Genomic DNA, 55,233 nt, shown 5'->3' with positions numbered 1-55,233 from the left:
CAAGCACAGATGAAAACGGCAATGTGGTTTACACTTACCGTAAAGTTGTGAAAACAACAACCTCATTCGTAGACGGCGATGGTAACCCAATCCTTCCTAATGAAGAAGGTAATGTGCCATCTAAGGATATCTCAGGCTATGAGCTAGTAGGTTCAAGCACGGATGAAAACGGCAATGTGGTTTACACTTACCGTAAAGTTGTGAAAACAACAACCTCATTCGTAGACGGCGATGGTAACCCAATCCTTCCTAATGAAGAAGGTAATGTGCCATCTAAGGACATTCCAGATTACGAGATTGTCTCAAGTACAACAGATGAGAATGGTAACCCAGTCCATACTTATCGTAAGGTTGTGAAGGAGGATGAACCAAGTGTTATGACACCACATTCTCCAAAAACACCAAATCCAACTAAATCAGCTGAGGCGAAGCCAGCACCAGTAACTAAGACAACAAACAAACTAGAAGTTCTTCCAAATACAGGAACGGAAAACACAGCAACAGCGTCAGCTCTTGGTGTGGGTATGATTTTGACTGCTCTTGGTCTTGCAGGCAAACGTCGTCGTAAAGAGGATTAATTAGACTAATTAATCAGATTTAGACAAAGATAAAAACTCTTGATTTTTCAAGAGTTTTTTCTTTATATTGAAATGATGTCATGGTTGTAGTTGGGTTAGTAGTATTTCAGCACTTGTGGTAGGAAGAATACGGATGCGATTGAGGGTGAGTAGTCCATTAGCCAAACTAGCGATTCCTTCGTTAGTGGTTAGACCAAGCTGATAAGATTGATTAACTAAGGTGAGCAAGTCATCAGAATAGCGACCAGCAGGGTAGGCAAGCGTCATGGTATTTTGGTTTAATGCTTGATCTAAAAAATCTTTAGAGTTAGTTAGTTCCTGTGTTTGAATGCTACTGTCAGCATATTCTAAATCAGGATGGCTGGCACTATGACTTTGAAAGGAAATGCCTTTAGCTTTCATTTCTTGCATTTGTTCTACACTGAGATTAGCTGCCCGTTGTTCTTCTGTATAGGATGTAATCACATTATTTGTTGCCTTGACACCATATTTTTCTAAAATAGGAAAAGCAATGGTATAAAAGTCAATCAGGCTATCATCAAAAGTCAGCCAAACCACTTTTTCTTGGGGTACTTGATTTTTGGTGAGGGCTTGGTAGGCTTCTTCAGGACTGAGGAAATAATAACCAGCCTCAATCATGGCTTTAATTTGTTCTTCAAAAATAGTTGGATCTAAGATGAGATTGGCATTATTTTCTTCTTCGGGAGCCATTACATGAATGGCGTGATACATTAAAATAGGAATTTGAACGGGGTCGTCTTTTGTGACCCAAGTGACCGTATCACTGTTTTCTGATTCTTTTACTTTTTCTTCTTGAATAGTGGGTGTTATTGATTGAAGAGTCGTATGACTTGATTTATCAAACCAATACCAAGCTATTAAGCTTAAGATAAGAAAAATAGCAAGTAGTAAAACAATATTGACAATAGTCAAAATCCGTTTGGTTCGTCGGTTTCGGTAGGGCATGGAAATCTCCTCTAGTTTTTCTTTATTATAGCATATTCTTGTCGCTTGAGTATTTCTATGCTATAATAGAACAGCTAACGGGAGCTCAGAAAGAGCAATTAGATTAGGCTTAGAAAGTGTTCTATGCCTTTTTAAGTATATGGAGGAAAAATGAGATTAATTTGGTCTTATTTAAAGCACTATCCCAAATGGCTTATCTTGGATTTTATTGGTGCTTTATTGTTTATTGTGTCGATTTTAGGTCTGCCAACGGTCCTGGCGAAGATGATTGATGAGGCGATTACGGTTAATCGTTTGGACCAGCTTTATTTTTGGGCTTGGATAATGTTTGCCTTAGTTCTTCTTGGCATTTTGGGGCGCGTGATGTTGATTTATGCTTCAGGAAAATTGACCACGACAATGATTAAGGACATGAGAAATGATATGTATGCGAAACTACAAACCTATTCTCATGCAGAATATGAAAAAATCGGTGTGTCCTCTCTAGTGACTAGAATGACAAGCGACGCTTATGTCTTGATGCAGTTTGCTGAACAAAGTCTAAGGGTTGGAGCGATTACCCCAATGATGATGGTATCTAGTATTGTCATGGTACTCTTGACCAGTCCTTCTCTAGCTTGGACAGTCGCGGTTTCCCTTCCATTTTTAGCTTGGGCAGTTTGGTATGTGGCGGTTAAGACGGCACCCTTATCTGAAAAGCAACAGGCAACCTTGGATAAAATCAACCAGTATGCTCGAGAAAACTTAACAGGTCTTAGGGTTATTAGAGCCTTTGCTCGTGAAGAGTTTCAAGAACAACGTTTTGACAAAGAAAATGACGCCTATCGACAAACGGCTAGTCAAGTTTTTAAGTTGACTGCCCTAACGGAAGTCTTTTTTGTTCAAATCATTATCGCCTTGATTATTGCGATTATTTGGTTTGCCTTGAAACCACTTGGTTTAGGACAATTACAGATTGGTGACTTAGTAGCTTTTATCGAATATAGTTTTCATGCACTCTTTTCTTTCTTGATGTTTTCAAATCTCTTTACCATGTATCCTAAGACTGCTGTGTCCAGTCATCGGATTAAGGATGTTTTAGACATGCCAATTTCCATTAGTTTGAACGAGGATGGTGTTACTGAGACATCAACACGAGGTTATCTTGAATTTGACAATGTTACTTTTGCCTATCCAGGTGAAACAGAGAGTCCTGTCTTACATGATATTAGTTTTAAGACAGAGCCAGGTCAAACTATTGCTTTTATTGGTTCAACAGGCTCAGGGAAGTCGTCTTTGGTTAATTTGATTCCTCGCTTTTTTGATGTGACCTTAGGACGAATTCTAGTTGATGGGGTTGACGTGCGTCAATATAATCTCAAGGCCTTGCGTGCTAAGATTGGTTTTATTCCTCAAAAAGCCTTGCTTTTCACAGGAACCATTGAAGAAAACTTGAAGTATGGTAAGGAAAATGCCACGGTAAAAGAGCTAGACCAGGCGACCGATGTTGCTCAAGCCAGTGAATTTATTGCTAGCCGTGAAACAGGCTATGCCACGCATTTGGCAGAAGGAGGAAGCAATCTATCCGGTGGGCAAAAACAACGTCTGTCTATTGCTCGTGCAGTTGTGAAAAAACCTGATATTTATATTTTTGATGATTCTTTTTCTGCCTTGGATTATAAGACGGATGCGGAACTTCGTCGTCGTTTGAAGGAAGTGACCAAGGAAGCGACTGTTCTTATTATTGCTCAACGTGTTGGGACTATTATGGATGCAGATCAAATCATTGTTTTGGATAAAGGAAAAATCGTTGGCCGAGGCAAGCACGAAGAATTGGTGGCATCGAATGACATTTATCGTGAAATTGCCAACTCGCAACTGAACAATCAGAGTTTAACAGAAGAATAGGAGATAAGATGCGCCAAGAAAATGTTTTTATTCGAATTTGGGGTTACTTAAAAGCCTATCAAGGGCAACTCTACCTAGCTATTTTTCTAAAGATTATAAGTGTTGTCATGAGTGTCTTAGAGCCGTTTATTTTGGGTTTAATTATCACAGAATTGACCAGTAACTTACTTGCCATGGCCAAAGGCGTAGCGGGTGCCAACATCAATGTCAGCTATGTTGCTTGGGTGCTACTTGTCTATGGTATCAGAGCCTTGTTGTATAGTGCAGGGTCTTATGGTGCCAACTATTACATGACCAATGTAGTTCAGGCCAGTACGCGTGACTTACGTCGAGATTTGAGTCAAAAAATCAATACCCTGCCAGTTTCTTATTTTGATAAACACCAGTTTGGCGATTTGTTGGGACGCTTTACCAGTGACGTTGAAGCAACTTCAAATGCTCTACAACAGAGTTTTCTTCAAGTCATCAATGCTATTTTTACACTGCTTATGGTCATGGGGATGGTCTTTTATCTCAATGTTCAATTAGCCCTAGTGGTCTTGATTAGTATTCCTATTACTTATTTTAGTGCTAGTTTTATTCTTAAAAAATCTCAACCTTACTTTAAGGAGCAAGCTGATACCTTGGGTGAGATGAATGGTTTTGTTCAAGAAAATCTGACAGGTTTTAACATCATCAAACTCTATGGTCGTGAAGACAGTTCCCAAGAAGAATTTCGCCGTATCACAGAAAAACTACAAAGGGTTGGGTTCAAGGCTAGTTTTATGTCAGGTGTCATGATGCCAGTTCTTAATGGCTTATCTGATCTGTTGTATCTAGTCCTAGCATTTTTAGGTGGTTTACAAGTTATCGCAGGTAAATTGAGTATCGGTAACATGCAGGCTTTTGTTCAGTACATTTGGCAGATTAGTCAGCCCATTCAAACCTTAACGCAGCTAGCTTCAACCTTACAGAGTGCCAAGTCCTCTTTGGAGAGAATTTTCCAAGTTCTAGACGAGGCTGATGAAGTTAATGGTGAGCAAGTCAGCTTGACAAATGCCCTAACTGGTCAAGTGAGTTTTGAAGGGGTTCATTTTCAATATAGTGAGGATCGTCCTTTGATTCGTGACTTTAATCTGGATGTCAAACCAGGTGAAATGGTGGCTATCGTTGGTCCTACAGGAGCTGGTAAGACGACCTTGATTAACTTGTTAATGCGCTTTTATGATGTGACAGCAGGGGCGATTAAGGTAGATGGTCAAGACATTCGTCACCTATCTCGTCAAGCCTATCGTCAACAATTTGGCATGGTTTTACAAGACGCTTGGCTCTATGAGGGGAGTATCAAGGATAACCTACGCTTTGCCCGTCTTGATGCTACGGATGAAGAAATCGTGAACGCTGCTAAAACTGCCAATGTGGATCATTTTATCCGTACCTTGCCAAATGGTTATAATATGGAAATGAATCAAGAATCAAGTAATATCTCACTTGGTCAGAAACAGTTATTGACCATTGCACGTGCCTTGTTGGCCGATCCTAAGATTTTGATTTTGGATGAAGCGACCTCATCTGTTGATACTCGCTTGGAACTCCTGATTCAGCGTGCGATGAAACGCTTGATGGAAGGTCGTACTAGTTTTGTCATTGCTCATCGTCTATCAACCATTCAAGAAGCGGATAAGATTCTGGTCTTAAAAGATGGGCAGATTATCGAGCAGGGTAACCATGAGAGTCTTTTGGCAGACAAAGGATTTTATTATGATCTTTACATGAGTCAATTTAATCAAGAGAAGAAGGAGGAAAATCCACTTGCCACATAAAAAAGTAGAATTTACTGAACTTTTTTTTGACTTGGTATTTGTCTATGCCTTATCAAAAAGTACTAATTTGATCCATCATTTAGAAGGTGGTGTGATTAGTTTGGGAAGTTTTCTAACATTTCTTTGGGCTATGATTATTTTAATCAATACCTGGATACATCAAACGTTATTTACCAATCGTTATGGTCAAAATTCGTTGAAGAATTTGTTTATTATGTTGATTAACATGGGGATTCTACTCCTAATTTCCAATTCTTTTACAACGGATTGGGAAAGCAATTTTGTGCCGTTTTCTTTAATGGTGGGTACCTTGTCTATAAGTCTGTTTATCCAATATTTTTTAGAATATCGGCATGCAGACAAGGCCAATCAAGAAGTGATTACTGTGTTTTTGAAAACACTAGGGCTTCGTATCGTCTTTGTCTTTGTCGGTGTCTTATTGCCTTATGAGATTGGTATCAATATCTATTCAATCGGCATGATAATCAGTATCATTTTCCCCTTATTTTATAGGAAGCAGGCGGCAGCGGTTCCAGTCAACTTTCCTCATCTGGTTGAGCGATTATCTTTAATTGTCATTATTGCCCTAGGTGAGATGATTATTTCAGGAGCAGCTCCTTTCATGACAAAAGAACACTTGTCTTGGTCTGCTATTTTGAATTTTGCGATTATCGGAATGATTTTCCTTTATTATTTTGGAGAAATGGACCTTGCTGTTGATGAATCTAGAGAAACCTTAGGCATGAAGATGGTTTATTTGCATTATCCTATTATCATGAGTATTGGTCTGATAACAGTATCTCTTAGTTTTTTAGCAGAAAAAGCTGCCAATCCTTATTTTGTCTTTGTCTTGTTTTATCTAGGCTTAGCTAGTTTTTATGGTTCGATGTTATGTTTGGGACATTATAATAAACCACATTTACAGTTTTCTTCTGCTTACGTCTTAAAAAGTGTCTTGATTTTTCTTACTTCAGCTGGGATAAGTTTATGGTTTATACATGATTCTTTAATCGTTTTATTAAGTGTTTTTCTGATGGGACTGGCCTTAGTTCAGCTTTTTATGACTTTTTATCAATCGCAAGAAAAGCGGAATAAAATGCTTTCACTTGAAAAATAGAACTAATTAGTAGATAATAGCTATAGGAGGAAGATGATGAAATTATTACATACTTGTATTCGAGTGAAAAACTTGGAAGAATCAATCGCTTTTTACACGAAGGCTTTTCCATTCAAAGAAGACCGTCGTAAAGACTTTCCTGACCATAAATTTACTTTGGCTTTTCTTAAAACAGAAGGGGAAGATTTTGAATTAGAATTGACCTATAATTATGATCATCCAGGTTATGATTTGGGTAATGGCTATGGTCATTTGGCTGTCGGTGTTGAGGATCTTGAGGCGACTCACCAGGCACATCAAGAAGCAGGCTATGAAGTAACAGACCTCAAAGGTTTGCCAGGTCAAGCACCACACTATTATTTTGTGGTTGATCCAGATGGTTATAAAGTAGAAGTGATTCGTTTAGCTAATCATTAAACTGTTCACCCTAGATTGTAAGCTAGGGTGGTTTTTTATAATAAAATTAGTGTTGACAAAGTGAAGTAGGGATTTTAGAATAGATAATAAACGAAAAGGGGACAAAGATGACAGAAACAAAAGAAGAACTTAGAAAACGCCTTGGAGATTTAGCCTATGAAGTGACCCAGTATGCTGCCACGGAACCTGCTTTTACTGGTCAATATGATCAGTTTTTTGATAAGGGAATCTACGTTGATGTGGTTAGTGGAGAGCCCTTGTTTTCATCTTTAGATAAGTACAATTCAGGCTGTGGTTGGCCTGCCTTTACCAAGCCCATTCATAATCGTCTAGTGACCAATCATGAAGATTTATCTTATAATATGCGACGCATTGAAGTGAAAAGTCGTAAGGCCCAGTCCCACCTTGGTCATGTCTTTAATGATGGTCCAATTAGTGAAGGGGGCTTGCGTTACTGTATCAATTCAGCAGCGTTAAAATTTATTCCCTATGATCAGTTAGAAGAAGCTGGTTATGGTGACTATAAGCCTTTATTTGATGGGAAGGCGTAAAAATGGCCAATATCATTGATTACCTAGTCCAGTATGGTCAAGTGTCTTTTGAAGAAGCTTCTTATAATCAAGTTGATATTTTAATCTTAAATGAATTGGCCTACCTACCCTTGGCTGAAACCATTGATTTATCAGGTGGGCAATTACTGGTTGATTTAGCCTAGCTGTTCTTGATTTGCCAACTGATTTTCATGTGAAAAAGATTTGAGAAAGAATATAGAAGGGTTGACTATGACTAAGATGACTTATGACCAAGCAGTAGCTTGGATTCATGACCAATTAAAATTTGGTATGAAACCAGGTATTAAACGAATGACTTGGCTTTTGGAGCAATTTGACAATCCACAAAAAGAGCTGAAAGCTGTCCATGTAGTAGGAACGAACGGTAAAGGCTCAACTGTTAATTACCTACAAGAAATATTTAGTCAGGCAGGCTATCAGGTTGGGACCTTTACTTCACCTTATTTGATGGACTTTCGTGAACGAATTAGCTTAAATGGTCAAATGATATCGAAAAAAGACCTCTTATTTATGGTGGATTTAGTCAAGCCAATTGTTGAGCGTCTGCCTAAAGAAACATCTCTGGGAACTGCAACGGAATTTGAAATCATCACGCTAATCATGATTCTTTATTTTAGTCGTTATCAAATCGTAGATATTGCGATTATCGAGGCAGGTCTAGGTGGTCGTTATGATTCAACCAATGTTTTTCAAGCCTTGGCTGTGGTTTGCCCGTCTATTGGATTAGATCATCAAGAGATTTTAGGTCAAACCTACGCTGATATTGCTGCTGAAAAAGCAGCTGTTTTGAAAAATGGCGAGCCTTTTATTTTTGCGACGGATAAGGAAGAAGTTAGGACGGTTTTTCAGACCTATGCTAAAAAAAGCCAAAGTCCGCTGTTTGAATTGGGCCTTGATTTTTCTTATGAGTTAAAAGGCAAAGAATTTGATTTTACTTCGGATCTAGCGACTCTTTCTAACCTATCGTTAAACATGCTAGGTCAACACCAAGTTGCCAATGCTAGTCTAGCACTGATGACGAGTCTGATTTTACAACAGTCTTATCCTAAGTTAAGCCTAGAAATCGTTCGTCAAGCCCTAGCACAAGCCAAATGGGCAGGACGTTTGGAAATGATTGAGGACAATCTAATGCTGGATGGTGCCCACAATCAAGAAAGTGTCGCTGCCTTGGTGACAGTCTTGAAAGAAACTTATGACCATCGTCCGATCCATATTCTCTTTGCTGCCATTGCCAATAAACCAGTCGAAAAGATGTTAGAGGCTTTGTCGATTTTTAACAGTCTGACAGTGACCAGTTTTGATTTTGATAAGGCCTTGCCCTTGTCTGCCTATCCCTCAACTTATACACAAGTGATGGATTTTAGAACTTGGTTGAATAGACATCAGTCAGATCCAGAAGCTCTTTATGTGGTGACAGGATCCTTGTATTTTATTTCTCAGGTTCGTAAGCTATTAGTCAAAGGGAAATAAAGTAGATTTTATTATCGTCAAGGGTCAGCTTTTTTGCTATAATGTAAGGAGGCTTTTGCCGATTTTATAGAACAGGTAACGTATAAGAAATGACAGAAATAATAACTAAAATAAAAACGGCTTTGGTAGGCTTAGATATTCGTTTTGATGAGCCATTGAAAAATTATACCTATACCAAGGTCGGTGGCCCAGCTGACTATCTGGTTTTTCCACGCAATAAGTCAGAATTGAAGAAGGTAGTTGCCTTTGCTAATCAAGAACAGATTCCTTGGCTCGTGTTGGGAAATGCCAGTAACTTAATTGTTCGTGATGGTGGGATTAGAGGTTTTGTCATTATGTTTGACCGTTTGAATACCATTACGGTTAATGGCTATACCCTAGAAGCAGAGGCAGGTGCTAAGTTAGTTGAAACCAGTAAGGTAGCTCTGCATCACAGTCTGACTGGTTTTGAATTTGCTTGTGGTATTCCAGGTAGTGTTGGTGGTGCCGTCTTTATGAATGCAGGAGCTTATGGTGGGGAGATTGCCCATGTCTTAGTATCTGCACAGATTATGACGCGTGATGGTGAAATTAAAACTCTGGACGCACGAGAGTTGCGTTTTGGTTATCGTAGCTCAGCGATTCAAGACAGCGGAGCAGTGGTGATTTCAGCTAAGTTTGCTCTCAAGCCAGGAGATCATCAGCAGATTGGTCAAGAAATGGCTCGTCTGAATCATTTGAGAGAACTCAAGCAGCCCCTAGAATATCCCTCTTGTGGTTCGGTATTCAAACGCCCACCTGGTCATTTTGCCGGTCAGTTGATTATGGAAGCAGGGCTTAAAGGTTATCGCATTGGTGGTGTGGAAGTGTCAACCAAGCATGCTGGTTTTATGGTCAATGTAGCTCAGGGAACAGCCAGTGATTATGAAGCCTTGATTGCCCATGTTATTCAAACTGTTGAAGCACAGACACAGGTAACCTTGGAACCAGAAGTTCGTATTATTGGTGAGAGTTTAGAGAAAAATTAGGAGATTTATGAGAATTGGCAAATCCAATTATTGAATTTAAACAGGTCACAAAGACCTTTGAGGACAGTGGGACAGTTGTCTTAAAAAATATTAACTTCGAGTTGGAAGAAGGTAAATTTTACACACTTTTAGGAGCGTCTGGATCTGGTAAATCAACCATTTTGAACTTGATTGCAGGTTTATTACAAGCAACGACAGGTGACATTTACTTGGATGGTAAGCGAATCAATGACGTGCCGATTAACCAACGAGATGTGCATACCGTTTTCCAAAATTACGCCCTCTTTCCTCACATGACGGTTTTTGAAAATGTCGCCTTTCCCTTGAAATTAAAAAAAGTGGATAAAGCTGAGATTGACCGTCGTGTTCAAGAAGCACTCCGAATGGTACGTTTGGAAGGCTATGCTAAACGACGTATTCAAAAATTGTCGGGTGGTCAGCGTCAGCGTGTCGCGATTGCGCGTGCCATTATCAATCAACCCAAGGTGGTCTTACTTGATGAGCCTTTGTCAGCCTTGGATTTGAAATTACGCACAGAAATGCAGTACGAACTGCGTGAATTGCAACAACGTTTAGGGATTACTTTTGTCTTTGTTACCCATGACCAAGAAGAAGCCCTAGCTATGAGTGACTGGATTTTTGTCATGAATGACGGTGAAATCGTCCAATCAGGAACCCCTGTAGATATTTATGATGAGCCAATCAATCATTTTGTAGCAACCTTTATTGGCGAGTCTAACATTTTAAATGGCACCATGATTGAAGATTATTTGGTGGAATTTAATGGCAAACGTTTTGAATCGGTTGATGGTGGTATGCGACCAAATGAGCCAGTTGAAGTGGTGATTCGTCCAGAAGACTTGCAAATTACCCTACCAGAAGAAGGCAAGTTGCAAGTTAAGGTGGATACCCAGCTCTTTCGTGGCGTTCACTATGAGATTATTGCTTATGATGATTTTGGCAATGAATGGATGATTCATTCGACGAGAAAGGCCATTGTTGGTGAGGTCATCGGTTTAGACTTTACGCCAGAAGACATTCACATCATGCGTCTAAATGAAACCGAAGAAGAGTTTGACGCACGGATTGAAGAATATGTGGAAGTTGAAGAAGTGGAGGACGGCTTGATTCATGCTATCGAGGAGGAACGTCATGAAGAAAACGACTAACCTCTTTTCTCTTCCTTACTTTCTTTGGCTACTACTATTTATCATTGCACCTGTTGCCTTGATTGTTTATCAATCCTTCTTTGATATGGAAGGCAGAGCCAGTCTAATCAATTATCAAACGTTTTTTAGTAGTTGGACTTATTTACGAATGAGTGCCAATTCTGTTATTTATGCAGGTATCATTACCCTAGTGACCCTCCTAATCAGCTATCCAACTGCCTTTTTTTTGGCTCAACTCAAGCACAAGCAACTGTGGCTGATGTTGGTGGTCTTACCCACTTGGATCAATCTCTTGCTCAAAGCCTATGCTTTCATGGGGATTTTCAGTCAACAAGGAGGAATCAATAGCTTTTTAACCTTAATTGGCATTGGCCCTCAGCAAATTCTCTTCACCGATTTTTCATTTATCTTTGTCGCCAGTTATATCGAGCTGCCCTTTATGATTTTACCAGTCTTTAACGCCCTAGATGATATTGATCAAAATGTCATCAATGCAAGTAAGGACTTAGGAGCAAACAGTTGGCAGACCTTTAGTCAGGTTATTTTTCCCCTTTCACTTAATGGGGTCAGAAGCGGTATTCAATCAGTTTTTATCCCTAGTCTTAGTCTGTTTATGCTAACGCGTTTGATTGGTGGAAATCGTGTGATTACCTTGGGAACAGCTATTGAGCAACATTTTCTAACCACTCAAAATAAGGGAATGGGAGCAACTATTGGAGTGATTCTGATTCTAGCCATGTTGGTGGTCATGTTGGTAACAAAGGAGAGAGAAAAATGAAAAAATTTGCCAATCTTTATTTGACTCTAATCTTTCTTATTTTGTATCTCCCTATTATTTATCTGATTATTTATTCATTCAATAGTGGTGGGGATATGAATGATTTCACAGGCTTTACCTGGGATAATTATGCGGCTCTTTTTGGCGATAAACGGTTGATGTTGATTTTAGTAGAGACCTTCTTTCTCGCCTTTTTATCCAGTCTCTTGGCAACTGTTGTCGGTACTTTTGGAGCTATCTATATTCATCAAGTCCATCAACGTTGGCGGACAGCATTATTGTCCTTGAACAATGTCTTGATTGTTGCCCCTGACGTGATGATTGGTGCGAGTTTTCTCATTCTCTTTAGTGTACTAGGATTTCAGCTAGGTATGGTTTCTGTTCTGTTAAGCCATGTGGCATTTTCGATTCCCATTGTGGTTTTGATGGTGTTGCCTCGCTTACAAGAGATGAACCATGACATGATCAATGCGGCTTATGATTTAGGTGCGACTCCAACTCAAATGTTGCGTGAAGTCATGTTGCCTTATTTAACACCAGGTATCATTGCAGGATATTTCATGGCATTTACTTATTCACTTGATGATTTTGCGGTGACCTTCTTTGTGACTGGAAATAGCTTTTCAACCTTGTCAGTTGAGATTTACTCACGGGCAAGAAAGGGGATTTCTTTAGAGATCAATGCCTTATCAACGGTTGTTTTTCTCTTTAGTATTCTTTTGGTGATAGGTTATTATTTGATTTCACAAGATAAGGAGGGAGAACATGCGTAAACTCTATTCCTTTATGCTCGGTTTGACTACCATCTGTCTATTATTATTTGCAACGGCATTTGTCATGAAAAAAGAAGATGGTGGTGCTGGCGACAAGCTAGTTATTTATAATTGGGGAGATTATATCGACCCAGATCTTTTGGAGAAATTTACCACAGAAACAGGCATCAAAGTACAATACGAAACCTTTGACTCTAATGAAGCCATGTACACCAAGCTGAAACAAGGTGGCACAACCTATGACATACTTGTCCCCAGTGATTACATGATTGATAAGATGATTAAGGAACAATTGTTGGTCAAGTTGGATAAATCTCGGTTAACAGGTTTATCTAATATCAGTCCTCAATTTCTTGGCAAGTCCTTTGACCCTAATAATGATTATTCCATCCCTTATTTTTGGGGAACCGTTGGCATTGTCTATAATGAAAAAATGATTGATAAAGCCCCTGCTCACTGGTCAGATTTGTGGAATGAGGCTTATCGCAATCAGATATTGTTGGTTGACGGTGCTAGAGAAGTGATGGGCTTTGGCTTAAATAGTCTAGGGTATAGTCTAAATAGTATCGAGATGGATCAACTGAAAGCAGCAGAGCAACAGCTAACTCAGTTAACTCCAAATGTCAAAGCCATTGTCGGCGACGAATTAAAAAAATATATGATTCAAGGCGATGCGGCCATTGGTGTGACCTTCTCAGGTGAGGCGAGTGAAATGCTGTCTGAAAATCCAGATCTTCGCTACGTTGTACCAAGTGAAGGCTCTAACCTTTGGTTTGATAATATTGTCATTCCTAGAACGGTTAAGCATGAAAAAGAGGCTTATGCCTTTATCAACTTTATGCTAAGACCTGAAAATGCAGCACAAAATGCAGAATATATCGGCTATGCCACCCCAAATAGTAAGGCAAAGGAGCTATTGCCAGAAGAGATAACCAGTGATTTGGCCTTCTATCCAAGTCAAGAAACCATGGAAAATCTCGAAGTTTACAATAACCTTGGTCAATACTGGCTAGGGATTTACAATGATTTGTACCTACAAGTTAAAATGTATCGAAAATAAAAGTGACCTACTAGTAGGTCACTTTTTCTTGATAAAAGATTGGGAGAAGGCAACAAATTTTACTTTTTTTGTTACAATGAAAGTATGAATCAATTGATTAAAGATAAACTAGACTTATTACCCAATCAACCGGGTTGCTATTTACATAAGGATAAAGCAGGCACAATTATCTATGTCGGCAAGGCTAAGAATTTGAAAAATCGTGTCCGTTCTTATTTTCGCGGAAGTCATGACACGAAAACGGAACTTTTGGTATCAGAAATTGTTGATTTTGAGTATATTGTAACAGGTTCTAACATTGAAGCGCTCCTTCTTGAAATTAACCTAATTCAAGAACATCAACCCAAATTCAACATTAAGTTAAAAGACGACAAATCCTATCCCTTTATTAAGATTACTAAGGAAAATTACCCTCGCTTGTTAATCACGCGTCAGGTGAAAAAAGATGATGGGCTTTATTTTGGTCCTTATCCAGATAGCACAGCAGCTAATGACATTAAAAAGTTACTAGACCGTATTTTTCCCTTTAAGAAGTGTAAAAATCCTGCCAATAAGATTTGTTTCTATTATCATTTGGGACAATGCTCAGCTCATACCATTTGTCAGACGGATAAGGCTTATTATGATGCTATGATTGATGATGTGCGTCGTTTTTTGAATGGTCATGATGATAAAATTGTTAATCAGTTGAAAGACAAGATGCAAAAAGCAGCGGCAGAGATGGCTTTTGAGCAAGCCGCTGAATACCGTGATTTAATTTCAGCCGTAGCCACCTTAAGAACCAAACAACGAGTGATGCACCAAGACATGATGGATCGCGATATTTTTGGTTATGCGGTTAAGAATGGTTGGATGTGTGTTCAGGTCTTCTTTGTTCGCCAGGGGAAGTTGATCCAACGTGATGTCAATCTTTTTCCTTATTATAATGAAGCAGAAGAAGATTTCTTGACCTATCTTGGTCAATTCTACCAAGCTCAGCAACATATGCCACCTCAAGAAATTTTTATTCCAGCAGCTATTGATGCCGACCTAGTGGCTGCCTTAGTCAACAGTAAGATCATCACACCTCAAAAAGGTGAGAAAAAGCAACTGGTTAACTTGGCTACTAAAAATGCTCAGATTAGCCTTCAACAAAAATTCGACTTGCTAGAAAAAGACTATCAAAAAAGCCAGGGGGCGATTACTAATCTCGGTGAGTTGCTAGGCATTGCTCCCCCTAGACGAATTGAAGCCTTTGATAATTCTAATATTATGGGAACCAGTCCTGTTTCTGCCATGGTTGTTTTTGTGGATGGGAAGCCTAGTAAGAAAGATTATCGCAAATATCGGATAAAAACAGTCTTGGGGCCTGATGATTATGCCAGTATGCGAGAAGTGCTGCGTCGTCGCTATGGTCGTCTAAAGCGAGAAGGTTTAACGCCACCTGATTTGATTCTCATCGATGGTGGTGTTGGACAGGTCAATATTGCCAAGTCAGTTATCTATGAAGAGCTGGGATTAGCCATTCCCATTGCTGGCTTGCAAAAAAATGACAAGCATGAAACACAGGATTTACTTTTTGGCAATCCCTTGGTAGTGGTTGATTTGCCCCGTCAATCTCAAGAATTTTTCTTACTGCATCGTATTCAAGAAGAGGTGCACCGCTTTGCCATTACTTTTCATCGACAAGTACGCTCAAAAAATGCCTTTTCTTCTCAACTGGACGATATTTCGGGTCTAGGACCTAAGCGTAAACAAGTCTTGCTCAAAACCTTTAAGAATATAACTGCTATCAAGCAAGCCAGTTTAGAAGACATCGTGGCCCTTGGCTTGCCTCAAAAGGTTGCTATCGCATTGAAAGAAAAATTAGAGCAGACCAATCAAGATTAAAACTGTCTTATGGCTTAAAAAGTTTGAAAATGTCCTGATACCGTGACTTAAACTGACTGTTTTTTCGCCAAATAAAAGTAAAATCATGGCTAATGGTCAAATTTTGTATAGGAATGATGATCAACTCTCCCTTGTCTAACTCCTGTTGAACCACACTCTGATAGACAAAAGTAATCCCTAATTGATGCTTAACTAAAGTTTTGATAATATTGAGGTTACCAATTTCAGTAACTTTCTGAAAATCATGGATGGATAAGTTTGCCTCTTTGAGTGTTAATTCCAATAATTCACGAGTACCAGATCCTTGTTCACGAATGATCAGAGGATAGGCAAGCAGACTTTCTAGAGTGACGGCTTTTTGACTAAGAATCAAATCAGGTGCAGCCACTGCGACAAAAGGTTCTTTACGATAAGAAAGCGCATCGTATTTTTCCTTAGAGAAGAATCCTTCAATCAAAGCAAAGTCAATCAAGCCTTGGTCGATAGATTTTAAGAGTGTTTCAGTATTATCCACTAACATCTTGACTTGGAGAGCCTTATTTTTAGCTAGTAAATTTAACAAAACATCAGTTAGAACAAACTCTCCAATGGTCAGGGTGGCACCGAAATTCAGTGGAATATTTTTTTGACTTTGTCTATTTTTGAAGTGCTTTAAGTCATTATTCATAGTAACGATCAACTCAAGCAAGGCCTTACCATCCTGCGTCAGTTGGCATTGTTTTCCCTTAAAATGAAAGAGTTTCATTTGATATTCTAACTCTAACATCTGAATGTGTTTAGTGACCGCAGGTTGAGTAATATGTAATTCCTTTGCTGCCTGTGTGAAATTTAAGGTTTCACAAACCTTCAAAAAGGTAAATACCCGAAAATCTAGCATGTTTTTCTCCTTAATTATTCTTATATATTATATTATCATAAAAAATCATAATTTTACATTATCGTTCAGAAAGTATATACTAAGATTAAGTAAAGGAGTTTTATATGTTAACGATAAAGAATAAATTTTTTGGTGTGTTGCTTTGCTTGGTAATTGCGATACCAGCTTGGTTTTTAGGTAAATGGATGCCAATTATTGGTGCACCAGTTTTTGCTATTTTCATCGGTATGCTAATTGGTATGGTGCATCTCAACCGTGATCAGACCGGTAGTGGCATTGCATTTACGTCAAAATACATTTTACAAGTTGCCGTGGTCTTACTTGGTTTTGGACTTAACCTTTCTCAAGTAATGAAAGTTGGTTTATCTTCCCTACCTATTATCATTAGCACGATTACCATTGCCCTTTTAGTGGCTTATATTTTGCAAAAAGCGTTGAAAATGGATGTCAATACGGCGACACTAGTCGGTGTTGGTTCATCAATTTGTGGTGGTTCTGCCATTGCAGCAACTGCACCAGCTATTGATGCTAAAGATGATGAAGTTGCCAAAGCGATTTCAGTTATTTTCTTGTTTAATATCTTGGCAGCCTTAATCTTTCCAACTTTGGGAGATATGATCGGTTTATCTAATGAAGGTTTTGCCATTTTCTCTGGAACAGCTGTTAATGATACGTCTTCAGTAACGGCAACGGCAACATCTTGGGATGCTATTCATCAAAGTAATACGTTAGAAGGGGCAACCATTGTTAAGTTGACTCGTACCCTAGCTATTATTCCAATTACTTTCGGCTTATCCTTCTATCGAGCTTACAAAGCTTCAAAAGAAGGGGACGTATCTGAACAAAACTTTAGTTTGAAACAAGCCTTTCCTACCTTTATCCTTTATTTCCTACTGGCGTCAGTTGTAACCACACTAGCTAGTGCCATCGGTCTGGATATGGCAGTTTTTGAACAATTTAAGTTCTTATCTAAATTCTTCATTGTTATGGCCATGGCAGCGATTGGTCTAAATACTAATATCGTTAAGCTAGTTAAAACAGGTGGTCAAGCTATTGGTGTCGGTACGGCTTGTTGGATAGCTGTTACAGCAGTTAGCCTTCTTATGCAGGCAGTACTTGGTTTTTGGTAATTTTCTCATTTTGATAGCGTGTGAGATGAGTAAGTTTTATAAGCTGAGCAAGAATCTTGCTCAGCTTATTATTTTATACAATTTTGGTAATTATAAAGAGTTAATTGATAAAAATTAATTTAATACTTGACAGATAGGGGGGGGGGGTGGTATATTATATAGTGAGTGTATTGTATACACAAAAATTATAAAAAGAGGTAAACCTTTTGTTTAAAGATAGTAAACATAAAGACACAGCTCAACGCTTCACGATTAAGAAGTTTAAGTTTGGTGCTGCGTCAGTATTAATTGGTACAGTATTTGCAGTATTTGCAGGTGCTGCTCAAGCTGAAGAAACAGTAGTATCAACGGATTCTTCAGTAGCAACAGCAGTGTCAACTGAAGAAGTTGTGGCGGAAAGCACAGCTTCAGAGGTTGCACCAGCATCAGAAGCAACTGTAGCAGAAGAAGTTTCTGAACCAGTAGCAAGTTCAGAAGTGGTTGCATCATCAGTTGCTCCAGTAGTAGCAGAAGAAGTTTCTGAATCAGTAGCAAGTTCAGAAGTGACAGCTACATCAACACAAGAGTCCTCTTCAAAAGAACCTCTTGCTTCAGCAACAGAAGCAAGCAAGTCAGAAGCAATAACAATTGCAACATCAAGCGCGGTGCTAGCTGAGAAGCCACGTGTAGTAGCAGAAACTTATAAAGTGACTTATACAGATGTTGAAACAGGAAGCGTTATTGGGAACGGTCGTAACAAGACTACAATGCCAGTAACGACAACCTTGCCTGATTCAGAAGTGACTTTTGAAGTGACTGAAAAAGCTAACATGTCATTGCCAGAGTTGGTAGGTTACAAGTTGGCGGCAGATCAAGCAGAAATCCAATCAGCAATTATCGCTTATCGTAGTGATAGTAAAAGCCGTACGATTAACTTTAACGTGGTTAGAGACGATGTAGTAGCTGCAGGTGGTAACAACAATAACGAAACAGAATCAGCTGGTTTCCGTGCAGCAAGTAGTGCTAGTGATGTTGCTGTAAGCAATGCCGTAACTGCTGAAGGTGCTATTGAAATTGCTGACGGTGGAGCATTAGCCGCTAGAACAGTATTTTCATACGGAATTAAGATTGCCAATGACACCTATGCACCAGGAGATACGATTACAATTACATTTGAAGAATTGAATGGGCAAGTGTCACCTCTACAAGAATTAAAATCAGCTGATGGTACTGTTTATGCAACCTTAACGTCTAGTACTATTAGTGACAATATTTATGCGGCACAAAGATCTAGTAATACAACTTATGATGAAAAAGTAGCACAGCATTTGCCTGCTACTGGTATTACGTCATCATATACTTATACGTTCAATGAAAATGTAAATCAAGTTGATAATATTTACTTTGGGCAAGAATCGTCAACTAGTATTCGTTTCCCACAAACTTCTGAAGACAAGACAGTGACAGCTCGTATCTTGGTAGATGGAGTACCTGTTGTTGAGCAAAGTTATACTGTTAATAAGGCGGTTTTAGCAGATCCGTCAACGCAACCTGTAGGAGCATCTACTTCAGGTGTAGTATACTTTGATAAAGAGGGTAATTATACCGGCGATTATGATACTTTTAGTGTAAGTGCCGGTAAGAGTACTATTGTTGCAGGTACAACAGTAACGTTCCAATTGAACGATACGACAATGAATGTTTTCAAACAAATAGGTGACTTTAATACTGTTGAAGTCGGTCTAGGAAATCCCGCTACAAGTGACTCTATCATTCCGAATGAGAATGGTGTGTACTTGTATCCAGATGATCCAGGCAATAAAGCAAAAGTTAGAGTTGTTTCATTAACAGAGGATACTATTGTTGTTGAAATAGTAGAGGGAACTATTAATCCAGATCAAGGTTTTTCAGTCAATTTAGCGAATTTAGGTGTGGATAGAGTTTATCAGGATCCTGAGACTTTGAATTACTTAAATGCTGCTCAAACAGAGTTTAAGTCTCCAAATGCAACTGTCACCGTTACAGGTCCAAATGGGGAAGATATTGAAGAAAGACAATCTGGTTCAGTTGCTTGGGCTATTAGCCGACCAGCAGAATCAAAAGTTATTTCAGGTGGAGACAAAGCGAATTTTGGTGAAGTTGTTATTCGTTATGTTTTAGAAGATGACAATACTGTTCAGTTGCAAGATGAAACAACTACATCTTATGATCGAACTATTAAGAAAACAAATAAAATTGGACAACCTTATGATGTTACTAGTGTAGAAATTCCAAATCAGATTGAAAAAGATGGTGTGACATATGTAAAAACATCAACGACACCTAATAATGTAACAGGAACATTAACATCAGATACGATTTATGTTTACTACACTTATAAAGCTTTACAAGTAGCAGAAATAGAATATGTTGTAGAGGGTGACGAAAATAATCCATTAGTAACAGATTCTGTTAAAGGTTATGCAACTGAAAATATTGACTATTCGACCCAATCACGTATAGAAGAATTTTCAACACGTTATAAGTTAGTTGCTGATGGGTTTGAACCAACTGCTGTATATGATAATGATGTAACTATTACTCAAAAATTCCGTGTAGTGCTGAGAAAAATTGTTCCAACAGCGACCCCAGCAGAAACAACTGGTAAACAAGGTCAAACGCAAAGTCAAGATGCGACAACAATGTTCACAGAAGGTGACGAAGTAGCACCAATTGACAACAGCACAATTACTTTGTTAGATACTGATGGTATGCCAACAACATCAGTAACTGTTGAAGGTCAAGGGACGTATACATTGGAAAATGGCACAATTAAGTTTACGCCACTTCCAAGCTATGTTGGAACAGCAACCCCAGTTGAAGTTCGTGCAGCAGATAAGAACGGTACAACAGTAAAAACGACTTACACACCAACAGTAACACCAGTAAACCCAACAGCGACCCCAGCAGAAACAACTGGTAAACAAGGTCAAACGCAAAGTCAAGATGCGACAACAATGTTCACAGAAGGTGACGAAGTAGCACCAATTGACAACAGCACAATTACTTTGTTAGATACTGATGGTATGCCAACAACATCAGTAACTGTTGAAGGTCAAGGGACGTATACATTGGAAAATGGCACAATTAAGTTTACGCCACTTCCAAGCTATGTTGGAACAGCAACCCCAGTTGAAGTTCGTGCAGCAGATAAGAACGGTACAACAGTAAAAACGACTTACACACCAACAGTAACACCAGTAGAAATTACAGCAACTAATGATGAGTCAACAGGAGTTCAAGGAGCAACTCAAACAGGTCAAATCACATCAAGCATCACGAATGGTGATAATGTAACGAAAGTTACTTATACGTTTGATGGCGAAACAACTAAGGTTGTTCCAGGTGAAGGCACTTACACAGTAGATTCAGAAACTGGTAAAGTGACATTTGTACCAGAAGCGAATTTCGTTGGTAAAGCGACACCAGTTGAGGTAACTGTAACAGCAACTATTACTAATGGTAATGGTGAAGAGTCAACAATTTCAGCTAAAGGCACTTACACACCAACAGTAACACCAGTAGAAATTACAGCAACTAATGATGAGTCAACAGGAGTTCAAGGAGCAACTCAAACAGGTCAAATCACATCAAGCATCACGAATGGTGATAATGTAACGAAAGTTACTTATACGTTTGATGGCGAAACAACTAAGGTTGTTCCAGGTGAAGGCACTTACACAGTAGATTCAGAAACTGGTAAAGTGACATTTGTACCAGAAGCGAATTTCGTTGGTAAAGCGACACCAGTTGAGGTAACTGTAACAGCAACTATTACTAATGGTAATGGTGAAGAGTCAACAATTTCAGCTAAAGGCACTTACACACCAACAGTAACAGCAAGAACAACTTCATTTGTAGATGTTAATGGCAACCCACTACTTCCAAATGAAGAAGGCAATGTGCCATCGAAAGATATCCCAGGTTACGAAATTATTTCAAGCACGACAGATGAGAATGGTAACACAATTCATACTTACCGTAAAGTGAGCACACCAATCACATCATTCGTAGATGAAGAGGGTAATGTAATCTCACCAAATGAAGATGGTAAACAACCATCGAAGGAGATTTCAGGCTATAAGTTAGTAGGCTCAAGTACTGATGAGAATGGCAATGTAGTTCACACTTACCGCAAGGTTGTGAAGACGACAACGTCATTCGTGGATGGTGACGGTAACCCAATTCTTCCAAACGAAGAAGGCAATGTGCCATCGAAAGACATCCCAGGTTACGAAATTATTTCAAGCACGACAGATGAGAATGGTAACACAATTCATACTTACCGTAAAGTGAGCACACCAATCACATCATTCGTAGATGAAGAGGGTAATGTAATCTCACCAAATGAAGATGGTAAACAACCATCGAAGGAGATTTCAGGCTATAAGTTAGTAGGCTCAAGTACTGATGAGAATGGCAATGTAGTTCACACTTACCGCAAGGTTGTGAAGACGACAACGTCATTCGTGGATGGTGACGGTAACCCAATTCTTCCAAACGAAGAAGGCAATGTGCCATCGAAAGACATCCCAGGTTACGAAATTATTTCAAGCACAACAGATGAAAATGGTAACACAATTCATACTTACCTTAAAGTTGTGAAAACAACGACATCATTCGTTGACGGTGATGGCAACCCAATCCTTCCGAATGAAGAGGGTAATGTCCCATCGAAAGATATTCCAGGTTACGAAATCATCTCAAGCACAACAGATGAAAATGGTAACACAGTTCATACTTACCGTAAGGTGACAACGCCAGTTACTTCGTTCGTGGATGAAGACGGCAAAGTCATCTCGCCAAACGAAGATGGTAAGCAACCATCTAAAGCTATTTCAGGCTATGAGCTAGTAGGTTCAAGCACGGATGAAAATGGCAATGTGGTTCACACTTACCGTAAAGTAGTGAAGAAGGATGAACCAAGTGTCATGACACCACATTCTCCAAAAACACCAAATCCAGCTAAACCAGCTGAGGCGAAGCCAGCACCAGCAACTAAGACAACAAACAAACTAGACGTTCTTCCAAATACAGGAACGGAAAACACGGCAACAGCGTCAGCTCTTGGTGTGGGTATGATTTTAACTGCTCTTGGTCTTGCAGGTAAACGTCGTCGTAAAGAAGACTAAGCCAAAATATTTTAACTAAATTGAACTAATTCTTTAGTTTAAATTAGTTTGAAAAAACACCCCATCCTAAACTAGGACGGGGTGTTTTATTGATTTGAGTAACTCATAATTTATGGTAAAATAAGGTAGGAAAGTAAAAGGTGAACTTATGAAATTTTTAGAATTAAATAAAAAACGTCATGCTAGTAAGGGTTTTGCTAAAGAGCAAACATCTATTGATTTGGCAGATATTCGTACTGCGATTGAAATTGCAACCCTAGCACCAAGTGCTCATAATATCCAACCGTGGCAGTTTGTTGTTGTTAAAGAGAAAAAAGAAGAGTTGGCTGAGTTGATGTATGCTTCAAATCGCCAGCAAGCCCTTGAAGCTCAGTACGTTATTGCGATTTTTAGCGATACAGATTTGGTCAATCGTGCTAATCGCATTGCTCGTCATGGGGTTAATAAAATGCCAGAGGCAGCCCTATCTCGTTTTGTCAATGAATTTCCAAAAATGTATCCAACTTATAGCGAACAACAATTAAGTGATTACTTAGCTCTTAACATTGGTTTGGTAACGATGAATCTCGTTTTGGCTTTGACAGATCAAAAAATGCAGACGAATATTATTTTAGGATTTGATAAAAAGAAAATCAATCAAGTTTTGGATATTGATTCACGTTATCGCCCTGAAATTTTGGTGACAGTAGGCTATAATGATGTCCCAGGTCTAGCGAGTTATCGTTTGCCTGTTGAACAAATTATGGATATCCGATAATTTTAATAGAGAGGTAATTAGATGACAATCGATTTTAGAGCAGAATTTGACAAACGTCAAGAAGATTTTATGGCTGACTTGATTAGTCTTTTGGCAATCAATTCAGAACGTGATGATAGTCAAGCCAATAAAGAACATCCCTTTGGACCAGGTCCAGTTCGTGCCTTGGAACACTTTTTAGCAATGGCTGAACGTGATGGTTATCAAACACGCAACATTGATAATTATGCAGGTGATTTTGAATATGGTGAGGGTGAAGAAGTTCTTGGCATATTTGGTCATTTAGATGTCGTGCCAGCAGGAAGTGGTTGGGAAACAGATCCTTATCAGCCAGTTATTAAAGATGGTAAATTATATGCTCGTGGTTCTTCGGATGACAAGGGGCCGACTATGGCTTGCTATTACGGTTTGAAAATCATCAAGGAACTGGGGCTGCCAATCTCTAAAAAAGTCCGTTTTATTGTAGGGACAGATGAAGAGTCTGGTTGGGCTGATATGGATTACTATTTTGTCAATAACGGTTTGAAAGATCCAGATTTTGCTTTTTCGCCAGATGCTGAATTTCCCATTATCAATGGTGAAAAAGGAAATATTACAGAATACCTTCATTTTTCAGGTCATAATCAAGGTGAGGTCCATCTTCATAGTTTTAAAGGTGGTTTACGAGAAAATATGGTTCCAGAATCAGCGACTGCTGTGATTTCTGGTGCAGTAAATCAGCAAGAACTAGTTGAGAAATTAAGTGAGTTCACAAAACAATATGCCGTCAGTGGTCAGGTAGAAGTTGTAGAAAAGGGTTATCAAGTGACCATTTTTGGTAAATCAGCCCATGGTTCAACGCCTGAAGAAGGCGTTAATGGAGCAACTCTTTTGGCACTCTTTTTGAATCAATTTGCTTTTGAAGGGGAAGCAGCAGCCTATCTAGCAATTGCAACCAACTTGCATGATGACTTTAAAGCTGAAAAACTTGGCTTGGCTTATACGGATGCTTGCATGGGAGATTTGAGCATGAATGCAGGTGTTTTTCGTTTTGAAGATAACTCAGTAGATAATACCATTGCACTTAACTTCCGCTATCCTCAAGGGACAGATGAACAAGTCCTTAAAACTGGCTTAGAGAAGCTAGACGGAGTTAGTAAAGTAACGCTTTCTTCAGCTCATCATACCCCACATTATGTGCCAATGGATGATGAGTTAGTTAAGACTTTGCTGTCAGTCTATGAAAAGCAAACTGGTCTGAAAGGACATGAAGTCGTTATCGGTGGCGGGACATTTGGTCGTCTGTTGAAACGTGGTGTAGCTTATGGGGCGATGTTTCCTGACTCGGTTAATACCATGCACCAAGCTAATGAATTTATGGCACTTGAAGATCTGTTTCGTTCAGCAGCTATCTATGCTGAAGCTATTTATGAATTGATTAAATAAAAGACAAAACTAGCATCGACGAGTCGTTGGTGCTAGTTTGATTTATGATATAATAATGAGAAGAGTAAATAAAGGAGAATAAGATGAATCCATTATTAGTGGGAATGAATGACAAGCAAGCTCAAGCTGTTCAAACAACTGAGGGTCCTTTATTGATTATGGCTGGAGCAGGTTCTGGTAAAACTCGGGTCTTAACCCATCGTATTGCCTATTTAATTGACGAAAAAGGGGTCAATCCTTGGAATATCTTGGCCATCACTTTTACCAATAAGGCAGCTAGGGAGATGAAAGAACGTGCCTTGGCACTCAATCCAGCTACTCAAGATTGTTTGATTGCGACTTTTCATAGCATGTGTGTTCGTATTTTACGTCGAGAAGCAGAAACTATTGGCTATAATCGTAATTTTACAATTATTGATCCAAGTGAGCAACGTACCTTGATGAAACGAATTTTCAAGCAGTTCAATATCGATTCTAAGACATGGAGTGAGAAGACAATTTTAGGGACAATTTCTAATGTTAAAAATGACTTGATCGATGAAAAAGCCTATGACTTACAGGCAGATAATATTTATAGTAAAATGGTTGCTAAGTGCTATAAAGCCTATCAAGAGGAATTGCGTCAGAGTCAGGCCATGGATTTTGATGATTTGATCATGGTAACCCTACAATTGTTTGATCAAAATCCAGAGATTTTATCTTATTATCAGCAACGTTATCAGTATATTCATGTGGATGAGTATCAAGACACCAACCATGCCCAGTACCAGTTGGTTAAACTCTTGGCTAGTCGTTTTCAAAATATCTGTGTCGTTGGTGACGCTGACCAATCTATTTATGGTTGGCGAGGGGCAGATATGCAGAATATCCTTGATTTTGAAAAAGATTACCCACAGGCCAAGGTCGTTCTTTTAGAAGAGAATTATCGTTCAACTAAAACGATTCTTCAAGCGGCCAATGATGTGATTGCTAATAATAAACAACGTCGTCCTAAAAAACTTTGGACACAAAATGATCAAGGTGAAGACGTGGTTTATTACCGTGCCAATGACGAGCGAGATGAGGCTGTTTTTGTTGCTAGTCAGATTGATGAGCTAAGTAAAAAGAGTAAAAAATCCTTTAGAGATTTTGCAGTCCTTTATCGTACCAATGCCCAATCTCGAACGATTGAAGAAGCGCTCCTTAAGTCTAATATTCCCTATACCATGGTTGGTGGCACCAAATTTTATAGCCGTAAAGAAATCCGTGATGTTATTGCTTATTTGACGGTTATTGCCAATACTAGCGATAATATCAGTTATGAACGCATTATCAATGAACCTAAGCGAGGGGTGGGTCCTGGAACTTTGGATAAACTTCGTCTGTTCGCAACTGAGCAGGAAAAGAGCCTTTTAGAAGCGTCGGCAGACATTATTTTCTCTTCAATTAAAGGTAAGGCGGCTCAAGCTATTTGGGATTTAGCCAATCTACTTTTAACTCTAAGAGATCAACTAGATGAGATGACGTTAACGGCATTAACTGAAGCCATTTTGAAAAAGACAGGTTATTTAGAGCAGTTAGAGCTACAACAAACCTTAGAAAGTCAATCCCGAATTGAGAATATTGAAGAGTTTCTTTCTGTAACCAAGGCTTTTGATGACAATAATCAATCAGAAGAAGAGACCGGTCTGGATCGTTTGGGACGATTCCTCAATGATTTGGCCTTGATTGCGGATACAGATGATGATAATATTCAAGAAGTGTCAGAAGTGACCTTGATGACCTTGCATGCGGCTAAGGGTTTAGAGTTTCCAATTGTCTTTTTAATTGGTATGGAAGAAGGGGTTTTTCCTTTAGGTAAGGCTGTTGAAGATCGTGAAGAACTGGAAGAAGAACGTCGCTTAGCCTACGTAGGTATTACTCGAGCAGAAGAAAAACTCTATTTGACTAATACCAATGCTAGAACCCTTTATGGTAAGACCAGTTATAATCGTCCAAGTCGTTTCATTCGAGAAATTTCTGATAAGCTATTGACTTATGAAGGCTTGGCTCGGCCAACTCATAGTTCTTTTAAAGCAAACTACACTGATGGAAACAAGCGTTTTGGTCAAGGCGTTAGCTTAGCCGAAGCCTTACAAAATCGTAAAAAATCCAGTCAACCTCTTTCGTTTGCTAAAAATCAAAAGACCAATCAAGAGGTTGTTGATTGGCAGGTTGGTGATTTAGTTGAGCATCGTAAATGGGGGGAAGGTGTTATTCTTGAAGTGACTGGTAGTGGCATGAGTCAAGAAGTCAAAATTAAATTTGCTGAAGTTGGTCTTAAAAAATTATTGACAGCTTTGGCTCCGATTACTAAAAAATAGTTTGTGAATGACGGAAACCAATTATAGTTAATGATTAAAACCTCTTGAGTTAAGACTTGGGAGGTTTTATCGTAAATTCTTGACAAAAGTTTCTAGGGAAACTATAATAATCCATGTAGTTAAAGAAAGGGGTGTGGAAATGACTGATTTATTTTGTCAACTGAAACGGTTACGGCATGATTTTGAGTGTTTTTCTAGTCAGCAAGCAAAGTATTATGATGTTGAGCATTTATCTGGTCCTCAAGGAATGACAGTGATTTACCTTTATCATCATCAAAAAGAGGAAATCTTTGTTAAAGACATTATGAAACAAGTCAAGATTTCAAAGTCTGTTGCCAGCAGCTTAATGAATCGTATGGAAAAAAATTGCTTCGTTCAGCTCTTACCTTCAGAGAAAGATAAGCGTTTGAAGCGGGTTGTTTTGACAGATTTAGGCATTTCTAAGGCTAAAAAACTAGAAGCATTTTTTCAAATTATTCAAGATAGCATGCTTGAAGGGATTTCACAAGAGGATTTAGCCACAACGATTAGGGTAATTGGCCAAATTCAAACCAATTTGAGAAAAGGAGTCAATGATGATTAAATTGTTTAAGCAGATGACAGGCAAAGAATTAAGTTTAATGGGCTTGAGTGTTCTTTTAATTGCCTTGAGTGTTTGGTTGGAGTTAGAAGTACCGACCTATATGTCTAGTATTACTAAGCTCTTGTCTAACCCTAATACCAAGGTTGAGGACCTTTTTAGCCCAGGTTCAAAGATGATTGGTTTGTCCTTTGCTAGTTTTGCAGTAACTCTTTTGGTTGGTTTTTTAGCAGCTAGGGTAGCAGCTAGTTTTAGTACTCGTCTAAGATCACATATTTTTAATCAAGTGTTAACTTACTCGCAGAATGAATTAAAACAATTTTCTGTGCCAAGTTTGTTAACGCGAACGACAAACGACTTAACTAATTTACAAGTCTTAATTACCATGGGGTTACAAGTGGTGACGAGAGGACCGATTATGGCTTCTTGGGCGATTAGTAAGATTATTGATAAAAGTCAAGACTGGTTGATTGCAACAGCTGTTGCCGTAGCCGCCATGATTTTGATGTTATCTGTTCTTTTGATTTTTGCTTTGCCAAAGATTCGAGTGATTCAAAAATTAACTGATCGTCTGAATAGTGTGACTAGAGAAATTTTGACAGGATTAAGGGTTATTCGAGCTTATAATGGTGAAGCCTATCAAGGTGAAAAATTTATGGCAGCCAACAACCAAGTCACTCAAACCAGTCTTTTTATTGGTCGTTTGATGTCTATCATGCACCCAACGCTTAGCTTAATTGCTGGTAGTCTGACCTTAGCGGTGTACTGGATTGGTGCTGATTTGATTAATCAAGCAACTCTGACGGAAAAAGTCACTCTATTTAGTGAAATGATTGTTTATTCTTCTTATGCCATGCAAGTGATTATGAGTTTTATGCTTATGGTAGCAGTCTTTTTCATTTTACCGAGAGCTTTGGTATCAGCAGGTCGTATCAATCAAGTTCTTGATCAAACACCATCAGTTTATTTTGAAACTACAAGCAAGTCACCATCAGTTCAACCCATGCCTCATCTGGTCTTTGAAGACGTTACCTTTGCCTATAGCCCCAATGCAGCAGCCGTAGTTCAAGAAGTGAGTTTTACAGCAGCAAAAGGTCAAACCATTGCTTTTATTGGCTCAACAGGTTCAGGTAAATCTAGTTTGGTTAATTTGTTGCCCCGTTTTTATGATGTTACATCGGGTAAAATTTTATTGAATGGTCTTGATTTAAGGGATTATAGCCAAGCAGATTTAGCGCAAAAAATAGGTTATTTACCTCAAAAAGCAGTTTTATTTAGTGGAACAATTCGCTCAAATTTAACTTTTGGTCTAACTGACAATCAATCTGTGACTGATGAAGCGCTTTGGGCAGCTCTTGACTTGGCTCAAGCTAAGGCCTTTGTCAAAGAAAAAGACAAAGGATTAGATACCGAAGTTGCCCAAAATGGTAGCAATTTTTCTGGCGGACAACGCCAACGATTAGCCATTGCTCGCGCTTTAGTTCGACAGCCAGAGATTTTAATTTTTGATGATTCCTTTTCTGCTTTGGACTATAAAACGGATCGCCAATTAAGAAAAGTGTTGGCAGAAGAAACCAAGCAGATGACCAAGTTAATCGTGGCTCAACGAATCTCTACAATTATGGATGCTGACTTGATTTTAGTCTTAGAAGAAGGAAAAGTCGTTGGTCAAGGACGTCATCAAGATTTATTAGCCAACAATAGTGTTTATCAAGAAATTGCTCATTCACAATTATCTGAAGAGGAGTTAGCAAATGACAAATAAGACTCAAAAATCCTTTTTTTCACAATTAAGTCCTTACCTTAAAGGATTTAGGTGGCCCTTTATTGCAGCTGTTTTAGGGAGTGTGATCGCTAGTGTGGTTACAGTGATTGGTCCAAGTCGCCTGAAAGAAATTACCGATTTGATTATGGAAGGGTTAGCAGGACTAGCTCAAGGGAATCAAGAAGGTATTGATACTCAAAAAGTGAGTCAAATTGCCAGCCAATTACTCTTACTTTATGGTTTGGGCTGGTTGGTTAATTATGGTCAAAGTTTTTTGATGACAGGCATGATTCAAATTTTTGCTAAACGTTTACGTATGGGCATTGCTGAGAAAATCAATCGTTTACCCTTGGCTTACTTTGACAAGCATTCTCAAGGAGATACTCTTTCTCGAGTGACTAATGATGTTGATACAACTACCCAATCGCTCAATCAAGGGTTAGGTCAAATTGTATCGTCATCTGTTCTACTTGTTAGTGTCATTGTGATGATGTTTAAGACAGATGTTAAGATGACTGTTGTGGCTCTTGGAGCTGTCCTAGTAGGTTATTTCTTGACTGGCTTGATTATGGCTAAATCACAGCCACTTTTTCGTCGTCAACAAGAAAATCTGGCGGCAGTGACAGGTTATGTGGAAGAGATTTATTCTGGGCATCATGTCGTAACCAGCTATTATGCTAACCAACAGGTCAAAGCGGATTTTGATCGATTGAATAATAATCTTTATCATAGCATGTGGCGTTCACAATTTTTTTCAGGAATTATGATGCCTCTTATGCAGTTTATCGGTAATTTTTCTTATGTGATGATTTGTGTGGTTGGAGCCAAATTGACCTTGGATGGTGAGATTACAATCGGTACAATCGTTGCCTTTATGAGTTATGTACGAATTTTTTCTCAACCCTTAACCCAGATTGCTCAGGCAGCAGGTCAAATGCAAATGACCAAGGCTGCCTTAGGACGAATTTTAGACTTCTTAGGCGAACAAGAAATGGCGCTTGAAACGCAAAAACAAACGAGTCTCAGTCAGATTACAGGACAAGTCAGTTTTGATCAGGTTTCCTTTGGTTATACTCCAGATAAGACCATTATTCACAACTTTACCGTAGATGTAGCCGCAGGGCAAAAGGTAGCCATTGTTGGCCCTACTGGAGCAGGTAAGACGACTATTGTTAATCTCTTGATGAAATTTTATCCGATCAATCAAGGAGCCATCAAGATTGATGGTATTGATATCAATAGTCTTAGTCGAGAGGCTGTTCATGATGCCTTTGCCATGGTTTTGCAGGATACTTGGTTGTTTGAAGGAACCATTAAGGAAAATTTAGTTTATAATCAAGTAGGTCTTTCAGACCAAGACATTATAGATGCTGCTAAGGCAGTTGGTATCCATCATTTTATCATGACCTTACCAAACGGTTATGACACCTTCCTTGATGAGTCGGTCAGCCTATCGGTTGGGCAAAAGCAATTGCTGACCATAGCCCGTGCTTTACTTAAAAATGCTCCGCTTCTAATCTTGGATGAGGCAACGTCATCTGTTGATACCAGAACAGAAGAGTTGATTCAGAAAGCCATGGATCATCTCATGAAAGGTCGAACATCTTTTGTCATTGCCCATCGTCTATCAACAATTAAAAATGCAGATTTAATTTTGGTCATGAAAGATGGTAATATCATTGAACAAGGCAATCATGAGCAGTTAATGTCAGCTAATGGTTTCTATGCAGATCTTTACAATTCTCAATTTGAAGAAAGTATCGTCTAAAAAAGTGATTGAGATAATTTATCTCAATCACTTTTTATGATTATTTAATGCGATAACAAAAACCAGTGGAACACTCCACTGGTTTTTTATTAGGCATTCAAGACTTTATCAAGGAAGTCTTTCAAGCGAGGATGTTTTGGATTATCAAAGATTTGTTCTGGTGTTCCATCTTCGATAAATTGTCCCCCATCAGTAAAGATGACACGATTGGCCACACGGCGAGCAAAGCCCATCTCATGTGTAACAATCAACATGGTCATGCCTTGTTCAGCAAGGTCACGCATAACGTTCAACACATCACCGACCATTTCAGGATCAAGGGCTGATGTTGGTTCATCAAAGAGCATGATGTCTGGATTCATAGCCAAGCTACGAGCGATAGCCACACGTTGTTTTTGACCACCAGATAAGCTATCTGGTAGAGCGTCACGCTTGTCAGATAAACCAACTTTTTCAAGCAATTCCATAGCTAGTTTTTCAGCATCTGCTTGAGATTTTTTACCCAATTGAACTGGAGCAAAGGTGATATTTTCAAGAACCGTCATGTGTGGGAAGAGGTTGAAGTGCTGGAATACCATACCGATATTTTCACGCGCCTTGTCAACATTGACCTTAGGGTCAGATAAATCAAAGCCGTCAACAACAACCTTACCACTGGTAATCGTTTCAAGTAAGTTCAAGGTACGAAGGAAAGTTGATTTACCAGAACCAGAAGGGCCGATAATACAAACAACATCCCCTTCGTAAAATTTGGCATCAATCCCTTTTAAGACTTCGTTCTTTCCATAAGATTTATGTAAATTTTGAACATCAATTTTTAATTCTGCCATTAGTTAACCCTCTTTTCTAAGCGTTTTGCTAGGCGTGTCAACAAGGTAATGATGACCAGATACATAATCGCCAAAATCGCATACATACGGAAACTTTGGTAGTTACGAGCGATAATAATCTTACCAGTTTGGAAAAGCTCAACCAAACCGATTGCAGAAACGATCGTTGTATCTTTCAAGGAAATAACAAATTGGTTGATGAAACTTGGTAACATTAGTTTAACGGCCTGCGGTAAGATAATCTTTCTCATCGTAGTGCCATAAGATAGGCCTAGACTGCGGCTGGCTTCCATTTGCCCAACTGGGACAGCCTCGATACCACCACGTACAATTTCAGCAATATAAGCACCACCATTTAATGAAAGGGCAATGGTTGCGGCGACAAAATCGTTAATTGGGCTTTGTTTACCAGTAATTGATTCAATTAGGTTTGGAATTCCCCAGAAGATGAAAGCAGCTACAATCATAAGTGGGATACCACGCACAACGTCAACGAAGATAGCTGAAATCGTGCGTAAGGCTTTGTTAGGAGCCACACTCATCATACCAAAGATAATTCCGATAAGTGTTGCAATAGCAAAAGAAACAAGTGTCAAGCTAAGAGTTGTTCCTAGACCTGCTAGTAATTGTTTATAGTTATTTGACAATAAACCACCAATGGTTGTTTCATCTACTGTATTTGCTGCACTAGTACTAGTAGAATTTGTACCGAGATAGTTACCAATAATCTTATCATATTCGCCAGAAGCTTTCAGAGCTGCTAGACCATTGTTGAACATTTCTAGTAATTCTGGATTATTCCCTTTTTTAACAGCAAATCCATATTCACCAGATTTTTCACCAGCAATTGGTGTTTCAAAGTTACGACCTTGTTGAATAGCGTATTTAAGCACAGCTTCGTCATCCATGATGGCGTCAACTGAACCAGAGTTAAGGCTATCATACATAGTAGATCCTTCATCAAAGGCTTTAACAGTGTAGCCATATTGGCTAGCATTGTCGCTAAGGAAACTATAAGAAGCCGTTCCATTTTTAGCTCCAACAGTCATCCCTTTAAGGTCTTCATAAGACTTAACAGAACTTCCTTTTTTAACAGCTAAAATCACGTTAGAAGTATAGTAAGGGTCAGAAAAATCGAAGATTTCTTTACGAGCATCTGTAATTGACATCCCAGCAATGACACCGTCTGCTTGACTAGATTGAACAGCATTAAGTGCGGCATCAAAACCAGGGTTGCTGACTTCTAGGTTGAAACCTTGTTGTTTGGCAATAGATTCAAGCAAGTTCATGTCAATACCAGTATATTGACCAGCGTCATCTTGGAATTCAAATGGTGCAAATGAAGAATCAGATACAATCTTATAGCTCTTCTTAACAGGAGTTGCTTTAGCAGTAGCGTCACCAGTTGATGTCAAGTTTGGTGTGGCAGTTGCAGAAGCAGTGCTACTACCAGTCCATTTTTCAATGATTTGAGTGTAGCTACCATCAGCTTTCATTTCAGCGAAGGCTTTGTTGAACTCATCAATGAGGTACTCATAGTCACTGCCTTTTTTAACAGCAAAGGCAAAGCTACCAACTTTTTCACCCTCCATATTGATGGCGTAGTTTTTACCTTGATTGATGGCGTATTGAACGACAGGTTGATCATCCATAGCGGCATCAACAGCACCAGAATCCAAGCTATTATTCATCAAATCACTGGTGTCAAAGGTTTTAAGGGTGTAACCATATTTTTCTTGGTTATCTTGAAGGAAGCTTTGAGCAGCCGTTCCATTTTTAACCCCAACGGTTTTGCCTTTAAGTTGGCTATAATCGCTGATTGTTTTATCACCACGAGTGTAGATAACAACGGCAGTATCATAATAGGTGTCAGAGAAAGTGAACACTTTCTTTCTAGCTTCTGTTACGGTCATCCCCGCCATGATGGCATCAGCTTGACCTGACTGGACAGCATTGACCGCCGCATCAAAACCAGGGAAGGTCATATTAACATCCCACCCTGCACGTTTAGTGACTTCGTCGATGATGTCAACATCAATTCCTTTATAGACTTGATCAGAATCTTTAAATTCAAATGGGGCATAGGCAGTGTCTGAAACAATATCAATGGTTTCAGCCTTGACGCCAGTCCCTAATACTAAGAAACATGATAGAATTGTTAGCATCAAAAGCTTAATTTTGTTCTTCATGTTAACCTCCTTTTATTAAAAATTATTTTTATTATATCATAAAAAAGAAGAAGTCGCAACATTACAGGAAGTCTATGTCATAAAACCTAACATGTCAAGTGTTTTTACTTTGCCGTTTTTGTGATTGAATGTGATAGAATAGAAAAAGAGGTGAAAAGATGATTGATAGAAAAAATGATAATCAGTTTAAGTTAGTGTCCAAGTATGCTCCCTCAGGAGATCAACCCCAGGCGATTGAACAATTGGTGGAGAACATTGAAAATGGCGAAAAAAGTCAGATTTTGATGGGGGCGACAGGGACAGGTAAAACCTATACCATGAGCCAGGTCATTCAACGAGTGAATAAGCCAACATTAGTTATCGCTCATAACAAGACTTTAGCAGGTCAACTTTATGGTGAATTTAAGGAGTTTTTCCCTGACAATGCAGTGGAGTACTTTGTTTCCTATTATGACTACTATCAGCCAGAAGCCTATGTGCCATCAAGTGATACTTATATCGAAAAAGATAGTTCTGTTAATGATGAGATTGATAAACTACGTCATAGTGCAACTTCAGCACTTTTGGAACGTAACGATGTTATTGTAGTAGCTTCGGTTAGCTGTATCTATGGGTTGGGTTCGCCCAAAGAATATGCCAATAGTGCAGTCAGTTTGCGTCCAGGTCAAGAGATTTCTCGTGATCAATTACTCAATAGTTTAGTTGATATTCAGTTTGAACGTAATGATATTGATTTTCAACGTGGTCGTTTTCGTGTGCGTGGCGATGTGGTTGAGATTTTCCCTGCCAGCCGTGACGAGCATGCCTTTCGTGTTGAATTTTTCGGTGATGAAATTGATCGGATTCGTGAGATTGAAAGCTTGACTGGTAAAAGTTTAGGTGAAGTTGAACATTTGGTTCTCTTTCCAGCGACGCACTTTGTGACTAATGACGAACACATGGAACAATCCATTGCTAAAATTCAAGAAGAATTAGAGGGGCAGCTAAAAGTCTTTGAAAAAGAAGGAAAACTCTTAGAAGCTCAACGCCTGAAACAACGCACAGATTATGATATTGAGATGTTGAGAGAAATGGGTTATACAAATGGTGTTGAAAATTACTCACGACACATGGACGGTCGTAGCGAAGGCGAGCCACCTTATACCCTTTTGGATTTCTTCCCTGATGACTTTTTGATCATGATTGATGAGAGTCACATGACCATGGGTCAGATTAAGGGAATGTATAATGGAGACCGTTCACGCAAACAGATGTTGGTAGATTATGGTTTTCGTTTGCCGTCGGTCTTGGATAATCGTCCGCTACGCCGAGAAGAATTTGAGAGCCATGTTCATCAGATTGTCTATGTGTCAGCCACTCCAGGAGATTATGAAATGGCAGAAACAGAGACGGTTCTTGAGCAGATTATTCGACCAACAGGTTTGCTAGATCCAGAAGTAGAAGTGCGTCCAACCATGGGTCAAATGGATGATCTTTTGGGAGAAATCAATTTACGAGTGGATAAGGGAGAGCGTACGTTTATAACCACCTTGACCAAGAAGATGGCAGAGGATTTGACAGATTACCTCAAAGAAATGGGTGTCAAGGTTAAATATATGCATAGTGACATCAAGACTTTGGAGAGAACAGAAATTATTCGTGATTTGCGCTTGGGTGTCTTTGATGTATTGATTGGGATTAACCTACTTCGTGAGGGAATTGATGTTCCTGAAGTTAGTCTGGTTGCCATTTTAGATGCGGATAAGGAAGGTTTTCTTAGAAATGAACGTGGTTTGATCCAAACAATTGGTCGTGCCGCTCGTAATAGTAACGGTCATGTGATTATGTATGCAGATAAGATAACGGAATCCATGCAAAAAGCTATTGATGAAACAGCCCGTCGTCGTCGTATTCAGATGGCTTATAATGAAAAACACGGTATTGTGCCACAGACGATTAAGAAAGAAATTCGTGATTTGATTTCAATTAGCAAGACCGATACAACTAACCAAGTAGCTGAAGAGCCGCTCAAACTATCTACCTTAACTAAGGCAGAGCGTCAAATGATGATTAAGAAACTTCAAGGTCAGATGCAAGAGGCGGCTGAACTTCTTGATTTTGAATTAGCAGCAGAAATTCGTGATACCATTTTAGAATTGAAGGCTTTGGATTAAAATATAGGGCTTACCATTTTTGATAAGCACGTTAAAAAACAAGTTTTTTACACAAAATTTTTAGTTAGATAAGTAGCTGTTTTGTTACAGATATGTTATAATTTTTAACGGTATGAAATATGTTAAACAAATAATGAAACAAAAATTAGTATTAGGATTTGGTTTAGGATTTTTTTTGGCTCTGGGAGTCGTGCTCTATACTAGAACATCAGATGTGACAATTAGTTGGTCTCAATTATTTGCCAAGAAAAAAGAAGTTGTACAAACAGATCCAGTTGATAAAATTATTCCAACCAATAAAAGTGCCAAGGCCAAAAAAGCGGCTATGGCTGCTGATTTAGCTACCATGGACGGCTATGGGCTTTACTATGATTATGCCAATCTTTCTTTGGAAGAAGTTGTGAAAACTTACATGGAAGAGTTTGGCATCGAATCGAATGCCATTGCTTTTTCTTACAAGAATATGAAAACTGGTGAAACATTTGCCATGAATGATACCCAGTTAATGACCGCAGGTAGCACATACAAATTACCCTTGAATATGCTGGTCGTTGATCAAGTTGTTAAAGGTAAATTATCAATGGATAAGGCCTACGACATTACAGAAATCAACTATGAATACGAGGGAGAATATCAGGCTTATCGAGCACAATTTGGTGATGACATGACCATTTCTGAGATGCAAGAGTATTCTTTGGTTTATTCAGAAAATACCCCTGCCTATGCTCTGGCTAGTCTTTTAGGTGGTGTTGACGAAGCTTATAAGGATTTTGGACGTTATGGGCAATCTAAATCTGCCGTAAAAACCATTCAGCTCAAAGGCAATAAAACAACGTCAGATTATTACATCCAAGTTTTGCAATACCTTTGGAAAAATCAAGAAAAATATGCTGATATTTTGAATTATCTCGACCAGTCTTTCCCAGGTGAGTATTACGAAACTTACTTACCAGATATCCAAATCTATCAAAAACCAGGCTATGTGCGTGAAGCGTTAAATATTGATGCGATTGTTATGGAAGAAACCCCTTATATGATTGCTCTTTATACGGCTGGACTGGGTGGAGCAGATGAAAATACAGAAGAAATCAATCCAGAAGGCTATAATCTTCTAGCCCAGTTAACTTATGTGGTTAACCAATGGCATCGTGTCAATATGAATTAAGATTAAGTCAAGAGAGTCTATCATGTTAACGTTTTGGTTACAGGTTCGTCGATTTGGAAAAACCTTAAACGGATATTGGTAAAATCTTTACTATGATTTATGCGATTATTGATTTAGGAATTATGGCAAGTTTTATGACAACGGTTGTGACGCATTATCTTGACATCAAGAAAAAATCTAAAAAACATAGAAAATCATCATAGACACGATAAAACCCACTGATTGCTGTTAATCAGTGGGTTTTCATTATTGGATAAACATGGCATCACCAAAGCTAAAGAAACGATAGCTTTCTTGAACGGCATGTTGATAAGCAGATAGGGTAAAATCACGTCCAGCAAAAGCGGCAACGAGCATGACCAAGGTTGATTTTGGTAGGTGGAAGTTTGTTGAAAAAGCATCTACAACTTTGAATTGATAGCCTGGCTTGATGAAGATATTGGTCCAGCCAGATTCAGCTCTTAATTGCCCTTCATATTTAGAGCCGATAGTTTCTAAGGTTCTAATCGAAGTTGTGCCAACAGCAACAATACGTCCGCCTGAAGCTTTAGTTTCATTGAGTATTTGGGCAGCCTCTTCTGAGAGCTGGTAAAATTCTGAGTGCATGTCATGGTCTTCAATATTGTCAACTGAGACTGGGCGAAACGTTCCAAGACCAACATGAAGGGTGAGATAAACTAGTTTGACACCTTTTGCTTCGATGGCGTCAAGCAATTGAGGGGTAAAGTGAAGTCCAGCCGTAGGAGCAGCGGCTGAGCCATTTTCCTTAGCATAGACAGTTTGGTAGCGTTCTTTATCCTCTAATTTTTCATGAATATAAGGTGGTAAAGGCATTTCGCCTAGACTTTCTAAGACTTCAAGAAAAATGCCTTCATAATCAAATTCGACAATTCGTCCACCATGTTCTAATTCCTTGATGATAGTTGCCGTTAGTCGCCCATCACCAAAGTTAACTTTTGTACCAACCTTAAGGCGTTTAGCTGGTTTGGCTAGAACTTCCCATTGGCGTTCTTGGGTATTTTTTAGTAATAGAAATTCAACATGTCCCTTGGTGTCAGGTTTTTGACCATAAAGACGAGCAGGAAGGACTCGAGTATTATTCATAACCAAAGCATCGCCTGCTTCAAGGTGGTCAATAATGCTATAAAATTGAGTGTCTTGCATGGTTTTATTCTGACGGTCTAGGACCAATAATCGAGAAGAATCTCTTTGTTCTAAAGGGGTCTGTGCAATCAATTCTTCTGGTAAATAAAAATCAAAATCAGCTGTGTTCATTTTTTCTCCTTTAACATAGTTTATTATACCATGAGTGACAAAAGATTGACAAACTGTTGTAGAACTGATACAATCTTCAAAATGGTATATACCAAAAAGGAGGGTTCTATGAAAGTTATCAAGGTTGAAACACAAGAACAGGGAGCTCAGGTGGCCTTTGAGCTAGTGAGAGAAAAGTTAGAAGCAGGTGGTCAGGTTTTGGGGTTAGCCACAGGCAGTACACCGATTGCTCTGTATCAAGCGATGGTTACTTCTAACGATGATTTCTCAGATGTGACAACGATTAATTTAGATGAATATATTGGTTTGTCAGCTAGTCATGAGCAGTCTTATCATTATTTCATGGATCAGCATTTGTTTAAGCATAAAGCCTTTAAGCAGCATTTCCTTCCTAATGGCTTAGCTGATGATTTGGAGGTAGAAACCAGTCGCTATAATCAGATTTTGGACCAATATCCGATTGATTTACAGGTTTTAGGTTTGGGGCAAAATGGTCATATTGGCTTTAATGAGCCTGGGACAGCCTTTAGCAGCCAAACGCATGTGGTTAATTTAACCGAAAGTACCATTCAAGCCAATGCTCGATTTTTTGAGAATAACCAACACGTTCCTCGTCAAGCTATTTCTATGGGCATTGCTTCAATTATGTCAGCCAAGACGATTGTGTTAATGGCTTATGGTGTAGAAAAAGCAGCAGCAGTTAAGGGGATGGTAGAAGGTCCAGTAACTGAAACTTGTCCGGCTAGTATTTTACAAGAGCATGCAGATGTTGTGGTGATTGTCGATCATCAAGCAGCCAGTCAGTTAAGTACATGAGACTAGATGTTTTATTAGGTTTGGTAGGCAAATCAAGGCGTGAGATGAAGTATTTAATTAAAACGGGGCAGGTTACGATAGATGGGCAACGTGCGGCATCTTATCATCTCAATGTCGATACCGGACTGCAGGAGATTAGAGTAGAGCAGGACCTTTTAAGGATTGGTCAGGAAACCTATTTTATTTTGAATAAACCAAAAGGTGTGGTGTCTGCCTGTCAAGATAAAGAACATCAAACGGTTGTGGATTTGTTGGCTCCTGTTGATCGAAAAGATAGGATATATCCAGTTGGGCGTTTGGACCGTGATACTGAGGGATTGTTACTGTTGACGACTAATGGCCCCTTGGGTTATCAATTGCTACATCCTAGTTACCATGTGACCAAGACCTATGAAGTAGTAGTCAATGGCCCTTTGTTAGCAGATGCGAATGATTTTTTTGCTCAAGGGGTTGTCTTTTTAGATGGTAAAACCTGTCAACCAGCCCAATTAGAAATTATTGAAACAGGGGATGAGCAGAGTAAGGCTCGTATCACGATTGTTGAGGGGAAGTTTCATCAGGTAAAGAAGATGTTTTTAGCCTATGGAGTTAAGGTAACTTATCTCAAACGCATTAGTTTTGGCCCCTTTCATCTGGATGATGCTTTGCCAGTTGGGCATTATCGTGCTTTGACTCGTCAAGAAATAGAATGGATTAAAACCTATTTAGGTTAGCAGTCGTGCCAAAGCATGACTGTTTTTTCGAATAAAGCAAGTAGGAGGCTTATTATGTTACTGGCTAGAAATCAAGATGGACGGTTGGTTAATTTAGCAGTAGAGACATGCCATGACGTTCAAGTGTTTACTTGTCCTGCTTGTCACCGACCTGTCCGCGCGAGATGTGGAAAGATCATTCGGCCACATTTTGCTCATTATCAAGCTCAAGCTTGTTCTTTTTTCACTGAAAATGAAAGTGATGAACATTTATCCTTAAAAGCTAAATTATATCAATCTTTGTCTAGAGATTGTCCTGTTCAGATAGAGGCAATTTTACCGAAAATCAATCAAATAGCCGATCTTTTAGTGGCAGATAACTTAGTCTTAGAGGTTCAATGCAGTCGCTTATCGTTAGAGCGTTTGCGTCATCGAACCAAATCTTACCGTGATTCTGGTTATCAGGTACGATGGCTTTTGGGAGAAAAACTTTGGTTAAAAGACACCTTGTCTGCTCTGCAACAACAATTCCTTTATTTTTCCAATAATATGGGTTTCCATCTTTGGGAGCTAGATGAAAAAGCTTCTCTTCTGAGACTCAAATATTTGATTTATCAAGATGTTAAAGGCAAAGTTCATTATTTAGAAAAATCATGCTCTTTTGCTGCTGATATTTTAGGATTTTTGCGCCAGCCCTATCTTAAGCAGGGTTTGAGTTGTTATCAACGTGTCATGGATCCGTCTATTGTTACTTATATTCAAAATCAGCTTTATCATAACAACCCCAAATGGTTAAAAAAACAAGAAAAAGCCTATTTAAAAGGAGAAAATCTGTTGGCTAAATCAGTAGAGGACTTTTATCCTCAAATCCGTCCCCTAATATCGAAGGATGGTTTTTGTCAGATAGAGATGGATTTATCTGAGTTTTATCAAGCCTTTACCAATTACTATATAGGGGTGAAAAACAAAAACCAGCAGATTTTATATCCACCAGCTTTTTATTTAGTTTGATACCACTGCCTTTCAGCTAGCCATTCTCAGATGATTTATGATAGAATGAAAAGAAAAGATAAAAGGAGAAACTTATGTCAGATAATCGTAGCCATTTAGAAGAAAAGTACACCTGGGATTTATCAACCATTTTTCCAACAGACCAAGCCTGGGAAGACGCCTATACTGAGCTGACAAAAGATGTGGAAGCAGCAACTGAATTTGCTGGTCATTTGCTTGATTCGAGCCAGTCCTTGCTTGAAATTACCAAGTCTTACATGGATTTGTCACGTCGTTTAGAAAAACTCTATGTTTATGCCCACATGAAAAACGACCAAGATACAACAGTTGCCTACTATCAAGAATTAGAAGCCAAAGCTAATGGGCTTTATAGTAAATATGGTCAGGTTTTTTCTTTCTATGAACCTGAATTTATGACGCTATCGCAAGAACGCTATGATGAGTTTTTAAAGGAAGCACCTGGGTTGAAAAAATATCACCATTATTTTGAACGTTTATTTAAGCGAAAACCTCATGTGCTATCGCAGGTTGAAGAAGAGCTGTTGGCAGGTGCCTCAGAAATTTTTGGTGCAGCAGGAGAAACTTTTGGTGTCCTAGATAATGCTGATATTCGTTTTCCCTATGTCAAAGATGAAGATGGTGAGGAAGTTGAGCTGACTCATGGGAATTATATTAGTTTATTAGAATCAAAAGATCGTCAGGTCAGAAAAGACGCTTATGAAGCCTTATACAGTACCTATGAGCAGTTCCAACATACCTATGCTAAGACCTTACAGACCAATGTTAAAGTTCAAAATTTCAAGGCCAAGAGTCGTTGTTTTTCATCGGCGCGTGAGGCGGCTTTAGCAGCTAACTTTATTCCAGAAAGTGTTTATGACACCCTTGTTGAAGCAGTTAATCATCACTTGCCACTACTACATCGTTACATTAAATTGCGTCAACAGGTTTTGGGGCTATCTGATTTGAAAATGTACGATTTGGCGACACCTCTCTCAAGTGACGAACAAAAGATTACTTATGAGGAAGCCTTGGCTAAGTCAGAAGAGGTATTGGCTATTTTTGGAAAAGATTATAGTGATCGAGTGAAACGAGCATTCAGTGAGCGTTGGATTGATGTTCATGTCAATAAAGGCAAGCGTTCAGGAGCTTATTCTGGTGGTTCTTACGATACTAATGCCTTTATGCTCCTTAACTGGCAAGATAATTTAGACAATCTTTACACCCTTGTCCATGAAACAGGTCATAGCCTACATTCGACCTTTACGCGTGAAAATCAACCTTATGTTTATGGAGATTATAGCCTTTTCCTAGCTGAGATTGCCTCAACCACAAATGAGAATATTTTAACTGAGACGCTTTTGAAAGAAGCTAAAACAGACAAGGAACGTTTTAGTATTTTAAATAACTATTTGGATGGTTTTAGAGGAACGGTTTTCCGTCAGACTCAGTTTGCTGAATTTGAACATGCCATTCATCTGGCAGATCAAAATGGTGAAGTCTTGACTAGTGATTATTTGAACACACTTTATGCAGACATCAATGAAAAATACTACGGTCTGAAAAAAGAAGATAACCACTATATCCAATATGAGTGGGCAAGAATTCCGCATTTTTACTATAACTACTATGTCTATCAGTATGCAACAGGCTTTGCTGCAGCGAGTTATTTGGCAGAAAAGATTGTTCATGGTAGCCAAGAAGATAAGGATAAGTATCTAGACTATCTAAAAGCAGGAAATTCAGACTATTCAATGAACGTGATTGCCAAGGCTGGTGTCGATATGACAACGGTTGATTATCTAAATGCTGCCTTTAAGGTCTTTGAAGCTCGCTTAATAGAATTAGAAGAATTGGTTGCCAAAGGGGTTCATCTAGCCTAAGCGATAGAAGAATGAGAAGTGAGTCGGTCAGTTCCGTCTTTTCTCGTTCTTTTTATGTTATAATAAACTAGAGTAGGAGGCTTGACCATGAAAGAGATTAGACGACTTGGGCTAACTGATCAAGAGGCGTTTGAAAAGTTTCAAGCCATGATGTTGGCTGAACAGGAAGCAGGAAATCCTTTTATCCAGACGAAGTTGGTTGATGATTTTCCAGCTTTTGTTCAAAAATCTCGTCAATTGGAAACCAAAACGGATGATCCAAATTGGTCCAAGGTAACAACCTATTATTATTTTCTTGATGGGGAATTGGTCGCTAAGATTTCATGTCGTTGGGAATTAAAAGGGGCATTAGCAAGTGTTGGTGGCCATATTGGTTATGCGACTAGAACAGATTATCGTGGTCAAGGGATTATGACTGAATTGTTGAGGTTTGCTTTAGAACGTTATCAGAAAAAAGGGATCAAAAACGTTTTAATAACAGCGGATGTTCATAATGTAGCCAGTCGTCGAACCATTGAGTCAGCTGGTGGTGTGTTTGAAAATGTGGTCTTAAATCAAGGGCAAGAAGTTGCTCGTTATTGGATTAACTTGGAGGATGAAATGGAAAAAATCAACTTTATTTGGGATTTTGACGGCACTTTGGTAGAGTCTTATACAGCCATTATGGAAGCTATGGCTGTGCTTTATGAACGTTACCAATTGGAGTTTAATGAAGAAGAAGTTAAACAGGTGATTTTGGCAACTTCTGCGGGTCATTTATTTGCCCAATTGGCTGAAGAACATGGCTTGGATCAAAATGAGTTACGTGTTTTTTTCACGAAGGAGCAAGAAAAACGTGATGATCAAGTGGTTTTGCTTCCACATGTGATTGACGCATTAGAGTTTACGCAACAAATGGGAATTCAAAATTTTATTTATACGCATAAGGGAAGTACTACCCAAGCTGTCTTGGAACGCTTAGGAATTGCCAAGTATTTTGTTGAAGTGGTGACGGCAGTTAATGGTTTTGAACGCAAACCGCATCCAGAAGGTGTGAACTATTTGTTGGAAAAATATCAATTGGTCAAGAATGAAACTTATTATATCGGCGATCGTCCGATGGATTTGGAAGTGGCACGATACGCTGGTATCAAGAGCATCAATTTCTCTCAAGAAACTAATGAATTTAACCAGAAAATTGATAGCCTTGCTGACTTACCAGGTTTATTTGTATGATTTAGAAAAGAGAGTCTGATGACACATAAGATTTTTCAAATGCCCTTTGCTAAGATTTATTCTTGCTATGTCACTAAACTAGAGCGAAAAAACAAAAACTCAATGGATTTAGACCATATTATTGTTTGGTTGACAGGTTATTCTGAACAAGAGTTGGTAAAGGTGGTGAACGATGAGATAAGTTTGGCCTTGTTTTTTGAGCAAGCGCCTCAGCTTAATCAGAATTGGCAGTTAATTACAGGTAAGATTTGTGGGCAGTCAATAGAAACGATTCAAGACCCCTTGATGCGAAAGATTCGCTGCTTGGACAAACTGGTTGATGAGTTAGCCAAAGGAAAATCTCTTGAAAAGTTATTGGTTTAGTGAATGTTGTCCATTTTTTTACGAATAAATAAGAGAGAGAAGTGATTTTCACTTCTTTTTTATTTGATTTTTGTTATAATAGAACCTATGGTTGAATCATATAGTAAAAATGCAAACCACAACATGCGCAGACCTGTGGTAAAAGAAGAAATTGTTGAGTTAATGCGCCAGCGCCTAGCTGATAATCAAGGGCACTTGAAAGAGTTGGCTACTTTTGCGAAGGAAGAAAACATTCCTGTTATCCCTCATGAAACAGTGGCTTATTTCCGAGTATTGTTGCAAACGGTAAAACCTAAGAAAATCCTAGAGATTGGAACGGCTATTGGCTTTTCAGCGCTTTTAATGGCGGAATTTGCACCAAACAGCCAGATTACGACAATTGATCGCAATCCAGAAATGATTGATTTGGCTAAGGAAAATTTTGCCAAATATGATAAACGGCAACAAATCACCTTGCTTGAAGGAGATGCCGTAGATCTTTTAGCAGATTTGGATGAAACCTATGATTTGGTCTTTATGGATTCGGCTAAGTCAAAATATATTGTCTTTCTCCCTCAAGTGTTGGAAAATTTGGCAGTCGGCGGCCTAGTTGTTTTGGATGATATTTTTCAAGGTGGTGATGTGGCTAAACCGATTGAAGAAGTTCGTCGTGGTCAACGAACCATTTATCGTGGCCTACAAAAACTTTTTGAGGCAACCTTGGATAATCCAGATTTAACAGCTAGTTTGTTGCCTTTGGGAGATGGTTTATTGCTGCTTCGTAAAAATGCCCCGAGCGTCAAGTTGCCCGATTAAGCAGAATTTAAGAAAACATGATATACTAAAACAAGTGAAATGGATAATAAGGAGTTAAGAAACATTATGAAGAAAAAAATTGCAGCAGGTCTTGTGACACTTTTGTCAGTTGCTACGTTAGCAGCCTGTACAAATACTAAAGACAATGCGTCTTTGATCACTATGAAAGGTGATACAATTACAGTCGCTGACTTTTATGAGCAAGTCAAATCAACTTCAGCTGCCCAACAATCGATGTTAACGTTGGTTCTTTCAAAAGTATTTGAAGCTCAATATGGAGATAAGGTATCAGAAAAAGAAATTACTGAAGCCTATAATAAGACAGCAGAATCTTATGGTGCTTCGTTCTCTCAAGCTTTGACAGCAGCAGGAATGACAACAGATTCTTACAAACAAACCATTCGTTTGCAAAAGTTGATTGAATACGCAGTCAATCAAGAAGCAGAAAAAGCTTTGACGGATGAAAATTACAAAAAGGCTTATGACAGCTACACGCCAGAAGTCAGTGCACAAATCATCAAGTTGTCTGATGAAGAAAAAGCTAAATCAGTATTAGAACAGGTTAAAGCGGATGGGGCAGATTTTGCAGCCATTGCTAAGGATAATTCAACAGATGAAACAGTAGATTACAAGTTTGATTCGGCATCGACTGAAGTACCTACCGAAGTGAAAACCGCAGCCTTTGGTCTGGATACTAATGGTATTTCAGAAGTTTTGACAGTCTTGGATAGTTCGACTTATACAACGAATTATTACATTGTCAAAGTGACCAATAAGACAGAAAAAGATGCGAACTGGAAGACTTACAAAGATCAGCTGAAAAAAATCATTCTAGCTGAACAAACAGCTGATGGCAGTTTGCAGAAGAAAATTATTTCAGAAGCATTGACAAAAGCTAATGTCAAAATTAAAGATCAGGCCTTCTCAAGCATCTTATCTCAATTTGCTTCCTCAACGGCAGCCTCTTCGCTACCGTCATCAACTACTGAAAGTAGTTCGTCAAGTGAAGAAGCCTCTACAGAAGCAAGCACAAGTAGTGAGAGTGCAAGTTCTGAAAGCACAAGCTCTGAAAGTACAAGTTCTGAAAGTTCTCAAGCCCAATAGTTGAGGGTTGACGAAATCTTTCAAAGTCTGTATAATAACCTTATCAAGAATTGATTTTATCTTTTTTGGCACAGAAAATTGGCGGTTGTTGCGAGCCATGCAAGGGGAAAATCATGCTACTTGATTACTGTTAGTGTGAATAAAATGAGGATGACAAGGTCATTGAATGAAGGTGGTACCGCGGTTTTTCGCCCTTCGTTTAATGGGCTTGTCGTTTTTTATGATTGGAGGTTAATGATGAAGACATTTTATATTAAAGAAAAAATGTGGTCTTTAGGTTGTGATTTTAAGGTGGAAGATGAAACAGGACAACTGGCCTATCGTGTCAAGGGCTCTGTCTTTCAGTGGTTCAAAACGTTTACATTTACCAATCATAAGGGACGTAACGTTGCCAAACTTAAGCAAGGCTTATCTCTTATTTTACCCAAGTTTAACTTGACCTTTGCAGATGGTCGTCAAGTGATGATCAAAAAGAATTGGTCATGGTTTGGGGCACGCTATCAGATTGTTGGTTTAGATTTGTCAGTAGAGGGAGATATTTGGGATAAAAACTATTCATTGTATAAAAATGGGCAGTTGGTTGCCCAAATTAAACAAGAATGGTTTAAGATGACCTCTACTTATCAAATAAAGGTCCATGATGAAAGTTATAGCGATGAAGTGGTTGCTTTAGCTATTGTGATTGACTATATTAAAGAAAGAACGGCTTATAGTGCCGTAAGTTCTTAAAAGAAAAGGAGAAAGTAAATGAAATATATGACAAGTGCCCAAGTCCGTCAGATGTGGTTGGACTTCTTTGCGTCAAAAGGACATGCGGTGGAGCCGTCAGCTAACTTGGTTCCAGTAAATGACCCAACATTACTATGGATTAACTCTGGCGTGGCAACGCTGAAAAAATATTTTGATGGTTCTGTGATTCCAGAAAATCCACGCATTACCAATGCTCAAAAATCAATTCGTACCAATGATATTGAAAATGTTGGTAAGACTGCACGTCACCACACCATGTTTGAGATGTTAGGGAATTTTTCGATTGGTGATTACTTCCGTGATGAAGCCATTGCCTTTGCTTTTGAATTGTTGACAAGCCCAGAATGGTTTGCCTTTCCATTAGACAAATTGTACATGACTTACTACCCAGATGATAAGGATTCTTATAACCGTTGGATTGAGTTAGGAGTTGATCCAAGCCATTTGATTCCACTAGAAGATAACTTCTGGGAAATTGGTGCTGGTCCGTCTGGTCCGGATACAGAAATATTCTTTGATCGTGGCGAAGCCTTTGACCCAGAAAATATTGGTATTCGACTCTTAGAAGAGGATATCGAAAATGATCGTTATATTGAGATTTGGAATGTCGTTCTTTCTCAGTTTAATGCAGACCCGTCAGTTCCACGTAGTGAGTATAAAGAACTACCAACGAAGAACATTGATACGGGTGCTGGTTTAGAGCGTTTGGTATCTATTTTCCAAGGGGCTAAGACAAACTTTGAAACGGATTTGTTTATGCCGATTATCAAGGAATTGGAAAAAATGTCTGGTGTAGTCTATGATCAAGATGGCGACAACATGAGTTTCAAGGTCATTGCTGACCACATTCGTTCTTTAGCTTTTGCGATTGGCGATGGTGCACTTCCTGGTAATGAAGGTCGTGGTTATGTACTTCGTCGTCTGCTTCGTCGTGCGGTCATGCACGGTCGTCGTTTGGGAATCAATCAAGCCTTCCTATACAAATTGGTAACAACTGTTGGTCAAATTATGGAAAGCTACTACCCAGAAGTGCTTGAAAAACACGAATTTATTGAGAAAATTATCAAGCGTGAAGAAGAAACCTTTGCTCGTACGATTGATGCTGGGTCAGGTCATTTGGATCAATTATTGGCTGAGTTGAAAGCAGTTGGGCAGACACGTTTGGACGGTAAAGACATCTTTAAACTTTATGATACTTATGGTTTCCCAGTAGAATTAACCGAAGAATTGGCTGAAGATGCAGGGTTTACGATTGATCATGAAGGTTTTAAAGTAGCGATGAAAGAGCAACAGGACCGAGCTCGTGCTAGCGTGGTTAAGGGTGGTTCGATGGGAATGCAAAATGAAACCCTAGCGAGTATTGTTGAGCCATCAAACTTTGTTTATGACGTTGAAGAATTAAGTAGTAAACTTTCAGTGATTGTAGCTGAGAATGAACGAACAGAGATGGTTTCAGAAGGTCAGGCACTTCTTGTCTTTGAGCAAACACCATTTTATGCTGAGATGGGTGGTCAGGTAGCTGACCATGGTTGGATTAAAAACAGTCAAGGTGATGTGGTTGCTAAAGTGATTGATACGCAAAAAGCACCTAATGGTCAAGCCTTGCATACGGTTGAAGTCTTGGCGAGTTTAGCAGTAGGTAATGATTATGTGCTTGAAATTGATCGTAGTCGTCGTCACCGGGTGATGAAAAATCATACCGCAACTCACTTGCTTCATGCAGCACTTCATCATGTTATTGGTGAGCATGCCAATCAGGCAGGGTCATTGAACGAGGCAGGTTTCTTGCGTTTTGACTTTACTCACTTTGAAGCAGTTACGGCTGAGGAACTTCGTCAGATTGAAGAAGAAGTGAATGAGTATATTTGGAAAGCACTTCCAGTTACTACAGTGGAAACAGATATTGATACCGCTAAATCAATGGGTGCTATGGCTCTCTTTGGTGAAAAATATGGTAACCAAGTTCGTGTGGTTTCTATTGGTGATTATTCTGTTGAGCTGTGTGGTGGTACTCATGTGAAAAATACGAGTGAGATTGGTATTTTCAAAATTGTTAAAGAAGAGGGAATCGGTTCAGGGACTCGTCGTATTCTAGCAGTGACTAGTCGTGAAGCATTTCTTGCTTATCGTGAGCAAGAAGATAGCTTGAAAGCTGTTGCGACAAGTATCAAATCCCCACAATTGAAAGATGTGCCAAATAAGGTAGCTAGTCTTCAAGAACAGGTTCGTGAGTTGCAAAAAGAAAATGCTGAGTTGAAAGAAAAAGCGGCAGCAGCTCAAGCTGGAGATCTCTTTAAGGCGATCCAAGAAGCCAAGGGCATTCGTTATATTGTAAGTCAAGTAACAGTAGCCGATGCAGGAGCTCTTCGTACCTTTGCTGATACATGGAAACAAAAAGACTATTCAGATGTCTTGGTGTTAGTCGCAGCAATTGGTGATAAGGTTAATCTTCTTGTTGCTAGTAAGACAAATCAAGTTCATGCTGGTAATCTTGTTAAAGAATTAGCACCGATTGTTTCAGGTCGTGGTGGTGGTAAACCAGACATGGCCATGGCTGGAGGTAGTGATAAAGACGCTATTTCACAATTATTATCAGTAGTAGCTGATAAATTATAAAATAAATAATAGCATTTCTTAAGAAATGCTATTATTTTGTATTTAGTAGTGATAATTATTTCTATGTATATGATAAAAACAATTGAATTTTTCAAGTAAAGTATTTGACAAATAGGGGGGGGGGAGGATATTATGTAGATAGGTATATATTATATACATTATTAATATTAAAGAGGTGGGACTATTGTTTAGAAATAATAAGCATAGAGACACAGCTCAACGCTTTACAATCAAAAAGTTTAAGTTTGGCGCTGCGTCAGTATTAATTGGTACAGTATTTGCGGTATTTGCAGGTGGTGCTCAAGCCGAAACAGAAACATCAGTAACTGAAAGTACAGCGTCAACGACGCTTGTGTCAGAAACTGAGGTTTCATCTACTGAAGTATCAACAGTAGAAACACTTGTTGTTGCAGAAGAAGTAGTTTCTGAGCCCGTAGCAAGTTCAGAAGAAACAGTAGCTTCATCAGAAGTTGCAACATCAAGTGAGGAAGTTTCTGAAGAAAGCAAGTCAGAAACATCAACATCTTCAAGCGAAGAAACTGCTAAAGAAACGAAAGCAGAAGCAATGACAACTGCAACTTCAACAAGTGCATCAGTTACGACACCTTCTCGTGTTGTAGCTACCACTTATAAAGTGACTTATACAGATGTTGAAACTGGTGCAGTGATTGCCAATGGTCGTAGCAAGTCAACAGTCACTACAACAAGTTTACCAGTTGAAGAGACAGACAAGGTAACGTTTGAAGTCACTGAGAAAGCTAACATGTCATTACCAGAATTGACTGGCTACAAGTTGGTAGCAGGTCAAGCCGAGGTTCAAGCAGCCATCATTACTTATGGTGATCGTAATAGTCGTTTTATCAACTTTAACGTGGTTAAAGAAGATGTAGCAGCGGCAGGTGGTAACAACGATAACGAAACAGATTTGGCAGGATTCCGTGCAGCTAGCGATACGGTTGATGCTGCAATTGATGGAGGATCGAGCTATACGACTCTAGATAGAGTTAATGCTACTATGCCATTTACAGTGGTTATTAAAAGTTATCAAGGTACCTCAGAAAACACTGTTCCTGATACCCCAGATGTTCCAGGACGAGGTGGTCGTTTAGATGCTCCATTGTCAGCTGAAGAAACTCAAAAATTATCTTCTGAGGCTTTGTTGTGGACTGGAAAAGTGAGACCGACTGGGCAAACAATAACTACTCCAGTCTATGGTTCAACTGGTGGATATGAGTTCATTGCGACAGAAATTTATCGTAATGTTTATGAGCAAGGTGTAGATTATGTTTATATTCAAAATGTAAAATCTCAATATGACCTTAGCGAAGAATCAAAAGCACAAGGTTATCGTCTTCGAGCCGTTGAGCTTGATAATCTTCCACCAGGACTAGGCTACAATCCAAACACAGATACGATTGAAGGCTATATCATAAGTAGACTTCAAAACGGTGTATATGAAAGACGTGTAACATTGTTAGTAGAAGATGCTAATGGTAGGGTTATTCGTGCCAATATTCATGGGCTACATTCGGGTTGGATTGGTTGGACTGATAGTGATTCACCAACTATTGCTGCAACTTCAGTTGCCTATACTATAGATGATACTATTTCACATAACATTCAATATAGTGATAATGATGCAGTTGGAAAAGATACACAAGCCAATTATAAGTGGGCAGGTGGTGTTTTAACTGGCCCAACAGCTACTAGAACAAGTGAAACATCATCAGCAAGTTTCACAACTAAAAATGGTACAGTAGTAAAAGCAAATAGAAGTCCACAAATCACAGCTGCCAATACTGGTGTAGCAGGAATATCAGGTTCTAATGCGAACACAATTAACAGTCTTGTTCCGGGGACAACTTATAATCCAACAACAGGTAATATTTCGGGGACATTAACGACATCTGGAATTTATACCTTGTCTGCTTATGGTAAAGACTATGGAGCAAATGCACGTGATAGACAATGGACACAATATGGTCAAGAAACTAATGAATTCTTTACTATTGCGGTTAAGCCAAAAGTTGAAGTTCAAAATGTTGAAGTATATGCAACAGAGGTACCAGTTAAAATTTCGGCTGGTACAAACCAAGCTAAATTAACAATGCCAGATGGTACAGTGACTAACTTAGTACTTCAAGACGGTCGCTGGATAGTTTCGGCTGATGACACAACGAATACAGCGGTTAGTGCAGGACAAGATTTGGGTGCAGAAGGAATAGCCTTTACTGTTCCCGTGACTTCTAATTCAACACAATATGCAGGTGTGGATACAATTGCTTTAGAAACAGTGACAGAAAATGTTACTGCGATATTATCACGTAAAAGCATTACCTTGCAAGATGCTGCCAATGTTAGCCGTACAGCAATCTTAAATAAAGAAACTGGTAAGTATGAATTACCAATTGATGAGGCGTTTACTTTTGTTGATAATGGAGATAATACCTCAACTATTACAGAACGTCGTATCTATAATGAAGACAACACTAATGGTCAAAATAATTACATCGTTTATGAGTTTACGCGTACCTATAATACAACATCATCAGCAAGTACTTTAATTGATAAAATTAACGAAGTTAAAACAAATGGTCGAGTAACAGCTGTTGGAAATGTTACACGTACAGTTACTACATTGCCTAGTACAACTCAAGTAAACTATGACGCTAATACAAAAACATGGACAGCAGCAGATGGTTCTACAGTAACTGCTGTTGAAGATGGTGAAGGTTGGACTGTTGAAACTGATTCAGGTTTCTCAGGACATGTTGCTGTGCGTAAATTGGTTGCAACTGATGTTGCATCAATTGAAAATGAAAAGCCAGTGTCAGATTCAACAAGCTATAATAGACCAATTAACTCATCTGTTGATTTGTTAAATGAGTCAGATGCGGCAGTTAGTTTTAGAGATGCAGAAGATGATCAATCATCTGATGAGCAATCGGAAACAATTGTGACAGGATTTTCAGTGACTAATCCAGATGGAAGCGTGAAGAGTTTTGATTCTGCTAAAGATGAAGAAACAAAATTTATTCAAGCAACAAAAGATGCAGCTGCAGCTCAAGCTGCTGTTGCTGCTGAAATTCAAAATCTGACATCAAGTCAAATGGAATTAGCAGTAGCAGAAGAAGCAGTAATTCGTGCCCAGCGTCATTTGGCTGATGCACAAAAAGCTGTTGAAATTTCTAAATTACAAGATAGTTCAGCAAGTAGGACTCCAAAAGCTGAGGCAGCGTTGGCAGAAACACAAGCAAAACTAGCTGCAGCTCAAGCGATGTTAGCTGAAAAACAGGCTGCATTAACGACAAGTCAAGATAACTTGACGGTATTAAAACGAGCAGAATTAGTTGCTAATCAAAAAGTTGAAACAGCACGTGAAGCTCTGAAAACAGCTTCAGAAGTCTTGAAAGCAGAAGTTGAAGTTTATACTTTATCACAAACAGGTGAATATGCCGTAACAGTTACAGCAGTTGATTCAAATGGTATTGTAACTAATCCAACTGTTGGTGGTACTGATTCTGGTGAAGTGGTAGACGATGCTGTGACATCAACGACCTACTATATTACTGTACAGGATATTAAAGCGAGACCAGAATACACGTCAGGTGTACTTAATGAAACACAGACGGATAATATGGCAGATAATTTCACTGTAACAGATACTAATGCTAGTGTAGTTTATCGTTTTGTTGATCCATCAAATAATTCAGAAGTGACTAGCTTAACAACTGTTGAAGGAATTTACACGATTAATGAAAACACAGGAGCCGTAACCTTTATTCCTGTCACTGATTTTGTAGGTACAGCAACAGCAGTTTCTGTCAAAGCAACAGCAACTTCTGTGGATCGTAATAATCAATCATTTAGTTATTCAGCGACAACAACTTACACGCCAACAGTTTACGGTATTTCAGCGACTAATGTGACATCTAGTGATTATGTTGATGTGAATCAGACAGGTCAGCCAAGTTTTACTGTCTTGAATAATGCTGATAATACAACTAACTATAATGATACAGCACAAAATGAATCAATTGTAACGATTCCAGCAACAGGTGCTTATCGTTTAGAAAATGCAGATGCTGAAGGTAAGGTAGTTGTTGATGGTCAAGGGACATATACCATTAACGCAGATACAGGAGTTGTAACTTTTGATCCAGTACCGAGTTTTACAGGAACAGCGACAACCGTATCTGTTACAGTGAGAGGAACAGCGACAGATAAGGAAGGAAGCACTGTTACTGTTGAAGCGACGGGTACTTATACACCAACTGTAATCAACTTGACGCCAACTGCTAAAGACCGCACAAGTGAGGATTACATCAATGTTTCTCAAACAACGAATGCGACAAGCATGTTCAAGGCAGGAACAGATGGTAATGGCACGGAAGCCTTGGATGAAACAAGTTTGACCTTGTTAGATGCAAATGGTAATCCAACGACAAGTATAACGGTAGCTGAGGGAACTTATGTTCTGGAAAATGGCACAATTACCTTCACGCCAAATACGAATTACACAGGAGATGTAACTCCAGTAACGGTTCGCATGGCTGATTTGAGTGGTGACACGGCAACAGCAACATACACGCCACGTGTAATCAACTTGACGCCAACTGCTAAAGATCGCACAAGTGAGGATTACATCAATGTTTCTCAAACAACGAATGCGACGAGCATGTTCAAGGCAGGAACAGATGGTAATGGCACGGAAGCCTTGGATGAAACAAGCTTGACCTTGTTAGATGCCGAGAGTAATCCAGCAACGACAGTCACTGTAGCTGAGGGAACTTATGTTCTAGAGAATGGTACAATTACCTTCACGCCAAATACGAATTACACAGGAGATGTAATTCCAGTAACGGTTCGCATGGCCGACTTGAGTGGTGACACGGCAACAGCAACGTACACGCCACGTGTAATCAACTTGATGCCAACTGCTAAAGATCGCACAAGTGAGGATTACATCAATGTTGCTCAAACAACAGATGCAACAAGCATGTTCAAGGCAGGAACAGATGGTAATGGCACGGAAGCCTTGGATGAAACAAGCTTGACCTTGTTAGATGCAAATGGTAATCCAGCGACAAGTGTGACGGTAGCAGAAGGAACTTATGTTC

Annotated in this window: 40 protein-coding genes and 1 pseudogene; 36 read left to right on the top strand and 5 right to left on the bottom strand. The window is 39.0% G+C overall.

Going from position 1 to position 55,233, the window contains the following annotated elements:
* A partial coding sequence (locus FRX54_RS02650) for an LPXTG cell wall anchor domain-containing protein (protein ID WP_146460729.1) occupies positions 1 to 578 on the top strand: 578 nt, incomplete at its 5' end.
* A gap of 78 nt (positions 579 to 656) precedes the next feature.
* Here FRX54_RS02650 and FRX54_RS02645 read toward each other — a convergent pair.
* Positions 657 to 1,544 (bottom strand): polysaccharide deacetylase family protein, encoded by an 888-nt coding sequence (locus FRX54_RS02645; RefSeq protein WP_146460727.1) that lies wholly within the window; start codon positions 1,542 to 1,544, stop codon positions 657 to 659.
* A 150-nt stretch (positions 1,545 to 1,694) separates the two neighbouring features.
* Here FRX54_RS02645 and FRX54_RS02640 point away from each other — a divergent pair, with 150 nt between their 5' ends.
* The 13 genes from FRX54_RS02640 to uvrC all read left to right on the top strand — a co-directional run bounded on the left by FRX54_RS02640 (position 1,695) and on the right by uvrC (position 15,465).
* Positions 1,695 to 3,431, top strand: coding sequence for an ABC transporter ATP-binding protein (locus FRX54_RS02640; RefSeq protein WP_146460725.1), 1,737 nt, complete (start codon positions 1,695 to 1,697; stop codon positions 3,429 to 3,431).
* Positions 3,432 to 3,439: 8 nt separating this feature from the next.
* Entirely contained in the window at positions 3,440 to 5,233 is a 1,794-nt protein-coding gene (locus FRX54_RS02635) for an ABC transporter ATP-binding protein (RefSeq protein ID WP_146460723.1), read from the top strand.
* Positions 5,223 to 6,350, top strand: coding sequence for a low temperature requirement protein A (locus FRX54_RS02630; protein ID WP_186652432.1), 1,128 nt, complete (start codon positions 5,223 to 5,225; stop codon positions 6,348 to 6,350). Before FRX54_RS02635 ends, FRX54_RS02630 begins: the two co-directional genes overlap by 11 nt.
* A 36-nt stretch (positions 6,351 to 6,386) precedes the next feature.
* Complete coding sequence (locus FRX54_RS02625; protein ID WP_146460719.1) at positions 6,387 to 6,767, top strand: VOC family protein; 381 nt, start codon at positions 6,387 to 6,389, stop codon at positions 6,765 to 6,767.
* A gap of 107 nt (positions 6,768 to 6,874) precedes the next feature.
* A complete protein-coding gene (gene msrB, locus FRX54_RS02620; RefSeq protein ID WP_146460717.1) occupies positions 6,875 to 7,318 on the top strand; it encodes a peptide-methionine (R)-S-oxide reductase MsrB in 444 nt (147 codons plus the stop codon).
* A 2-nt stretch (positions 7,319 to 7,320) separates the two neighbouring features.
* Entirely contained in the window at positions 7,321 to 7,482 is a 162-nt protein-coding gene (locus tag FRX54_RS06325; protein WP_186652430.1) for a hypothetical protein, read from the top strand.
* A 76-nt stretch (positions 7,483 to 7,558) separates the two neighbouring features.
* On the top strand, positions 7,559 to 8,809 hold the full coding sequence (locus FRX54_RS02615; RefSeq protein WP_146460783.1) for a folylpolyglutamate synthase/dihydrofolate synthase family protein: 1,251 nt from the start codon (positions 7,559 to 7,561) through the stop codon (positions 8,807 to 8,809).
* Positions 8,810 to 8,898: 89 nt separating this feature from the next.
* The gene (murB, locus tag FRX54_RS02610) at positions 8,899 to 9,816 is read left to right on the top strand and encodes a UDP-N-acetylmuramate dehydrogenase (RefSeq protein ID WP_398586659.1); all 918 of its coding nucleotides are present in this window, start codon (positions 8,899 to 8,901) and stop codon (positions 9,814 to 9,816) included.
* Positions 9,817 to 9,830: 14 nt separating this feature from the next.
* On the top strand, positions 9,831 to 10,985 hold the full coding sequence (locus tag FRX54_RS02605) for an ABC transporter ATP-binding protein (RefSeq protein ID WP_146460715.1): 1,155 nt from the start codon (positions 9,831 to 9,833) through the stop codon (positions 10,983 to 10,985).
* A complete protein-coding gene (locus FRX54_RS02600; protein ID WP_146460713.1) occupies positions 10,969 to 11,763 on the top strand; it encodes an ABC transporter permease in 795 nt (264 codons plus the stop codon). The genes FRX54_RS02605 and FRX54_RS02600 overlap by 17 nt, the downstream gene beginning before the upstream one ends.
* Positions 11,760 to 12,536 (top strand): ABC transporter permease, encoded by a 777-nt coding sequence (locus FRX54_RS02595; RefSeq protein WP_146460711.1) that lies wholly within the window; start codon positions 11,760 to 11,762, stop codon positions 12,534 to 12,536. Before FRX54_RS02600 ends, FRX54_RS02595 begins: the two co-directional genes overlap by 4 nt.
* Positions 12,529 to 13,596, top strand: coding sequence for a PotD/PotF family extracellular solute-binding protein (locus FRX54_RS02590; RefSeq protein WP_146460709.1), 1,068 nt, complete (start codon positions 12,529 to 12,531; stop codon positions 13,594 to 13,596). The genes FRX54_RS02595 and FRX54_RS02590 overlap by 8 nt, the downstream gene beginning before the upstream one ends.
* 84 nt (positions 13,597 to 13,680) lie before the next feature.
* Positions 13,681 to 15,465, top strand: a complete 1,785-nt coding sequence (gene uvrC / locus FRX54_RS02585) for an excinuclease ABC subunit UvrC (RefSeq protein WP_146460707.1) — start codon at positions 13,681 to 13,683, stop codon at positions 15,463 to 15,465.
* A 7-nt stretch (positions 15,466 to 15,472) separates the two neighbouring features.
* Here the strand turns inward: uvrC and FRX54_RS02580 are convergent, their stop codons facing one another.
* Entirely contained in the window at positions 15,473 to 16,342 is an 870-nt protein-coding gene (locus FRX54_RS02580; protein WP_146460705.1) for a LysR family transcriptional regulator, read from the bottom strand.
* 104 nt (positions 16,343 to 16,446) lie between these two features.
* Between FRX54_RS02580 and FRX54_RS02575 the strand changes: the two genes are divergently transcribed.
* The 8 genes from FRX54_RS02575 to FRX54_RS02540 all read left to right on the top strand — a co-directional run bounded on the left by FRX54_RS02575 (position 16,447) and on the right by FRX54_RS02540 (position 31,259).
* Positions 16,447 to 17,472 (top strand): YeiH family protein, encoded by a 1,026-nt coding sequence (locus FRX54_RS02575; protein ID WP_146460703.1) that lies wholly within the window; start codon positions 16,447 to 16,449, stop codon positions 17,470 to 17,472.
* 206 nt (positions 17,473 to 17,678) lie between these two features.
* Positions 17,679 to 22,622, top strand: coding sequence for a mucin-binding protein (locus tag FRX54_RS02570; protein ID WP_146460701.1), 4,944 nt, complete (start codon positions 17,679 to 17,681; stop codon positions 22,620 to 22,622).
* 148 nt (positions 22,623 to 22,770) lie between these two features.
* Positions 22,771 to 23,379: a nitroreductase family protein gene (locus FRX54_RS02565; RefSeq protein ID WP_146460700.1), complete on the top strand. Its 609-nt coding sequence runs from the start codon at positions 22,771 to 22,773 to the stop codon at positions 23,377 to 23,379.
* 21 nt (positions 23,380 to 23,400) lie between these two features.
* On the top strand, positions 23,401 to 24,804 hold the full coding sequence (pepV, locus tag FRX54_RS02560) for a dipeptidase PepV (protein ID WP_146460698.1): 1,404 nt from the start codon (positions 23,401 to 23,403) through the stop codon (positions 24,802 to 24,804).
* Between the two features lie 83 nt (positions 24,805 to 24,887).
* Complete coding sequence (pcrA, locus tag FRX54_RS02555; RefSeq protein ID WP_146460696.1) at positions 24,888 to 27,146, top strand: DNA helicase PcrA; 2,259 nt, start codon at positions 24,888 to 24,890, stop codon at positions 27,144 to 27,146.
* A gap of 139 nt (positions 27,147 to 27,285) precedes the next feature.
* Positions 27,286 to 27,729, top strand: coding sequence for a MarR family winged helix-turn-helix transcriptional regulator (locus FRX54_RS02550; RefSeq protein ID WP_146460694.1), 444 nt, complete (start codon positions 27,286 to 27,288; stop codon positions 27,727 to 27,729).
* Positions 27,722 to 29,491 (top strand): ABC transporter ATP-binding protein, encoded by a 1,770-nt coding sequence (locus FRX54_RS02545; RefSeq protein ID WP_146460693.1) that lies wholly within the window; start codon positions 27,722 to 27,724, stop codon positions 29,489 to 29,491. The genes FRX54_RS02550 and FRX54_RS02545 overlap by 8 nt, the downstream gene beginning before the upstream one ends.
* Positions 29,481 to 31,259 carry an ABC transporter ATP-binding protein gene (locus FRX54_RS02540; protein WP_146460691.1) on the top strand — a complete coding sequence of 593 codons (1,779 nt, stop codon included), beginning with the start codon at positions 29,481 to 29,483 and terminating at the stop codon, positions 31,257 to 31,259. The genes FRX54_RS02545 and FRX54_RS02540 overlap by 11 nt, the downstream gene beginning before the upstream one ends.
* Positions 31,260 to 31,348: 89 nt before the next feature.
* Here FRX54_RS02540 and FRX54_RS02535 read toward each other — a convergent pair whose 3' ends face one another.
* Positions 31,349 to 32,089, bottom strand: a complete 741-nt coding sequence (locus tag FRX54_RS02535) for an amino acid ABC transporter ATP-binding protein (RefSeq protein ID WP_146460689.1) — start codon at positions 32,087 to 32,089, stop codon at positions 31,349 to 31,351.
* Positions 32,089 to 34,278, bottom strand: a complete 2,190-nt coding sequence (locus FRX54_RS02530; RefSeq protein WP_146460687.1) for an ABC transporter substrate-binding protein/permease — start codon at positions 34,276 to 34,278, stop codon at positions 32,089 to 32,091. The genes FRX54_RS02535 and FRX54_RS02530 overlap by 1 nt, the downstream gene beginning before the upstream one ends.
* Positions 34,279 to 34,436: 158 nt before the next feature.
* Between FRX54_RS02530 and uvrB the strand changes: the two genes are divergently transcribed.
* Positions 34,437 to 36,431, top strand: a complete 1,995-nt coding sequence (uvrB, locus tag FRX54_RS02525; RefSeq protein WP_146460684.1) for an excinuclease ABC subunit UvrB — start codon at positions 34,437 to 34,439, stop codon at positions 36,429 to 36,431.
* A gap of 133 nt (positions 36,432 to 36,564) precedes the next feature.
* Positions 36,565 to 37,596: a class A beta-lactamase-related serine hydrolase gene (locus tag FRX54_RS02520; RefSeq protein WP_261379612.1), complete on the top strand. Its 1,032-nt coding sequence runs from the start codon at positions 36,565 to 36,567 to the stop codon at positions 37,594 to 37,596.
* Positions 37,597 to 37,842: 246 nt separating this feature from the next.
* Here the strand turns inward: FRX54_RS02520 and queA are convergent, their stop codons facing one another.
* Positions 37,843 to 38,871: a tRNA preQ1(34) S-adenosylmethionine ribosyltransferase-isomerase QueA gene (gene queA, locus FRX54_RS02515; RefSeq protein WP_146460680.1), complete on the bottom strand. Its 1,029-nt coding sequence runs from the start codon at positions 38,869 to 38,871 to the stop codon at positions 37,843 to 37,845.
* Between the two features lie 108 nt (positions 38,872 to 38,979).
* Between queA and nagB the strand changes: the two genes are divergently transcribed.
* The 12 genes and pseudogenes from nagB to FRX54_RS06365 all read left to right on the top strand — a co-directional run.
* Complete coding sequence (gene nagB / locus FRX54_RS02510) at positions 38,980 to 39,687, top strand: glucosamine-6-phosphate deaminase (RefSeq protein ID WP_146460678.1); 708 nt, start codon at positions 38,980 to 38,982, stop codon at positions 39,685 to 39,687.
* Positions 39,684 to 40,400 (top strand): pseudouridine synthase, encoded by a 717-nt coding sequence (locus FRX54_RS02505; protein ID WP_146460676.1) that lies wholly within the window; start codon positions 39,684 to 39,686, stop codon positions 40,398 to 40,400. Before nagB ends, FRX54_RS02505 begins: the two co-directional genes overlap by 4 nt.
* A gap of 54 nt (positions 40,401 to 40,454) precedes the next feature.
* Entirely contained in the window at positions 40,455 to 41,390 is a 936-nt protein-coding gene (locus FRX54_RS02500) for a competence protein CoiA (RefSeq protein ID WP_146460675.1), read from the top strand.
* A 74-nt stretch (positions 41,391 to 41,464) separates the two neighbouring features.
* Entirely contained in the window at positions 41,465 to 43,270 is a 1,806-nt protein-coding gene (gene pepF, locus FRX54_RS02495) for an oligoendopeptidase F (protein ID WP_146460673.1), read from the top strand.
* Between the two features lie 87 nt (positions 43,271 to 43,357).
* Positions 43,358 to 43,870, top strand: a pseudogene (locus FRX54_RS06320) (GNAT family N-acetyltransferase); the annotation flags it as partial.
* On the top strand, positions 43,871 to 44,485 hold the full coding sequence (locus tag FRX54_RS06315) for an HAD-IA family hydrolase (RefSeq protein WP_186652438.1): 615 nt from the start codon (positions 43,871 to 43,873) through the stop codon (positions 44,483 to 44,485). It begins immediately after the preceding pseudogene.
* A gap of 15 nt (positions 44,486 to 44,500) precedes the next feature.
* A complete protein-coding gene (locus tag FRX54_RS02485; RefSeq protein WP_146460669.1) occupies positions 44,501 to 44,848 on the top strand; it encodes a DUF2200 domain-containing protein in 348 nt (115 codons plus the stop codon).
* Between the two features lie 87 nt (positions 44,849 to 44,935).
* Positions 44,936 to 45,643, top strand: coding sequence for an O-methyltransferase (locus FRX54_RS02480; RefSeq protein ID WP_146460665.1), 708 nt, complete (start codon positions 44,936 to 44,938; stop codon positions 45,641 to 45,643).
* 66 nt (positions 45,644 to 45,709) lie between these two features.
* On the top strand, positions 45,710 to 46,747 hold the full coding sequence (prsA, locus tag FRX54_RS02475) for a peptidylprolyl isomerase PrsA (protein WP_146460663.1): 1,038 nt from the start codon (positions 45,710 to 45,712) through the stop codon (positions 46,745 to 46,747).
* Between the two features lie 237 nt (positions 46,748 to 46,984).
* Entirely contained in the window at positions 46,985 to 47,476 is a 492-nt protein-coding gene (locus FRX54_RS02470; RefSeq protein ID WP_146460661.1) for an LURP-one-related/scramblase family protein, read from the top strand.
* A gap of 18 nt (positions 47,477 to 47,494) precedes the next feature.
* On the top strand, positions 47,495 to 50,113 hold the full coding sequence (alaS, locus tag FRX54_RS02465; protein WP_146460658.1) for an alanine--tRNA ligase: 2,619 nt from the start codon (positions 47,495 to 47,497) through the stop codon (positions 50,111 to 50,113).
* Between the two features lie 184 nt (positions 50,114 to 50,297).
* The coding region (locus FRX54_RS06365) for a YSIRK-type signal peptide-containing protein (protein WP_222430370.1) at positions 50,298 to 55,233 on the top strand (4,936 nt) is incomplete at its 3' end.

It is taken from the genome of Streptococcus sp. sy004, assembly GCF_007859205.1.
In the GTDB taxonomy this organism is placed as follows: domain Bacteria; phylum Bacillota; class Bacilli; order Lactobacillales; family Streptococcaceae; genus Streptococcus.
Note: the sequence above shows the minus strand (reverse complement) of the source record. Positions and strands in the feature narration are given on the sequence as shown.

Coding starts and splice junctions, on each gene's coding strand:
- FRX54_RS02645 (WP_146460727.1), bottom strand. CDS start 1,544: ATGCCCTACCGAAACCGACGAACCAAACGGATTTTGACTATTGTCAAT.
- FRX54_RS02480 (WP_146460665.1), top strand. CDS start 44,936: ATGGTTGAATCATATAGTAAAAATGCAAACCACAACATGCGCAGACCT.
- FRX54_RS02595 (WP_146460711.1), top strand. CDS start 11,760: ATGAAAAAATTTGCCAATCTTTATTTGACTCTAATCTTTCTTATTTTG.
- FRX54_RS02470 (WP_146460661.1), top strand. CDS start 46,985: ATGAAGACATTTTATATTAAAGAAAAAATGTGGTCTTTAGGTTGTGAT.
- pepV (WP_146460698.1), top strand. CDS start 23,401: ATGACAATCGATTTTAGAGCAGAATTTGACAAACGTCAAGAAGATTTT.
- msrB (WP_146460717.1), top strand. CDS start 6,875: ATGACAGAAACAAAAGAAGAACTTAGAAAACGCCTTGGAGATTTAGCC.
- FRX54_RS02535 (WP_146460689.1), bottom strand. CDS start 32,089: ATGGCAGAATTAAAAATTGATGTTCAAAATTTACATAAATCTTATGGA.
- FRX54_RS02530 (WP_146460687.1), bottom strand. CDS start 34,278: ATGAAGAACAAAATTAAGCTTTTGATGCTAACAATTCTATCATGTTTC.
- FRX54_RS06315 (WP_186652438.1), top strand. CDS start 43,871: ATGGAAAAAATCAACTTTATTTGGGATTTTGACGGCACTTTGGTAGAG.
- pepF (WP_146460673.1), top strand. CDS start 41,465: ATGTCAGATAATCGTAGCCATTTAGAAGAAAAGTACACCTGGGATTTA.
- FRX54_RS02545 (WP_146460693.1), top strand. CDS start 27,722: ATGATTAAATTGTTTAAGCAGATGACAGGCAAAGAATTAAGTTTAATG.
- alaS (WP_146460658.1), top strand. CDS start 47,495: ATGAAATATATGACAAGTGCCCAAGTCCGTCAGATGTGGTTGGACTTC.
- FRX54_RS02550 (WP_146460694.1), top strand. CDS start 27,286: ATGACTGATTTATTTTGTCAACTGAAACGGTTACGGCATGATTTTGAG.
- FRX54_RS02590 (WP_146460709.1), top strand. CDS start 12,529: ATGCGTAAACTCTATTCCTTTATGCTCGGTTTGACTACCATCTGTCTA.
- FRX54_RS02520 (WP_261379612.1), top strand. CDS start 36,565: ATGAAACAAAAATTAGTATTAGGATTTGGTTTAGGATTTTTTTTGGCT.
- FRX54_RS02565 (WP_146460700.1), top strand. CDS start 22,771: ATGAAATTTTTAGAATTAAATAAAAAACGTCATGCTAGTAAGGGTTTT.
- FRX54_RS06325 (WP_186652430.1), top strand. CDS start 7,321: ATGGCCAATATCATTGATTACCTAGTCCAGTATGGTCAAGTGTCTTTT.
- FRX54_RS02580 (WP_146460705.1), bottom strand. CDS start 16,342: ATGCTAGATTTTCGGGTATTTACCTTTTTGAAGGTTTGTGAAACCTTA.
- uvrC (WP_146460707.1), top strand. CDS start 13,681: ATGAATCAATTGATTAAAGATAAACTAGACTTATTACCCAATCAACCG.
- murB (WP_398586659.1), top strand. CDS start 8,899: ATGACAGAAATAATAACTAAAATAAAAACGGCTTTGGTAGGCTTAGAT.
- FRX54_RS02500 (WP_146460675.1), top strand. CDS start 40,455: ATGTTACTGGCTAGAAATCAAGATGGACGGTTGGTTAATTTAGCAGTA.
- FRX54_RS02635 (WP_146460723.1), top strand. CDS start 3,440: ATGCGCCAAGAAAATGTTTTTATTCGAATTTGGGGTTACTTAAAAGCC.
- FRX54_RS02625 (WP_146460719.1), top strand. CDS start 6,387: ATGAAATTATTACATACTTGTATTCGAGTGAAAAACTTGGAAGAATCA.
- FRX54_RS02615 (WP_146460783.1), top strand. CDS start 7,559: ATGACTTATGACCAAGCAGTAGCTTGGATTCATGACCAATTAAAATTT.
- FRX54_RS02600 (WP_146460713.1), top strand. CDS start 10,969: ATGAAGAAAACGACTAACCTCTTTTCTCTTCCTTACTTTCTTTGGCTA.
- pcrA (WP_146460696.1), top strand. CDS start 24,888: ATGAATCCATTATTAGTGGGAATGAATGACAAGCAAGCTCAAGCTGTT.
- FRX54_RS02505 (WP_146460676.1), top strand. CDS start 39,684: ATGAGACTAGATGTTTTATTAGGTTTGGTAGGCAAATCAAGGCGTGAG.
- queA (WP_146460680.1), bottom strand. CDS start 38,871: ATGAACACAGCTGATTTTGATTTTTATTTACCAGAAGAATTGATTGCA.
- FRX54_RS02575 (WP_146460703.1), top strand. CDS start 16,447: ATGTTAACGATAAAGAATAAATTTTTTGGTGTGTTGCTTTGCTTGGTA.
- uvrB (WP_146460684.1), top strand. CDS start 34,437: ATGATTGATAGAAAAAATGATAATCAGTTTAAGTTAGTGTCCAAGTAT.
- FRX54_RS02540 (WP_146460691.1), top strand. CDS start 29,481: ATGACAAATAAGACTCAAAAATCCTTTTTTTCACAATTAAGTCCTTAC.
- prsA (WP_146460663.1), top strand. CDS start 45,710: ATGAAGAAAAAAATTGCAGCAGGTCTTGTGACACTTTTGTCAGTTGCT.
- nagB (WP_146460678.1), top strand. CDS start 38,980: ATGAAAGTTATCAAGGTTGAAACACAAGAACAGGGAGCTCAGGTGGCC.
- FRX54_RS02640 (WP_146460725.1), top strand. CDS start 1,695: ATGAGATTAATTTGGTCTTATTTAAAGCACTATCCCAAATGGCTTATC.